This is a genomic window from Kribbella antiqua, from assembly GCF_004345665.1.
In the GTDB taxonomy this organism is placed as follows: Bacteria; Actinomycetota; Actinomycetes; order Propionibacteriales; family Kribbellaceae; genus Kribbella; species Kribbella antiqua.
This window is the reverse complement of the sequence record NZ_SLWR01000017.1, coordinates 113,224-168,453: the sequence shown is the minus strand read 5'-3', so window position 1 is coordinate 168,453 and position 55,230 is coordinate 113,224. Positions and strand designations below refer to the sequence as shown.

At 67.4% G+C, this 55,230-nt stretch carries 60 protein-coding genes (2 of these 60 cut by a window edge); 33 read left to right on the top strand and 27 right to left on the bottom strand.

Translation table 11 applies throughout. The features are described from left to right. The 5 genes from EV646_RS40795 to EV646_RS36265 form a co-directional block, all read left to right on the top strand. Positions 1–1,222, top strand: the 3' portion of a protein-coding gene (locus tag EV646_RS40795; RefSeq protein WP_277875156.1) for a M15 family metallopeptidase. 272 nt of this gene lie to the left of the window's left edge; the window shows 1,222 of its 1,494 coding nt (coding positions 273–1,494); its start codon lies beyond the left edge, outside the window; the stop codon is at positions 1,220–1,222. Between the two features lie 110 nt (positions 1,223–1,332). Continuing rightward, on the top strand, positions 1,333–1,977 hold the full coding sequence (locus EV646_RS36280) for a hypothetical protein (RefSeq protein WP_132156888.1): 645 nt from the start codon (positions 1,333–1,335) through the stop codon (positions 1,975–1,977). Between the two features lie 44 nt (positions 1,978–2,021). Beyond that, positions 2,022–3,176, top strand: a complete 1,155-nt coding sequence (locus tag EV646_RS36275) for an amino acid deaminase/aldolase (protein WP_132156886.1) — start codon at positions 2,022–2,024, stop codon at positions 3,174–3,176. Next, complete coding sequence (locus EV646_RS36270; protein WP_132156884.1) at positions 3,173–4,471, top strand: D-arabinono-1,4-lactone oxidase; 1,299 nt, start codon at positions 3,173–3,175, stop codon at positions 4,469–4,471. The genes EV646_RS36275 and EV646_RS36270 overlap by 4 nt, the downstream gene beginning before the upstream one ends. Before the next feature lie 91 nt (positions 4,472–4,562). Beyond that, complete coding sequence (locus tag EV646_RS36265; RefSeq protein ID WP_132156882.1) at positions 4,563–5,285, top strand: PIG-L deacetylase family protein; 723 nt, start codon at positions 4,563–4,565, stop codon at positions 5,283–5,285. A gap of 181 nt (positions 5,286–5,466) precedes the next feature. On the opposite strand, the gene EV646_RS36260 is transcribed toward EV646_RS36265, so the two are convergent. From EV646_RS36260 to EV646_RS36245, 4 genes are all read right to left on the bottom strand, one after another. Continuing rightward, entirely contained in the window at positions 5,467–5,877 is a 411-nt protein-coding gene (locus EV646_RS36260) for a hypothetical protein (protein ID WP_132156880.1), read from the bottom strand. A gap of 61 nt (positions 5,878–5,938) precedes the next feature. After that, positions 5,939–6,475, bottom strand: coding sequence for a DUF6817 domain-containing protein (locus EV646_RS36255; protein WP_132156878.1), 537 nt, complete (start codon positions 6,473–6,475; stop codon positions 5,939–5,941). A gap of 258 nt (positions 6,476–6,733) precedes the next feature. Continuing rightward, entirely contained in the window at positions 6,734–7,183 is a 450-nt protein-coding gene (locus EV646_RS36250) for a DUF6319 family protein (RefSeq protein ID WP_132156876.1), read from the bottom strand. A gap of 115 nt (positions 7,184–7,298) precedes the next feature. Next, positions 7,299–7,904 (bottom strand): TetR/AcrR family transcriptional regulator, encoded by a 606-nt coding sequence (locus tag EV646_RS36245; protein WP_132156874.1) that lies wholly within the window; start codon positions 7,902–7,904, stop codon positions 7,299–7,301. A 72-nt stretch (positions 7,905–7,976) separates the two neighbouring features. Between EV646_RS36245 and EV646_RS36240 the strand changes: the two genes are divergently transcribed. After that, positions 7,977–9,368 carry an MFS transporter gene (locus EV646_RS36240; RefSeq protein WP_132156872.1) on the top strand — a complete coding sequence of 464 codons (1,392 nt, stop codon included), beginning with the start codon at positions 7,977–7,979 and terminating at the stop codon, positions 9,366–9,368. Here EV646_RS36240 and gndA read toward each other — a convergent pair. Continuing rightward, the gene (gndA, locus tag EV646_RS36235) at positions 9,365–10,804 is read right to left on the bottom strand and encodes an NADP-dependent phosphogluconate dehydrogenase (RefSeq protein ID WP_132156870.1); all 1,440 of its coding nucleotides are present in this window, start codon (positions 10,802–10,804) and stop codon (positions 9,365–9,367) included. The genes EV646_RS36240 and gndA overlap by 4 nt on opposite strands. Before the next feature lie 148 nt (positions 10,805–10,952). On the opposite strand from gndA, the gene EV646_RS36230 reads away from it, so the two are divergent. Beyond that, complete coding sequence (locus EV646_RS36230; protein ID WP_132156868.1) at positions 10,953–11,489, top strand: isochorismatase family protein; 537 nt, start codon at positions 10,953–10,955, stop codon at positions 11,487–11,489. Here the strand turns inward: EV646_RS36230 and EV646_RS36225 are convergent. Beyond that, the gene (locus tag EV646_RS36225; protein WP_132156866.1) at positions 11,486–11,839 is read right to left on the bottom strand and encodes a hypothetical protein; all 354 of its coding nucleotides are present in this window, start codon (positions 11,837–11,839) and stop codon (positions 11,486–11,488) included. The genes EV646_RS36230 and EV646_RS36225 overlap by 4 nt on opposite strands. 124 nt (positions 11,840–11,963) lie before the next feature. On the opposite strand from EV646_RS36225, the gene EV646_RS36220 reads away from it, so the two are divergent. Genes EV646_RS36220 through EV646_RS36200 form a run of 5 tightly spaced genes read left to right on the top strand, consistent with a single transcriptional unit; the run spans position 11,964 to position 15,602 of the window. Next, positions 11,964–12,395 carry a hypothetical protein gene (locus EV646_RS36220; RefSeq protein ID WP_132156864.1) on the top strand — a complete coding sequence of 144 codons (432 nt, stop codon included), beginning with the start codon at positions 11,964–11,966 and terminating at the stop codon, positions 12,393–12,395. Continuing rightward, the gene (locus EV646_RS36215) at positions 12,392–13,621 is read left to right on the top strand and encodes an NRAMP family divalent metal transporter (RefSeq protein ID WP_132156862.1); all 1,230 of its coding nucleotides are present in this window, start codon (positions 12,392–12,394) and stop codon (positions 13,619–13,621) included. Before EV646_RS36220 ends, EV646_RS36215 begins: the two co-directional genes overlap by 4 nt. A 1-nt stretch (position 13,622) precedes the next feature. Continuing rightward, a complete protein-coding gene (locus tag EV646_RS36210; protein ID WP_132156860.1) occupies positions 13,623–13,916 on the top strand; it encodes a hypothetical protein in 294 nt (97 codons plus the stop codon). 1 nt (position 13,917) lies between these two features. Further along, positions 13,918–14,256, top strand: a complete 339-nt coding sequence (locus EV646_RS36205; protein ID WP_132156858.1) for a PRC-barrel domain containing protein — start codon at positions 13,918–13,920, stop codon at positions 14,254–14,256. A 41-nt stretch (positions 14,257–14,297) separates the two neighbouring features. Then, positions 14,298–15,602: a cytochrome P450 gene (locus EV646_RS36200; protein ID WP_132156856.1), complete on the top strand. Its 1,305-nt coding sequence runs from the start codon at positions 14,298–14,300 to the stop codon at positions 15,600–15,602. Here the strand turns inward: EV646_RS36200 and EV646_RS36195 are convergent. Next, positions 15,599–16,417, bottom strand: a complete 819-nt coding sequence (locus EV646_RS36195; RefSeq protein WP_132156854.1) for an NmrA family NAD(P)-binding protein — start codon at positions 16,415–16,417, stop codon at positions 15,599–15,601. The two genes, EV646_RS36200 and EV646_RS36195, sit on opposite strands and share 4 nt — an antisense overlap. Positions 16,418–16,510: 93 nt before the next feature. Here EV646_RS36195 and EV646_RS36190 point away from each other — a divergent pair, with 93 nt between their 5' ends. Then, positions 16,511–17,368, top strand: coding sequence for a class I SAM-dependent methyltransferase (locus EV646_RS36190; RefSeq protein ID WP_132156852.1), 858 nt, complete (start codon positions 16,511–16,513; stop codon positions 17,366–17,368). A 15-nt stretch (positions 17,369–17,383) separates the two neighbouring features. On the opposite strand, the gene tyrS is transcribed toward EV646_RS36190, so the two are convergent. After that, on the bottom strand, positions 17,384–18,586 hold the full coding sequence (gene tyrS / locus EV646_RS36185) for a tyrosine--tRNA ligase (protein ID WP_132156850.1): 1,203 nt from the start codon (positions 18,584–18,586) through the stop codon (positions 17,384–17,386). A 191-nt stretch (positions 18,587–18,777) separates the two neighbouring features. Between tyrS and idi the strand changes: the two genes are divergently transcribed. Then, positions 18,778–19,335: an isopentenyl-diphosphate Delta-isomerase gene (idi, locus tag EV646_RS36180; RefSeq protein ID WP_132156848.1), complete on the top strand. Its 558-nt coding sequence runs from the start codon at positions 18,778–18,780 to the stop codon at positions 19,333–19,335. Between the two features lie 47 nt (positions 19,336–19,382). After that, positions 19,383–20,282 carry a GNAT family N-acetyltransferase gene (locus EV646_RS36175; RefSeq protein ID WP_132156846.1) on the top strand — a complete coding sequence of 300 codons (900 nt, stop codon included), beginning with the start codon at positions 19,383–19,385 and terminating at the stop codon, positions 20,280–20,282. Here the strand turns inward: EV646_RS36175 and EV646_RS36170 are convergent. The 6 genes from EV646_RS36170 to EV646_RS36145 form a co-directional block, all read right to left on the bottom strand. Then, the gene (locus EV646_RS36170; protein ID WP_132156844.1) at positions 20,262–21,260 is read right to left on the bottom strand and encodes a 2-dehydropantoate 2-reductase; all 999 of its coding nucleotides are present in this window, start codon (positions 21,258–21,260) and stop codon (positions 20,262–20,264) included. The genes EV646_RS36175 and EV646_RS36170 overlap by 21 nt on opposite strands. 17 nt (positions 21,261–21,277) lie before the next feature. After that, positions 21,278–22,237: an ABC transporter permease gene (locus EV646_RS36165; protein WP_132156842.1), complete on the bottom strand. Its 960-nt coding sequence runs from the start codon at positions 22,235–22,237 to the stop codon at positions 21,278–21,280. Positions 22,238–22,304: 67 nt separating this feature from the next. Next, positions 22,305–23,231, bottom strand: a complete 927-nt coding sequence (locus EV646_RS36160; RefSeq protein WP_132156840.1) for an ABC transporter permease — start codon at positions 23,229–23,231, stop codon at positions 22,305–22,307. Then, positions 23,228–24,241: an ABC transporter ATP-binding protein gene (locus tag EV646_RS36155; RefSeq protein ID WP_132156838.1), complete on the bottom strand. Its 1,014-nt coding sequence runs from the start codon at positions 24,239–24,241 to the stop codon at positions 23,228–23,230. Before EV646_RS36155 ends, EV646_RS36160 begins: the two co-directional genes overlap by 4 nt. Then, positions 24,238–25,218 (bottom strand): ABC transporter ATP-binding protein, encoded by a 981-nt coding sequence (locus EV646_RS36150; protein ID WP_132156836.1) that lies wholly within the window; start codon positions 25,216–25,218, stop codon positions 24,238–24,240. The genes EV646_RS36155 and EV646_RS36150 overlap by 4 nt, the downstream gene beginning before the upstream one ends. A 5-nt stretch (positions 25,219–25,223) precedes the next feature. Then, complete coding sequence (locus tag EV646_RS36145; RefSeq protein ID WP_132156834.1) at positions 25,224–27,014, bottom strand: ABC transporter substrate-binding protein; 1,791 nt, start codon at positions 27,012–27,014, stop codon at positions 25,224–25,226. A gap of 168 nt (positions 27,015–27,182) precedes the next feature. Here EV646_RS36145 and EV646_RS36140 point away from each other — a divergent pair, with 168 nt between their 5' ends. The 5 genes from EV646_RS36140 (at position 27,183) to EV646_RS36120 (ending at position 32,518) form a co-directional block, all read left to right on the top strand. Next, positions 27,183–27,866: a response regulator transcription factor gene (locus EV646_RS36140; RefSeq protein ID WP_132156832.1), complete on the top strand. Its 684-nt coding sequence runs from the start codon at positions 27,183–27,185 to the stop codon at positions 27,864–27,866. A 2-nt stretch (positions 27,867–27,868) separates the two neighbouring features. Continuing rightward, entirely contained in the window at positions 27,869–29,272 is a 1,404-nt protein-coding gene (locus EV646_RS36135; RefSeq protein ID WP_132156830.1) for a sensor histidine kinase, read from the top strand. 142 nt (positions 29,273–29,414) lie between these two features. Further along, complete coding sequence (locus EV646_RS36130; RefSeq protein WP_132156828.1) at positions 29,415–31,013, top strand: ABC-F family ATP-binding cassette domain-containing protein; 1,599 nt, start codon at positions 29,415–29,417, stop codon at positions 31,011–31,013. Positions 31,014–31,076: 63 nt separating this feature from the next. After that, positions 31,077–31,541: an ArsR/SmtB family transcription factor gene (locus EV646_RS36125; protein WP_241996551.1), complete on the top strand. Its 465-nt coding sequence runs from the start codon at positions 31,077–31,079 to the stop codon at positions 31,539–31,541. Further along, the gene (locus EV646_RS36120; protein WP_132156826.1) at positions 31,538–32,518 is read left to right on the top strand and encodes a cation diffusion facilitator family transporter; all 981 of its coding nucleotides are present in this window, start codon (positions 31,538–31,540) and stop codon (positions 32,516–32,518) included. Before EV646_RS36125 ends, EV646_RS36120 begins: the two co-directional genes overlap by 4 nt. Here the strand turns inward: EV646_RS36120 and EV646_RS36115 are convergent. Then, positions 32,472–32,981: a GNAT family N-acetyltransferase gene (locus EV646_RS36115; protein WP_132156824.1), complete on the bottom strand. Its 510-nt coding sequence runs from the start codon at positions 32,979–32,981 to the stop codon at positions 32,472–32,474. The genes EV646_RS36120 and EV646_RS36115 overlap by 47 nt on opposite strands. Before the next feature lie 87 nt (positions 32,982–33,068). Between EV646_RS36115 and EV646_RS36110 the strand changes: the two genes are divergently transcribed. After that, positions 33,069–33,356, top strand: a complete 288-nt coding sequence (locus EV646_RS36110) for a DUF1905 domain-containing protein (RefSeq protein ID WP_132156822.1) — start codon at positions 33,069–33,071, stop codon at positions 33,354–33,356. Between the two features lie 43 nt (positions 33,357–33,399). Here EV646_RS36110 and EV646_RS36105 read toward each other — a convergent pair whose 3' ends face one another. From EV646_RS36105 to EV646_RS36080, 6 genes are read right to left on the bottom strand one after another with little or no spacing between them, the layout of a single operon-like run. Next, entirely contained in the window at positions 33,400–35,565 is a 2,166-nt protein-coding gene (locus EV646_RS36105) for a glycoside hydrolase family 31 protein (protein WP_132156820.1), read from the bottom strand. 1 nt (position 35,566) lies between these two features. Continuing rightward, entirely contained in the window at positions 35,567–36,688 is a 1,122-nt protein-coding gene (locus EV646_RS36100; protein ID WP_132156818.1) for a glycoside hydrolase family 15 protein, read from the bottom strand. Further along, on the bottom strand, positions 36,685–37,935 hold the full coding sequence (locus EV646_RS36095; RefSeq protein ID WP_132156816.1) for an ABC transporter substrate-binding protein: 1,251 nt from the start codon (positions 37,933–37,935) through the stop codon (positions 36,685–36,687). The genes EV646_RS36100 and EV646_RS36095 overlap by 4 nt, the downstream gene beginning before the upstream one ends. 16 nt (positions 37,936–37,951) lie before the next feature. Beyond that, on the bottom strand, positions 37,952–38,755 hold the full coding sequence (locus tag EV646_RS36090; RefSeq protein ID WP_132156814.1) for a carbohydrate ABC transporter permease: 804 nt from the start codon (positions 38,753–38,755) through the stop codon (positions 37,952–37,954). Next, complete coding sequence (locus tag EV646_RS36085; protein WP_241996550.1) at positions 38,748–39,689, bottom strand: carbohydrate ABC transporter permease; 942 nt, start codon at positions 39,687–39,689, stop codon at positions 38,748–38,750. Before EV646_RS36085 ends, EV646_RS36090 begins: the two co-directional genes overlap by 8 nt. Next, positions 39,686–40,885 (bottom strand): ROK family transcriptional regulator, encoded by a 1,200-nt coding sequence (locus EV646_RS36080; protein ID WP_241996549.1) that lies wholly within the window; start codon positions 40,883–40,885, stop codon positions 39,686–39,688. Before EV646_RS36080 ends, EV646_RS36085 begins: the two co-directional genes overlap by 4 nt. 277 nt (positions 40,886–41,162) lie before the next feature. On the opposite strand from EV646_RS36080, the gene EV646_RS36075 reads away from it, so the two are divergent. Beyond that, positions 41,163–41,453 (top strand): hypothetical protein, encoded by a 291-nt coding sequence (locus EV646_RS36075; RefSeq protein ID WP_132156810.1) that lies wholly within the window; start codon positions 41,163–41,165, stop codon positions 41,451–41,453. 40 nt (positions 41,454–41,493) lie between these two features. Continuing rightward, positions 41,494–42,651 (top strand): epoxide hydrolase family protein, encoded by a 1,158-nt coding sequence (locus EV646_RS36070; protein WP_132156808.1) that lies wholly within the window; start codon positions 41,494–41,496, stop codon positions 42,649–42,651. A gap of 6 nt (positions 42,652–42,657) precedes the next feature. Here EV646_RS36070 and EV646_RS36065 read toward each other — a convergent pair whose 3' ends face one another. Beyond that, positions 42,658–43,215 carry a hemerythrin domain-containing protein gene (locus tag EV646_RS36065; protein ID WP_132156806.1) on the bottom strand — a complete coding sequence of 186 codons (558 nt, stop codon included), beginning with the start codon at positions 43,213–43,215 and terminating at the stop codon, positions 42,658–42,660. Between the two features lie 90 nt (positions 43,216–43,305). Between EV646_RS36065 and EV646_RS36060 the strand changes: the two genes are divergently transcribed. Next, complete coding sequence (locus tag EV646_RS36060) at positions 43,306–43,932, top strand: DUF2461 domain-containing protein (protein ID WP_132156804.1); 627 nt, start codon at positions 43,306–43,308, stop codon at positions 43,930–43,932. On the opposite strand, the gene EV646_RS36055 is transcribed toward EV646_RS36060, so the two are convergent. Further along, on the bottom strand, positions 43,929–44,807 hold the full coding sequence (locus EV646_RS36055) for a helix-turn-helix domain-containing protein (protein WP_132156802.1): 879 nt from the start codon (positions 44,805–44,807) through the stop codon (positions 43,929–43,931). The genes EV646_RS36060 and EV646_RS36055 overlap by 4 nt on opposite strands. A 447-nt stretch (positions 44,808–45,254) precedes the next feature. On the opposite strand from EV646_RS36055, the gene EV646_RS36050 reads away from it, so the two are divergent. Both EV646_RS36050 and EV646_RS36045 read left to right on the top strand, forming a co-directional pair. Next, positions 45,255–45,449, top strand: coding sequence for a hypothetical protein (locus tag EV646_RS36050; RefSeq protein ID WP_132156800.1), 195 nt, complete (start codon positions 45,255–45,257; stop codon positions 45,447–45,449). After that, positions 45,446–45,658: a hypothetical protein gene (locus EV646_RS36045; protein ID WP_241996548.1), complete on the top strand. Its 213-nt coding sequence runs from the start codon at positions 45,446–45,448 to the stop codon at positions 45,656–45,658. The genes EV646_RS36050 and EV646_RS36045 overlap by 4 nt, the downstream gene beginning before the upstream one ends. Before the next feature lie 206 nt (positions 45,659–45,864). Here EV646_RS36045 and EV646_RS36040 read toward each other — a convergent pair whose 3' ends face one another. Next, the gene (locus EV646_RS36040) at positions 45,865–46,098 is read right to left on the bottom strand and encodes a DUF397 domain-containing protein (RefSeq protein ID WP_132156798.1); all 234 of its coding nucleotides are present in this window, start codon (positions 46,096–46,098) and stop codon (positions 45,865–45,867) included. Positions 46,099–46,587: 489 nt separating this feature from the next. Between EV646_RS36040 and EV646_RS36035 the strand changes: the two genes are divergently transcribed. From EV646_RS36035 to EV646_RS36025, 3 genes are all read left to right on the top strand, one after another. Further along, positions 46,588–47,415, top strand: a complete 828-nt coding sequence (locus EV646_RS36035; RefSeq protein WP_132156796.1) for an SAM-dependent methyltransferase — start codon at positions 46,588–46,590, stop codon at positions 47,413–47,415. Positions 47,416–47,503: 88 nt separating this feature from the next. Then, entirely contained in the window at positions 47,504–49,792 is a 2,289-nt protein-coding gene (locus EV646_RS36030) for a molybdopterin oxidoreductase family protein (RefSeq protein WP_132156794.1), read from the top strand. Between the two features lies 1 nt (position 49,793). Next, positions 49,794–50,249, top strand: coding sequence for a hypothetical protein (locus EV646_RS36025; RefSeq protein ID WP_132156792.1), 456 nt, complete (start codon positions 49,794–49,796; stop codon positions 50,247–50,249). Here the strand turns inward: EV646_RS36025 and EV646_RS36020 are convergent. Together EV646_RS36020 and EV646_RS36015 are read right to left on the bottom strand one after the other, a co-directional pair. Further along, on the bottom strand, positions 50,212–51,735 hold the full coding sequence (locus EV646_RS36020; protein WP_132156790.1) for an FAD-dependent oxidoreductase: 1,524 nt from the start codon (positions 51,733–51,735) through the stop codon (positions 50,212–50,214). The two genes, EV646_RS36025 and EV646_RS36020, sit on opposite strands and share 38 nt — an antisense overlap. Positions 51,736–51,763: 28 nt before the next feature. Further along, on the bottom strand, positions 51,764–52,201 hold the full coding sequence (locus tag EV646_RS36015; RefSeq protein ID WP_132156788.1) for an SRPBCC family protein: 438 nt from the start codon (positions 52,199–52,201) through the stop codon (positions 51,764–51,766). Positions 52,202–52,332: 131 nt separating this feature from the next. Between EV646_RS36015 and EV646_RS36010 the strand changes: the two genes are divergently transcribed. Both EV646_RS36010 and EV646_RS36005 read left to right on the top strand, forming a co-directional pair. Further along, on the top strand, positions 52,333–52,989 hold the full coding sequence (locus EV646_RS36010) for a hypothetical protein (protein WP_132156786.1): 657 nt from the start codon (positions 52,333–52,335) through the stop codon (positions 52,987–52,989). 26 nt (positions 52,990–53,015) lie between these two features. Further along, entirely contained in the window at positions 53,016–53,402 is a 387-nt protein-coding gene (locus EV646_RS36005; protein ID WP_132156784.1) for a VOC family protein, read from the top strand. On the opposite strand, the gene EV646_RS36000 is transcribed toward EV646_RS36005, so the two are convergent. Continuing rightward, on the bottom strand, positions 53,399–54,451 hold the full coding sequence (locus EV646_RS36000; RefSeq protein WP_132156782.1) for an enterochelin esterase domain-containing protein: 1,053 nt from the start codon (positions 54,449–54,451) through the stop codon (positions 53,399–53,401). The two genes, EV646_RS36005 and EV646_RS36000, sit on opposite strands and share 4 nt — an antisense overlap. Before the next feature lie 80 nt (positions 54,452–54,531). Between EV646_RS36000 and EV646_RS35995 the strand changes: the two genes are divergently transcribed. Then, positions 54,532–55,101, top strand: coding sequence for a TetR/AcrR family transcriptional regulator (locus EV646_RS35995; protein WP_158291113.1), 570 nt, complete (start codon positions 54,532–54,534; stop codon positions 55,099–55,101). A gap of 91 nt (positions 55,102–55,192) precedes the next feature. Further along, positions 55,193–55,230, top strand: partial view of a SigB/SigF/SigG family RNA polymerase sigma factor gene (locus EV646_RS35990; RefSeq protein ID WP_132156778.1) — the beginning only. It continues 784 nt past the right edge of the window; 38 of the gene's 822 nt are visible here — the first part of the coding sequence; its start codon is at positions 55,193–55,195; its stop codon lies off the right edge, out of view.

The following is a 55,230-nucleotide window of genomic DNA, read 5'->3' as shown; positions in this document are numbered from 1 at the left end:
GACACCGCCGCCTTCGACGCCTGCACCGCCGGCCGACGAGGTGGTCACGCCGACCCCCACCCCCACGCCCGCGCCCGCGGCTGAGGCGGCGTGGTCGGTCACGTTGGATCAGCCGGCCGCGTCCTGGGAGGACCGCCCGACGGTGTTTACCGGAAAGACCAGCAACGCGATGACCGGCTTGTTCATCTCCCTCTGGCAACGGCTTCCAGGTCCGACCTGGGTGCTGCGCGCCTATACCCGGACCACAACCGGCGGCGTCTACAAGCTCAGCTACGTTGCCCCCGCGGCTGGAACCTGGGCCTTCCAGACGATGATCGGAGGGAGCGCCGAGACCGCGCTGGCGATCTCGCCGACCAGAACTGTCACGATCGGGGACCGGAAGATCCTGCTGAACACGCCGGCCTCGGCGTACGGGACGCTCACCGGCGTCGCGGTCACCGGCCGGATGAACCCGGCCGAGCCGGGCAAGGAGCTCGGGCTGCAGCAGTACCTCGGCAGTGGCAAGTGGGGGCTGCTCTCCGTCGCGAAGATGGATGCCTATGGCAAGTTCCGGCTGCCGGTGCCGGACAACGTTCCGGCGACCCGCACGGTCCGGGTGCTGACCCGTGGAGTCACGCAGGCGGCCATGGAGTACTCCGCCACAGTCAAGATCGTGGTCAAGATCGTCGTCAACCCGAAGGTGTACGCCGTCTCAGCCGCGATGGTGCCGTACACCTACCGCTCGGGCTGTCCGGTCGGGCCGTCGTCGTTGCGGCTACTCGTCTTGAATTACTGGGGTTTCGACCACAAGGTCCATCGGGGTGAGCTGATCGTCCGGGACGCCGCGGTGTCGAAGATGATCGCGGTCTGGTCTGCCGGGCTCGCGGCCAGGTTCCCGATCCGTCAGATGCGACGGGTCGACGCGTACGGCGGCAGCGACATCAAGTCGATGGAGGCCGACAACACCTCCGTCTTCAACTGCCGTCGCGTGACGGGCAACCCGTATGCGCTGTCGCCGCACTCGTACGGCTGGGCCATCGACATCAACACCGTCGAGAACCCGTACCTGGCGGCCAACAACGTCTGGTATCCCTCCAACGGCCTCTCGTACCGCGACCGCTCCAACTCCCGCCCGGGCATGCTGTACTACACCAGCACCCCAACCAAGGCGTTGGCATCGCAGGGCTACTTCTGGGGTGCTCGGTGGAGCAAGCCCGACTACCAGCACTTCCAGCCGAAATGAGAGCGATCGTCTTTGGAGTGGCGATGTTGCTGCTGGTTGGGTGTAGCGGTGCTGGCTCGGAGCCGCAGGCCGCCGTCTCGACTCCTATCCCCACCACTGTCGGTGGGACGGTGCCTGTTCCGACAGTGACGCTCAGCAGCGCGCCGCCAACGGATGCCGCAGTGCCGCCCGAGCTGCCCGAGGAGGCGACCGCGCCGCCACCTGCTACTGCTGGTCCACTGACTGCGCGCAACCTGCCGACGCCAGAGAAGCTTGGCACCGGCTGGAAGACCTATGTGGACCCGGGCGGAGTCGAGGAGGGCTTTCTGGGTAACAAGACCTGGACTCGGAAGCGTGCCGCGCATCAGGCGGCCTTCGAGGCGCTGCCACTGGGCTGTGCAGGCAAGCTGCCCACCGGCTCGCTGCCGGTGCCGCAGTACGCACTGCAAGGCGCCTATCGAACAGCAGACGCCCAACCCGCCACCGCATTGCTTCTCCGCTTCGCCGACCCAGCCAAGGCTGCCGCCTACCGCACCGGCTACCAGGCCCGCATGACGGCGTGCGGCTCAGGTGGCGACCTCAGCGTGACGCCGCTGTGGTCGGAGGACAGTGCAGCGGCCTCAGTACGGCGATACGCGGGGGCCGAGGCTTACGCCGACGTCTCGGTCCTGCAGGGCTCCACGGTGGCGCTACTCGCGGCGGCCTCCATCGACAAGCCGGCTGCCTGGGCGCACAGCGTCGTACCGGCGCTCGAGGCGGTCGTCGACTCTCCTTGAGAAGTTGTATTACCTTTCAGTATTTGTTGTCCTACACTCCCCCTATGGGTGACTTCGACCGTTACACCCGCCTGACCGCGGGCCTCGACGCGCCGTACGCGGTCGTCGACCTGGCCGCGTTCCGGCGGAACGCGGACGATCTGGTCCGCCGCGCGGCGGGGACGCCGATCCGGGTCGCGTCCAAGTCGGTCCGCTGCCGCGCGCTGCTCGCGGCGGCCCTCGAGCGGCCCGGCTTCCACGGGGTGATGAGCTACGCGCTGCCCGAAGCGCTGTGGCTCGCCCGGAACGGCGTCGACGACATCCTGCTCGGCTACCCGACCGTCCATCGTTCCGCTCTCCGCTCGTTGGCCGCCGACCCGGAAGCGGCCGCGCGCATCACCTTGATGGTCGACTCTGCCGAGCACCTCGCGCTGATCAAGTCAGTGGCTGGCGACGGCATGCGTCTGCAGGTCTGCCTTGACGTGGACGCGTCTCTGCGTGTGCTGGGCCAGCATCTCGGCGTACGACGCTCGCCTCTGCGCACTCCGGACGACGTCGTCGCACTCGCTCGGCAAGTCGTCGCCGATGAGGCGTTCGAGCTTGCCGGCGTGATGTTCTACGAGGCCCAGATCGCCGGTCTCCCCGACACGTCGCCCGCGGTCCGCTGGGTGAAGCGCCGCTCGGCCCACGAGCTCGCCGACCGGCGGGGCGCCGTGGTGGACGCGGTCAAGCAGTTGGCGCCGGTGCGCCTCGTCAACAGCGGCGGCACCGGCAGCCTCGAGATCAGCAGCGCCGACCCGGGCGTCACCGAGGTCACCGCCGGCTCCGGTCTCTACGGCCCGACCCTCTTCGACAAGTACGACGTCTTCCAGCCATCGCATGCGGTCGCCTATGCGCTGGACGTCGTACGGCGTCCTGCTCCTCGGATCGCCACGCTCTTCGGCGGCGGTTACGTCGCCTCCGGGCCGGCCAAGAAGTCCCGCCTGCCGCTGCCGGCTTGGCCGGCCGGGCTGAAGCTGTTGGGCACAGAAGGTGCTGGAGAAGTGCAGACTCCGGTCCTTGGTAGTTCCGCCGAAGGGCTGCAGCTTGGAGACCGGGTCTGGATGCGGTACGCGAAGGCGGGCGAGATGCTGGAGCGTTTCGACATCCTGTACGCGATCGACGGCGACGAGCTGACCGAGCTCGCCACCTATCGGGGCGAAGGGAAGAACTTCGGATGAGCACCTGGCGCAACTGGGCCGGCACCGAGTCGGCGACCGGCGTGGAGATCCTGCGCCCAGGCTCGGTCGACGAGCTCGCTTCGGCCGTGAAGGCCGCGGCTGAGCAGGGCAAGAAGCTGAAGGCGGTCGGCGCCGGGCACTCGTTCACCGGCTGCTCAGTGCCAGAGCAGGTGATGGTCCGGCTCGACGGCCTTGCGTCCATCACGCACGCCGATCAGAGCTCCGGTCGAGTCACCGTCGGCGCGGGCACCGGGCTGCGCAAGCTCAACGCAGGGCTTGCCGCCTTCGACCTCGCGATGGCGAACCTCGGCGACATCGACAAACAGACCATCTCCGGCGCGATCTCCACCGGTACGCACGGCACTGGCGCGCGGCTCGGCGGCCTCGCCACGCAGATCGTCGCGCTCGACCTGGTCACCGCGGACGGCTCCGTGCTGCACTGCTCCGCCGAGGAGAACCCGGACGTCTTCGCGGCGGCCCGCGTCTCGATCGGTGCGCTCGGCGTGATCAGCTCGCTCACGCTGCAGTGCGTGCCGGCGTTCCTGCTCCGCGCGCAGGAGATGCCGATGCCGTTGGGCGACGTACTGCACGGCTTCGATGAACTTGCCGATGGCAACGATCACTTCGAGTTCTACTGGTTCCCGCACACCGACCTCGCGCTGACCAAGCGGAACAACCGCGTCGAGGCCGGCGTCGGCGCGTCTCCGGTCGGCCGTGTCCGCGGCTGGGTCGACGACGAACTGCTGTCGAACAAGGTGTTCGAGCTGACCAACCGGTTGTCGGTCCGGCAGCCTTCTCTGGTTCCGCGGATCAACCGGATCGCGTCCCGCGCGTTGTCGGCCCGCGAGTACGTCGACGCGTCGTACAAGGTGTTCTGCTCGGAGCGCAACGTGGTGTTCCGCGAGTCGGAGTACGCCGTACCGCGCGAAAACGTGGTCGAGGTGATCCGCCGCCTGCGCGACTGGATCGACAGTTCAGGCGAGCGGATCCCGTTCCCGATCGAGGTGCGGGTCGCCGCGGCGGACGACATCTGGCTCTCCACCGCCAACGGCCGCGATACCGCCTACATCGCCATCCACCAGTACCACCGCCTCTCCCACGACCGGTACTTCCAAGCCTTCGAACGCATTGTCGCCGACTACAAGGCCCGCCCGCACTGGGGCAAACTCCACACCCTCACCGCTGCCGACCTGGCCGCCCGCTACCCCCACTTCAAAGACTTCCTGGCCGTCCGGGACCGCCTGGACCCCACGCGAACCTTCGAAAACCCCTACACCCGCCAGGTCTTCGGCTAGTCCCGCGGCTGTGGATGTCGTGGACTACCAGGAGTGCATCTTCGGGCAGAGAAGGTTTCGGCGTCAGCGGATTGGGGACTAGCCTGCGGTAATGACTGGTGTACAGCCCTTGGAACCGGTGGACGAGAACTGGCAGAAAGCTCTGGCGGTGGTCGCGCACCCGGATGACCTGGAGTTCGGGTCCGCCGCGGCGATCGCGCGATGGACCGCGCAGGGCAAGGAAGTCGTGTACTGCCTGCTCACCTCCGGCGAGGCCGGCATCGACGGCGTCGACCCGGCCGAGTGCGGCGCGGTCCGCGAAGCCGAGCAGATCGAATCCGCACGCATCGTCGGCGTCTCGTCGGTGGAGTTCCTCGGCCAGCCCGACGGCACCATCGAGTACGGCGTCGCGCTCCGCCGCGTCATCACCGCGGTGATCCGGCGGTACCAGCCGGAGATCGTCATCACCAACAACTTCCGCGACACCTGGGACGGCGACGTAGCGCTCAACCAGGCCGACCACATCAGCACCGGCCGCGCCACCCTCGACGCCGCCCGCGACGCGGCGAACCGCTGGATCTTCCCCGACGCCGGAGACCAGTGGACCGGCGTACGCCAGGTCTGGGCCGGCGGCTCACCCCAGTCCCGCCACGCCGCCGACATCACCGACACCTTCGACCTGGGCGTCCAATCCCTCAAGGCCCACAAGGCCTACCTCGACGGCCTCAACAACCCCGACTTCGACCCCGCCGAGTTCCTCGAGTCCGCAGCCCGAGCCACGGGCACCCGCCTAGGCACCACCTACGCCACCCGCTTCGAAGTCTTCACCCCATAAACAATGCGCCCCACCGAACCCCGCGACCCGCAGACCACCGCCGGTGCCTGGTGTGCTGCGCTTTCCGGAAGATCGCTGCCACCCAGCGCAAACCAATTTCCGGAAACCGCCCGGGGGCATCGAGGCCGCGGGCCGAGTTGGCGACCCGGTGTTTGCCGGGCTGTGTGCGGCCCTTCCTTGGCTACTCGCCTGGAAGTTCGAGGGCTGCTTTCAAGTACGGCGGGTTGGGCGCCGGGCGGCGGGGCTCGCGGTCGCCGGATGGGTCGCCGGGCGGCTCCTGGGGTGTGTACCAGGACCTGACCAGGGTGCGGCCCTTGCGGGAGAGGCGGTGCAGGTCGATCTGCTGGATCTGGGTGGCGGGGAAGCCGAGCTGAGCCAGGCTGCGAGTCGCCATGCAGTGTGCGGCGTCGTGCTTGCGAGGGCTCATCTTCTGCTGGAGGACGATGGCAACCGTCCCGTCCGGCAGGTCGGAGACGCGCTGGAACGTCATCCCCTTGTCCAGCGAGGAGGACCTGAGCGCGAGCTCGATGTACTCGGTGTCGGACAGTCGTCGATCGGTCTTCGTGCGAGCAACCACTTCATACCGGGCCATACCCCGATCATCCGTCGCGCCGCACCACTTTTCCAGCAAACCCACCCCCGGAGTGCGCGGATCAGAGTTGGAGGACGCGGTGGGACTCGGCCAGGACGGCGGGGGAGGCGAGCGACTGCCAGCGGGGGATTTGTTCCTGGAGGAAGGGGCGGAGTTTGGGCGCCAGCGCCGGCGCGTGGTCGAGGACGTCGAGCTCGTTGACGATGGTGAGGTCGATGTGGTCGCGCAGGTCGGCGACCGACAGCTCTTCCGAGGTGCCGGTGAAGCGGTCGGTGACGGTGTGGTGCTCGGCGAGGTCGCGCCAGGTGGTTTCGCGGTCGCAGGCGCCGTACCGGTAGACGATCAGCTCCGCCTCGGTTCCGATGACGGCTTCAAGGACCGAACGCTCGGTCTGCCAGTCGAAGAGGTGGGTCGGGAAACCATCGGTCCCGTACGCCGCGTGCGCGAGCCCGGCCAGGATCAGGGTGTCGGAGGCACCGAGCGTGGTGAGCCGCTTGGCGACCCGGTGCAGGTGGACGTACAGACTCCCACCGGCATGCTCGAGCTCATCCGCCCCCCGAACCAGCAACAACGATCCCATGTCCTGAAAAGCGCTCATCTGACCCCTTCATCCGGAGCGGCCAGGGCCCACCAGGATCGGCCCAGGCAATCACGGTAAGGCCTCCCTCCCCCTCCCGCCCACCAATCCGGCGCGCCGACTACATCACAACTCCCCATCCCACACCCGCCAGAACCCACCGCCGGATCTGGTGGTTGGGGGCAGTTGGTGCTGCTGTAGCCGGAGGGATGGCTACAGCAGCACGAACTGGCTTTGGTGAGGCGGTCGCCAGCTGCCAGGCAACGGCCGCCTGGGTGATTAGTCCTCGAGGTCGGCGAGGGCTTTGCGGGCTGCTTCCAGCTCGGCTTCGAGGGCGGCTACCTTGGCGGCTTGCTGTTCGCGAGCGGCTTCGATGACCTCGTCGATGGGGGTGGAGAGGTCCTCGTGGAGTTCCTTGGCGGCGCGGGACACCGCCGCCGCCGCGACGGCGAGGCCGCGGGCCAGGTAGGTGCTGCCCTGCTTGAGCTCGGCATGCCACTCGCCGTCGGCCGTGCCGGTCACGGTGAGCGTCAGTTCGAGGGTCTTGGTCTTCTTGGCCGCGGCCTTCTTCGCCGGAGCCTTCTTCGGCTTGGCGTCCACAGCTTCGGCAACTGGGGTCACGTCGTCGGGTGACGCGACCTCGGGGGAGGCAGGCGAAGTTCCGGCCAGGTCGTCGGGAGTGTCGGCGACGTCGGTCCGCGGTTCTGCTGCCAGAGTGTCTACAGTCATGTTGCGGCGATCTCCTTCATGAACATCGCCCGCCGTGAGCGGGCTGGCGCTGAGAGTCTATTAGAACATACGTTCGATCCCTAGCGCCAATTCCCCTGTCATGACAACCGCCCGGCTACAGACGCACTCCGACCAGCTTGATCAGGAATCGGTCGACCTGCTCCTCGAGCGGCGGAAACGCCGTACCTGGTTCGTTCACCCGCAGCGAGACCGCGCCGTGCACCGCGGCGCGAAGATCGAGCGCAACCGCGGCAGCGTCGTCAGCGGGGGCGAGTCCAGCATCCATGCATCGCTGCACAGCTACGACGGTCGCGGAGTTCAGCTCGTCCTTGAATGCCAGATGCATCCGCTGGTTGATGCTGCTCTCGTGCAGCACCTTGTACAGACCCCCGTTGTCGCGAACCCACGCGCCCAGAAACACCAGTCGCGCCCGTAGTTGCGCCACCGGATCACCGTCCACGGGCTGAGCCTGATCGCGCAGCAGGTCGGCTGCGCACTGCTCCAGGGCCGCCGAGACGAGTTCGTCCCGGTCGGCGAAGTGGATGTAGACGGACGTCGCCGCGATTCCCACCTCCCGTGCGACTGCGCGCAGAGACAGCGCCTCGTCATCACCCAGTTCGTTCAGCATCCGCAAGGTCGCGTCGATGATCTCGCGGCGCAGCAGTTCGCCCTGCCCGCGCCGATTGCGGCCCCGCGCCGGCGAAGAGGAAGTCGCGTCCATGGAAACCGATTGTAGTGCAACACTCGTTGCCTTACAGTCGTAGCACTACAACTGTCCACCTAAGGAAAACGCATGGACACAAGCACACAATCGGCAGAGGCCGGGCCGACACCTGACGTACGACGCTGGTGGGCGCTTGCCGCGGTTGCGACGGCGCAGCTGATGATCGGGATCGACCTTACGATCATGAACATCGCGCTGCCGTCCGTGCAGCGCTCACTCGGCCTCTCCGACCCCACGCGCCAGTGGGTGATCACCCTCTTCGCCCTCGGGTACGGCGGCCTCCTGCTGCTCGGCGGTCGCATCACCGTCCTCATCGGCCGCAGACGCATCCTGCTGATCGCGCTGACCGGCTTCGCCGCCGCCTCCGCAGTGGGTGGCGCAGCCACCGGCCCGGCGATGCTGCTCACCGGCCGAGCCCTGCAAGGCGTCTTCGGCGCGCTGCTCACGCCGGCCGTGCTGGCGACCCTGGCCACCGCCTTTCCGCTACCCGCTGAGCGTGGAAAGGCGTTCGGCATCTACGGCACAGCCATGGGCAGCTCGTCAGGCCTGGGCGTCCTGGTCGGCGGAGTGCTCACCGACTACGCCGACTGGCGCTGGTGCATGTACGTCAACCTCCCGATCGCCGCACTTGCCGCAGCAGGAGTCATGTACGCCGTATGCCCGGAGGAGCGCCCCAGCACCGTAAAAGTCGACGTCGCCGGAGCGGTCTTGGCTACCGCCGGCCTGATGGCCCTGGTGTTCGGATTCGCAAGCGCTGAGCCAGACGGCTGGGAAGCGCCAACGACATTCCTGCCGTTGGCGGCCGGCGTCCTGTTGCTCACAGCGTTCGTCGCAGTCCAGGCGAAGGTCGCAACACCCCTGCTCCCACTGAGAGTCGTGCTGGACCGTCGACGCGGTGGCTCATACCTCGCGGTGTTCAGCCTCGCCGTAGGCATGTTCGCCGCGTTGTTCTTCCTGACCTTCTACCTGCAGAACATCCAGCACTACACACCGGTCAAGGCGGGTCTGGCCTTCTTGCCGCTGACGGTGGGGCTGATGGCAGGTGTACGCGCGGTAAGCCCGCTGCTAGCCAGAGCCTCGGTGCGATCACTCATCTGTCCAGGGCTGCTGACGATCGCTGCAGGACTCGCACTGCTCGGCCTTCTCAAGTCAGACAGCAGCTACTGGCTCCACGTGCTCCCGGTGTTCCTGCTGGTTGGACTCGGCACCGGCTGGGTGCTGGTCACGGCGAACAGCACAGCCACCCTGGGCGCCGGCCCCGACAGTGCGGTGGCCGGCGCCATGGTGATGACGTCGCAGCAGGTTGGTGCGTCACTCGGTACGGCGCTACTCAGCACAGTGGCCGGGACCGTGGCGGCTCACTCTGACCCGGTGCACGGGTTCAACGTGGCGAGCCTCGGCGCGGCAGGGTTCCTGTGCGTGGCTGCGCTACTGGTCTACGCAGTCGCAGGGCGGGACTAGGCCGGGGACTCGGTGCGGTCGCCGGACCAGTCGAGGTGGAAGGCGCCGTCCCGGTCGACACGGCGGTAGGTGTGTGCGCCGAACAGGTCGCGCAGGCCCTGGATCAGTGCTGCCGGCAACCGCTCTGCGCGCAGACCGTCGTAGTACGACAGTGCGGCAGAGAAGCCTGGTGCCGGTACGCCGACTGAGGCTGCAGTCGCGACCACTCGGCGCCACGCCTCCTGCCCATTGGCGACCGCTTCCTTGAAGTAGTCGTCCACGAGCAGCGACGGCAGCGCCGGGTTCCGGTCGTACGCTTCCTTGATCCGGTCCAGGAAGCGGGCCCGGATGATGCAGCCGCCACGCCAGATCGTCGCCATCGCACCGAGGTCGATGTCCCAGTCGTACTGCTCACTCGCTGCCCTGATCGCGTCGAAGCCCTGCGCGTAGGCGACCAGCTTCGACGCGTACAGCGCGTGCCGCACGTCCTCGATGAACGCATCCCGATCCACATCCGCCTTGGCCTCCGCCGGCCCCGGCAGCACCCCGGCCGCCGCAGACCGCCGTACGACGTCACCCGACAGCGAGCGGCCGAAGACGGCCTCGGCCATGCCGCTCACCGGGATGCCCAGGTCGAGCGCGACCTGCACGGTCCACCGGCCGGTGCCCTTCTGCTCCGCCTGGTCCAGTACGACGTCCACGAACGGACCGCCGGTGGTCGGGTCGACCTGGCTGAGCACCTCCGCGGTGATCTCGATCAGGAACGACTCGAGGTCGCCACTGTTCCAGTCCCGGAACACGTCGGCCAGCTCGGCCGGGGACAGTCCGAGGACTTGGCGGAGCAGGTCGTACGCCTCTGCAATCAGTTGCATATCGGCGTACTCGATACCGTTGTGCAGCATCTTGACGAAGTGCCCGGCGCCGTCCGGTCCGACGTGCACGCAGCACGGCTCGCCGTTCACGTGCGCGGAGATCTTGGTCAGAATCGGGCCGAGTGCGGCGTACGACTCGGGCGAACCGCCCGGCATGATGCTCGGGCCGTTCAGCGCGCCCTCCTCACCGCCGGACACGCCGCTGCCGACGAAGTGCAGGCCCTTCTCACGCAGGGCGTTCTCGCGGCGGCGGGTGTCGGCGAAGTGCGCGTTGCCGGCGTCGACGACGATGTCGCCCTCGTCCAGCAGCGGGACCAGTTCGTCGATCACCGCGTCGGTCGGCTCGCCGGCCTTGACCATGATGATGATCTTCCGCGGTTGCTCCAGCGACGCGACCAGAGCGGGCAGGTCGTCGGCGGGGGTGAACTCACCCTCGTGACCGAACTCCTCGATCAGAGCGTCCGTCCGGCTCTTCGACCGGTTGTGGACGGCGACGCGGAACCCGTTGCGCGCCAGGTTCCGGGCCAGGTTGCGGCCCATCACCGCGAGGCCGGTGACAGCGATCTGGGCTGGAGCAGAACTCATCGAATCTCCTGCGGGTGAGTGGTGAGGTCTTTTGCCAGAGCCCAGTCTGCTGCCAGCGGCAACCCCTCGGCCCACCGGGTGCCAACCCGTGGACGTCGCGCTCCATTCCGCCGTACGGCTGGGCCTGGTGCTGAAATAGGGTCGGGGTATGGGTGAGTTGAGGTTGGAGGCGCGGCAGACGGCGTTGGTGTTGGTGGATCTGATGTCGCGGATCGTGGCCTTGGAGACGGCGCCGTTGGCTGGGGTCGATGTGCTGGAGCGGTGTGCGGCGCTGGCGAAGGCGACTCGGGCGGCTGGTGGGTTGGTCGTGAACGTTCGGGTCGAGCGGCCGGGGGTGGAGACGCAGCCGGAGGGGAGTGGGTTCGCGCCGGAGCTGGATCCGCAGCCGGGCGATGTGGAGATCGTGAAGCGGACGGTCGGGGCGTTCCAGGGAACCGGTCTGGACGAGATCCTGCGGTCCCGCGGGATCGACACCGTCGCGCTCGCCGGGATCGCGACCAACTTCGGGATCGAGTCCACCGGCCGGGCCGCGGACGACCTCGGCTACCGGACCGTCTACATCACCGACGCGATGACGGGGCTGCACGCACACGCCCACGAGTTCGCCGTCTCGTACGTCTTCCCCTGGCTGGGCACCACCTGCAGCGGCACCGAGTACGTCGCAGCCCTAAGCCAAGACAGCTAACTTCTCCCGCCGGAATCCAGGTAGTGGAGCCGGCGCCAGATTGCCTCTGAGACCTCTGGTAGCAGGTCATTGGCGTGCTGGTTCAGCTGCCAGTTCGGGTTCGACGCGCGGTCGACCGCCGCCGAGCATTCGCTGAGCCACTTCTCAGCGCTCTGCTCGGCCGCCCGGGGCAAAGCGCCGTACATCGCCGCGAGGCCGAGCATGACGCTGTCGCCGAGCACTCGGTTGGTCAGATCCTGGCCGGTCATGGCGTGGTACTGCGCGATGAATGGCGCGAGCACCGCCAGCGCCCGCGTCCGCGGATGGAGGGACAGCCACAACTGCCGCATCCGGTCCAGCAACTGGTTCACTGCACGACCTCCTCAGCAACGACGCTACCCGCTGGCGGTGTCCCGTTCCTAGCAAGTCCAGCCTTAGTCAACGCATATCCCCGGGTACTGGCCAGGTGACCGACTATCGGACTCGGAGGAGTGGATGCGAGCGATCGCCGTACTGGCCTGTTTGCTCACCGTACTGTCCGGCTGTGGCGCCGACTCGGAGCAGAAGATGCTGACCGAGGGGGCACGATCCGCGCGGGAAGCGGCGTCCGAAGTGAACACCGTTCGGCTCATCAGTCAGCAATTGCTCGACCACAAGTTGTGGGTGCCTTCGGCAACGAGCATGGTCAAGGATTCCGAGCAGACCCTCGACAAGGTCGTCAGCAGCTTCGCCACCCGGCAGCCCGGTTCCGATACCGTCCGGCAGACGTACGACCGGTACTCCGACGCCCTCGACGCCGCAAGCGATGCCGTGGTCGAGACCCGGATCGCGCTGGTGAACGGCAATCTCGCCAAGGTTCAGCAGCAGGTCGGGGAACTACAGAAGGTCGGCGAGCAGCTGGACGAGCTGGGGGAGTCGGCCAAGTGAAGAAGCTGCTGGCCGTCACGCTCGGCATCCTGACCGCGATCGGCGGCTTCGTCGACATCGGCGACCTGGTCACGAACGCGCTGGTCGGGGCCCGGTTCGGGATGCGGCTCGGCCTGGTCGTGCTGGTCGGGGTGATCGGCATCTGCCTGTACGCCGAGATGTGCGGGCGCGTCGTCGCGGTCGCCGGACGGCCGGTCTTCGACCTGATCCGGGAACGGCTCGGCCGCCGGACCGGGCTGCTCACCTTGATCGCCTCGTTTCTCGTCACTCTCCTCACGCTCATCGCGGAGATCGGCGGTGTCGCGCTCGCGCTGGAGCTGGCCAGCGGCGTTCAGTACCTACTCTGGGTCCCGCTGGCGGCCTTCGCGGTCTGGCTGGTGATCTGGCGGGTGAAGTTCTCCCGGCTGGAGACAGTGTTCGGACTGATGGGGCTGCTGCTGATCGTGTTCGCGGTCGCGCTGTGGAAGCTCGGGCCGGACTGGGGCCAGTTGATGCACCAGGCAACGAATCCGCGGCCGATCGGGCACGAGACCTGGGCGACCTACGGGTATTACGCGATCGCGTTGTTCGGCGCGGCGATGACGCCGTACGAGGTGTTCTTCTTCTCGTCGGGTGGGGTCGAGGAGAAGTGGGGTCGCGAGGATTTGATCACCGCCCGGGCGAACGTGTTCGTCGGGTTCCCGCTCGGTGGGCTGCTGTCGCTGGCAATCATGGGCTGCGCGGCGGTGCTCTATCTGCCGGTCGGCATTCAGGTGGACACGCTCGCCCAGGTGACGTTGCCGGCGGCGGTTGCCCTGGGCAAGCTCGGGCTGGCGATCGTGCTGATCGGGGTGTTCGCGGCAACATTCGGGGCCGCGCTGGAGACCGCGTTGTCGTGCGGGTACACGATCGGGCAGTACTACGGCTGGCAGTGGGGCAAGTTCGTCCGGCCGCGGCAGGCGTCGCGGTTCCATCTGGTGATGATCATCTGCCTCGCGTTGTCGATCCTGGTACTGCTGACGGCGGTGGATCCGGTGAAGGTGACGGAGTACTCGGTGGTGTTCGCGGCGATGGCGTTGCCGTTGACCTATCTGCCGATCCTGATCGTTGCCAACGACCCCGATTACATGGGCGAGAACCGGAACGGTCCGGTCACGAATGTGCTGGGGCTGGTGTATCTCGGGTTGTTGCTGGTGGCATCGATTGCGGCGATCCCGTTGATGATCATCACGAAGGGCGGGCAGTGAGATGAGCGGACGGGTGCTGCACGCACAGCTGCATCTGCGGGACCGGCAGCTGATCGACCAGCGGAACGGGCGGTTGCTCGGAAAGGTCGACGACGTCGAGCTCGACCTGGAGGCGGATCCGCCGGTGGTGACGGCGCTGATCACCGGTGAGCAGCGGATCCCGGCGCGGCTGATCGCCGAGATCGACACCGCGGTCAAGATCAGCAACGAAGGCCTGGATCTCGACCACTGGGACGACTGGTTCGAGCGCCACATCATCGACAAGATCCCGGGCGCAGGAGACAAGGCGGACTGAGATGCGGTTGGGCGAGTTGCTGGGACGACGGGTGCTGGACGGTGCCGGAGATGACATCGGGTGGGTCGCCGATGTGCGGCTGGTGCAGGACGGTCCGGTCCTGCCGTCGATGCAGGCGGCGTTCCGGGTGACCGGGCTGATCGTGATCGAACACCATGCCACCCACCTGTTCGGGTACGAGCGTCACGTCGGTCCCGCGCTGCTCCGCTGGCTCGTCCACCGTCGCCTGGGTGATGTCTGGTACGTCCCCTGGGAAGACGTCACCGTCACGGCCACCACCGTCGAAGTCGTGCGCGGCCGTGCCGAGCTCCAGCCGCTCGAGGAGAACGCCCGCCTCTGAGGCAGGCGTTTGTCCGGGATTTGACCGGGCACCAGAAGTACATGCTTCCGACTGCCTCGCTCGCCGACACCGTGCGGGTGACAAGGGACGTTCTGCTACCCGTCGTGGCGCAGGGAGCGATCGTACGCAGATCGCTGGTTTCCAGGGCTGCCGAGCGTACGCACGCCGACGACCGCATCCTCCGGCGAGTCCGCACCTTGCGCGAGCAGTACGGCGAAGGCCCCCTCCTCCTGCAATTCCCGAACCGAACCATCGGCCTGGTCCTCGACCCCCACCACGTCCGTCGCATCCTCAATGAGACGCCCGAGCCGTTCTCAGCCGCCACCACCGACAAGGTGGCCGCGCTTCAGCACTTCCAGCCGCACGCCGCACTCGCCACCGACCCGCCACTCCGAGCACCCCGCCGTCACCTGAACGAAGAAGCACTCGACGCCCACAGCCCCGTCCATCGCCACGGCGCGACGATGGTCGCCGCCGTCACCGAGGAGCTCGACGTTCTGCACGCTACCCTCGGCTGGAACGACTTCCGCGAGATCTGGTCGCGGATCGTCCGCCGGATCGTGCTCGGCGACAAAGCCCGCGAAGACAAGGAGCTGACCGCGCTCCTCGACACCCTGCGCTCGAACGCCAACTGGGCCGGCATCCACCCACGCAACCAAAGGGCTCGCGCCCGTTTCGAGCGAAAACTCGAGGAGTACGTCGAGAACGCGGCACCCGGCAGTCTCGTCGAAAGCCTCATGCTCGGCGCGATCACGACCAACGCGCCTGGGGTGGATCCGGCTGGTCAGGTGCCGCACTGGCTGTTCGCCTTCGACGCAGCCGGGATCGCGCTCTGGCGGCTGCTCGCCGTACTCGCGACCAGGCCGGATGCCGTCGACACGATCCGGCAAGAAGCGAAGCATCACGACCCGTTGCTGCCGTATGCGGGCGCCGCCGTACAGGAATCAGTGCGGTTGTGGCCGACCACGCTCGTCGTACTGCGGGAGGCTCGGACGCAGACGGAGTGGGACACCGGGACTGCGCCGGCTGGGACCGAGTTCGCGATCGTGAGCTCGGTGTTCCATCGCGATGACGAGGCACTGGATTTCGCGAACGACTTCGTCCCGGAGATCTGGCTGGACGGCCGGTCGGATCGCGACTGGCCGCTGATCCCGTTCAGCGCGGGCCCTGCCGTCTGCCCCGGGCGGAACGTCGTCCTGCTCACGACCAGTGCGGCGACCAGCCACATCCTCCAGCACTACGACCTCGACCTGGACCCGCACACCCGCGAACTGCTCACCACCGGCCGCCTACCCACGACCTTCGACCACACCACACCCCGGATGGGCTTCTGGAGGAGGACCTAGGCGAACAGGGCGGCGTTCTCGCGGGCCCATTCCTGCAGCGTGCGCGGTGCGTGTCCGGTGATCTGTTCCACCGCGGAGGTGACCGTGGTCTCGTCGACGGTCCCGTCGCCGAAGAAGGATTCGATCGCAGCGGCGTATTGCGGCGGCATGGTCGCGTAGAGCTGCTCGTGGGTCTCGGCGCGCGTCATCTCGTACGCCGTCAACGGCCGACCGATCGCCTCTCCGACAATCGAGACCTGCTGCGTCGGCGTCAGCGCGACCGGCCCGGTCAGCCGGTACGTCGACCCGCCGTGCTCCCCGGTGAACGCGCGTACCGCAACGTCCGCGATGTCGCGCGGATGGATCGTCGAGATCGGCACCTCCGGGAACTGCACCCGTACGACGTCACCCGCGCGCAGCTGGTCGAGCCAGCGCAGCGTGTTGGACATGAACGAATTCGGCCGCAGGAACGTCCACGACAGGCCCGAAGCCTTCACCGCTTCCTCGGCGGCCTGGTGATACGCGGCGATCGCGTTCGAGGTGTCGGCGCTGTCCAGCGAGCTGCTCGACAACAGCACGACCTTCTCGACCCCCGCGCGTACGGCGTTGGCCAGCAGCTCCTCGACCCGGTCGTAGCCACTGAGCAGGAAAATGCCCGACACACCGTCCAGAGCGAACGAGTCGGGGTCGTTCAGGTCGCCGTACACAGGCTCGATGCCGGCAGGCAACTCGACCGATTTGCGGATCAGCGCGCGGCCCGGCAGACCCGCAGCCGCCAGCGATTGCACGACCGCGCCGCCCGCATTACCCGTCGCGCCTGTCACCAAGACCGTCATACCGTCCCCTCCTCGTCGACCGACCCCCGAAGCCTGCCACATGAACCGGATCGCCGGACCGTGCGTACATGTGGGCAACGGAAGGGGATCAGCATGATCGGCACCGACACCACGTGGATCGACCCGGCGAACGAGGACCAGCTGAAGGCGTGGGAGACCCGCGAGGGCGTCTTCTGGGCTGAGCGGGCCGCGCTGTTCGAACACAGCCTGCACCGGTACGACGACTGGCTGCTCCGCGCGGCCGGGATCCGGGACGGCGATCGAGTCCTCGACATCGGCTGCGGAACCGGCAGTACGACGCGCGCCGCGGCCTGGCTCGCCGGATCCGGCACGGCGCTCGGCGTCGATCTGTCGTCGCCGATGCTCTCGGTCGCCACCAGGTCGGCCCGCGACACCGGTGCCCGCAACGCGAGATTCCTGCAGGCGGACGCGCAGGTGTACCGGTTCGAGCCGGAGACGTACGACGTACTCGTCAGCCGCACGGGCTGCATGTTCTTCGCCGACCAGTACGCCGCCTTCGCCAACCTCGCCGCGGCGCTGAAACCCGGCGGCCGCGTCGCGCTCCTGGTCTGGCAGCATCCGAGCCAGAACCCCTGGTTCACCGAGTTGACGACAGCCCTCGCCGGGCGCGAACTGCCGGCCCCACCACCGGAGGCCCCCAGCCCGTTCGCCCTCGCCGATCCGAGCCGCGTCGCCGACATCCTCACCAGCGCGGGCTTCGACACCCCGGAATGCGAATCCTTCAAGGAGCCGACGTACTGGGGCCCGGACGTCGCCACCGCCGAACACTTCGTCATCGGCATCCTGGGCTGGCTCCTCAACGACCTGGACGAGGTCGGCCGCGCCCAGGCCCTGAACCGCCTATGCGCCACCCTGGCCGCCCACCTCGGCCCCGAAGGCGTCACCTTCCCCTCCGCAGCCTGGCTCGTCACCGCTCACAAACCAACCTGACCCGCGGCCGCTGGTTTACCGCGGTTTGATGCGGTGCCAGGTTCGGGAGCCGGACTTGAGGATCACGTCGGTGGAGAGGTCGATGGTCGTGGCTGGGTCGTCCGCCCGGGTGCCGTCGATGGTGACGGCGCCTTGGCGGATGCGGCGGCGGAGTTCGGACTTGCTGTCGGCTGGGCGGGCAGCCTGCAACAGTTCAAGTGCCGTCGCGACCGGACCGGCGACCACGATCTCAGGCATCTCGCTCGGTCGCTCCCGGTCGGAGAACGTCCGCTTGAAGGCCTCGAGTTCGGAGCGCGCCGCACCGGCGCCGTGGTAGCGGGTCACCACAGCCGCGGCCAGGCGGAGCTTGGCATCGCGAGCCTCCGGACCGCCCGTAGCAGCAGCGGATCCGAGCGCGGCGACGACGCCGAGTGAGAGCTCGGTGTACACCCGCGCGTACGACTCGACCAGGTCGTCCGGGATGCTCATCAGCTTGCCGAACTTGTCGCCGGGGGAGTCCGTCAGCGCGATGTAGTTCTTCAGCGACTTCGACTGCTTCGCCCGTCCGTCGATCCCCGGCGTGATCGTCGTCGTGATCACCACCTGCGGCGGCGCGCCCAATCGCTGCTGGAAATGCCGCCCCAGCTGCTCGTTGAACAGCTGATCCGACCCCACAATCGTGAGATCCGAACGCATCGCGAAGCTGTCGTAGCCCTGCAGCACCGGGTAGATCAGCTCATGTACGGCGATCTCCCGCCCAGCCGCGACCCGCTCCCGGAACATGTCCCGCGCCATCAACTGCGCATGCGTGACCTGCCCGAACAGACTCAACAGCTCGGCCACGTTCATCCCGTCGTACCACTCGGAATTCCGCCGTACCTCGAACACCTCGGGATCAGTGCGCAGCACCAGCGAGATCTGGTCGAGGAACGACTGCGCGTTGACCTCGATCTCCTCAGGCGTCAGCACCGGACGAGTCTCGGACCGGCCGGTTGGGTCGCCGACGCGCGTGGTGAGGTCGCCGAGCAGGAACACGACCCGATGGCCGAGGTCCTGCAGTTGCCGCATCATCCACAGGTTGGCGGCGTGGCCGAGGTGGAGGTCCGGTGCGGTGCAGTCGACGCCGTACTTGATCCGCAGCGGCCGTCCCGATCCCAGCCGTTCGAGCAGATCCGCCTCGCCGACGATGGAGTCAGTGGTACGACGTAACCGGTCGACCACCGCGCTTGGTTCGCTCATGGGTTTCCTCTCAGCATGGAGGCACCCAGCCAGCGCCTCCGGCAACGGAAAGAGGCAGGAACCCGGATGGTTCCTGCCTCGGAGGCTCTGGGTGGAGCGAGTTGTGGGTACTACCGAACGCCGGCCCCTCCCAGAGCCGGTCGATACACCACAGCACGCATGTTCACGTACAACACCATAGCATCGACGGTGTGACGGAGGAGCGAGTAATACTGCTGGACGAGGCCGGACGGGCGATCGGAACCGAGGCGAAGGCGACGGTCCATCACGCCGCGACGCCGCTGCACCTGGCGTTCTCCAGCTACGTCATCGACGACGAGGACCGGGTGCTGCTCACGCAGCGGGCCTTCGGCAAACGGACCTGGCCGGGCGTCTGGACGAACAGTTGCTGCGGGCACCCATTGCCGGGTGAGCCGGTGCAGGACGCCGTACGGCGAAGGCTCGTCGACGAGCTCGGGATCGTCGCCGCCGAGGTTGATCTGATCCTCCCGGAGTTCCGCTACCGCGCCGAGATGCCGACCGGCGTAGTCGAGAACGAGCTCTGCCCGGTCTACCGTGTCCACTGGTCCGGCGAAGTCGTCCCCGACCCTGCAGAGGTGGCGTCGTACCGCTGGATCAGCTGGGCGGAGATCCGCGACGTCCCCGACCTCTCGCCCTGGTGCATCCTCCAACTGGACCAGCTCGGCTCGGCTCCGCGCGACTGGAGGATCGCCGACCCGGCCCTCCTTCCGCCGGCCGCACGGCTATGAACTGAGCCCGCCGAGCGCTTTGGCCGCCGCTGCGGCATGCTGAGGAGATGGGTGGGGTGGAGATACGGCCGGTTCAATCGGACGCGGACTATGGCGCGTGGCGTGACGTCCGGATCGCGGTGCAGCCGGATGAGCGGGCGCTGACTGTGGCCGAGCTTCAAGAGCTGGAGACGCCGCAACGCCTCCTGCTGCTTGCCGAACTTGACGGCGAGGTAGTCGGAAGCGGGCTGTCGGATCGTTCCAGCGAAAGCGGTCGGGCCTTCGTCGTACCGCGCGTACGTCCGGATTCGCGTCGGCAAGGTGTCGGCACTCAACTACTGCGGGCGCTGTCGGACCATGCCGTTGCCCAGGGCTACGAACGCGCGACCTCCGGTGTGGAGGAGGAAGGCTCGCTGGCGTTCGCGCACCGCTTCGGTTTCGCCGAGATCGGCAGACAAGTCGAGCAAGTACGCCGGATCGGCGACGAACCGTGGCCAACGACACCATCGGACTATCAGGTGGTGACCGTCGCGGAGCGGCCGGAGCTGTGGGCCAAGGCCTACGAGCAGGTGGCGCTGCCGACCCTCCCTGACATGGACGTGCCCAGCGCGCTGGACGTATCGCCGCAGGAGTGGGCGACCGAGTGGATCAACGACCCATCGGCGATGTTCATGGCCGTCGTGGGCGAGGATGTGATCGGGGTGGCGGGTCTGATGCTCGACACCGACCGTCCGGAGCGGGCCGAGGTCGCGTATACCGCCGTACGACGGGAATGGCGTGGCAAGGCGGTCGCGTCAACGCTCAAACGGACCAGCATGGCCTGGGCCGCGGAGCACGGCATCACCGAGATCTACACCTGGACCCAGCAGGGCAACGAGAACATGCGCCGGCTCAACGAGCACCTCGGCTTCAGCTACGGAACTGTCAGCATCCGGGTCCTGGCGACGCTACCGCTGGAGTTCCCGTAGGAGGTCCGGCCCGGACCACGAGCGGCGGGTGGATTCGGCTTCGTGGATTAGCTGGGTGAGCTTGCTGTTCACGGGAGCGGTGCGGCCGAGGGACTCGGCGAGGCGGACGACTTCGCCGTTCAGGTAGTCGACTTCGGTACGGCGATCGGCCTCGAGGTCCTCCCACATGGACGTCCGGGCCAGCGGGTCGATCGCGAGCATCTTGCCGGCGAGGCGGCGGAAGAGGAAGTCGGGCAGCCGGAGGATCATCGGGAAGCGGTTCATCGGGATCGGCAGGAGCTGGGCCGGTTTGATGCCTTTGGCATCGAGGAGCGCCAGGGTTTCGGCCTGGGCGGCGGCGAGGCAACGACGGAAGGCGCGCTGCGACAACTCGTCCCGCAACGGGAGATCCGACAGCGCGTTGATCGGGTTGTTGAGGTTCAGCAGCAGCTTCGCCCATTGCACGGGCAGGATGTCGTCGTGCTGCTTCAACGGCAGCCCGGCCCGCGCGAACGCATCGACGTACGGCGCCAACCCTGGATGCCGCTGCACGTCGAGCGCACCCTCCGTGCCCTGATGGAAGACCCCGCCGCCGCGATTCAGCACGTTGAACGGGACCATCCCCGTCAGCACGACCTGATCCTTCAGCCGCTCCCGCAGCAGCTCGCCGTTGCGTACGCCGTTTTGGAAGCTGACCACGATCGCACCCGGCTTCAGCACCTCGGCCAGTTCGGCGGCCGCACTTTCGGTCGCGGCAGACTTCACCGTCACCAACACCAGATCCGCCTCCGCGGCCGCCGCAGGCGACGTCTCGTACCGCACGTCCTCCGCCGCGACGCGCAGATCCGCCCCCAGATAATCCGTCAGCCGCAGCCCATGCGCCCCCAACTCATCCGCCACCCGCTGCCGCCCCACAAACACCACCGCTGCCCCACCCGCCGCCAACCGCCCCCCGACATAACACCCAATCCCACCCGCGCCGTACACCACGATCGCCATGGCAACACGGTACCGAACTAGTGGAGGCGCACCCGCGGGTCCAGGAAGGCGTAGGCGATGTCTACCAGGATGTTGCAGACGACTACGGCGGCGGAGGCGAAGAGGACTATGCCGATGATGACGGGGAGGTCTTGCTGGTTGATGGCGACGACGGCGGTTTGGCCGAGGCCGGGGAGGCTGAAGACGGTTTCGGTGACGACGACGCCGCCGATCAGCTGGCCGAGGTCGATGCCGAACTGCGTGACCACCGGCGTCAGTGCGCTGCGCAGTCCGTGCCGCACGATCACGCGGCTCTCCCGGATGCCTTTCGAGCGGGCCGTCCGGATGTAGTCCTCACCCAATACGTCGAGCATCGACCCGCGGGTCAACCGCGTATAGGTTGCCGCCAGCAACAAAGCCAGCGCGACCCACGGGAGCAGCAGGTGCTGGAACCACGCGCCGGCTCCGGCCCCGAACGCCGAGTACCCACCCGCCGGGAACCAGCGATACCCAGCCAGCGTGAGCCGGAAATACAGGAAGTACAGCAGCAGCAACCCGAGGAGGAACGACGGGAACGAGTAGAAGAACAACGAGAACAGCGTCAGCCCGCGATCCGCCAGCGACCGCGGATGCACCGCCGAGATCACCCCATTGAACACTCCGAGCAGCAACCACAGTACGGCGGCTCCCAGCGCCAGCGAGACCGTGATCGGCAACGCCTGCCCGATGATCTTCGTCACCGGCACCTGGTGGTAGTAGTCGTACCCGAGGTTCCCCCGTACGGCGTTCTCCACGAAGTGCAGGTACTGCTTCCAGACCGGCAGATCCAACCCGAGCCGATGCTTGATCAGGGCAATCGTCTCCGGCGTCGCCTGCCGCCCGGCCAGCGTCTGCGCCACGTTGCTCGGAGCAACGAAGAACAGTGCGAACACCGCGACGGTGATCAGCCAGAGGACCAGGATGCCGTGCCCGATCCGGCGGATCAGAAAAAGAGCCATCGCAGTCTCCTGCTCGTGCCGTTGGAAGAGTCGATCCAGTAGTTGCCCCACCCGAACAGCGCCATGACTAGCTCCGATCCGCGCGTGGATCGAAGGCGTCCCGGACGCCGTCACCGAACAGGTTGAACGCGAGCGTCGTGATCAGCAGCGCCAGACCGGGGAACATGATGAACCACCAGGCGGTCGTGTAGTAGTTCTGCGACTCGCTGATCATCCCGCCCCAGTCCGCGGTCGGCGGCGGGAGGCCGAGCCCGAGGAACGACAACGTCGCCTGCGTCACGATCACCACCGGGATCAGCAGCGTGGTGTAGACGATCACCGGCGCGAGCACGTTCGGCAGCACGTCCACGAACATGATCCGCGTGTCGCCGGCCCCCAGGGACCGCGCCGCCTCGACGAACTCCCGCTCCCGCAACGACAGCACCTGACCGCGGACGATCCTGGCGACCGACGCCCAGCTGAAGAACCCGATCACCAGCACTGTCACCGTCAGGCTCGGCCCCGTGACCGACACCAACGCGATCGCCACCAGCAGGAAGGGCACCGACAGTACGACGTCGATCAGCCGCGCCAGCACCGTGTCGACGATCCCACCGAGGAACCCCGCGGCCAGACCGAGTACGACGCCGATGGCAACAGTGATGGCGGTCGCGATGACGCCCACCAGCAGCGAGACGCGGGCGCCGTAGGCGATCCGGACCAGGACGTCGCGACCGAGGTCGTCCGTGCCCAGCCAGAACGTGCTGTTCGGTCCGCGGGGCAAACCGTCCGGCGTCAGGCCGATCTGGCGGTACTGCTCGTTCGGCGGGTGCCCGGTGATCGCCGCGAAGACCGGCGCGAAGATCGCCATCAGCACGATCAGCACGATCACCGCCAGCGAGATCATCGCCACCTTGTCCCGCCGCAACCGCCGCAACGCCAGGACGAACGGGCTCCGCCCCTCGATCGCCGGCGCCTCGGTTCCGACCTCCACCAGGTCGAGCGCGGTAGTCATGACGCCTTCAAGTCGGGTACGGCGGTGGACAGGTCCTCGCCGAGGGTCAACGGATGGATGCAGGCGGTCCGATGGTTGTCCGCGTCATCGAGTACGGCGACCAGCGGCGGCTCACCGGCGGCGCAGTCAGCCCGCGCCTTGGGACAGCGAGTGTGGAACCTGCACCCCGCCGGCGGGTTCGTCGCGGCCGGGATGTCGCCGCCGAGGATGATCTGCTCGCGACTGTCCGCCGTATCCGGATCCGCCACCGGCAACGCCGACAGCAGCGCCCGCGTGTACGGGTGCCTGGTCTGACCGAACAGCTCGCTGGTCGGAGCGAGCTCGACGATCTTGCCGAGGTACATGACCGCGATCCGGTCACTCACATGCCGGACCACCGAGAGGTCGTGCGAGATGAACACATAGGTCAGGTCGAACTCCCGCTGCAGATCCGCCAGCAGGTTGATGATCTGCGCCTGGATCGATACGTCCAGCGCCGACACCGGTTCGTCGCAGATCACTAGCTTCGGCCGCAGCGCGAGCGCCCGAGCCACGCCGATTCGTTGCCGTTGGCCACCGGAGAACTCGGCAGGAAACCTGTTGTAGTGCTCGGGATTCAGCCCGACCAGCTCCATCAGCTCCTGCACCTTCTTCTTCCGCTGCGCCCCCGACGCGATGCCGTGGATCGCGAACGGGTCGCCGATGATCGAGCCGACCCGTCGCCGCGGGTTCAGGGAGCCGTACGGATCCTGGAAGATCACCTGCACCTCTCGGCGGACCGGCCGCATCGCCCGCCGCGACAGACTGCTGATCTCGGCCCCGTCGAACCAGACCGAGCCCGACGTCACGTCGTACAAGTGAGCCATGCAGCGGGCCAGGGTCGACTTGCCGCAGCCGGTCTCGCCGACCAGGCCGAGCGTCTCGCCCTTGCGAACCTCGAGGGAGACCCCATCGACCGCCCGGACCACTTCCCGCGAATGCGTGGGGAACTCCTTCCGGACGTCCTCCACCTTCAGCAACACCTCGTTCATGACGCGATCGCCTCACTCAGGTCGTGGGGAAGCCAGCACGCCGATTGGTGGCGCGGGTCGCCGCCGACGTCGATCAACGGCGGCGCTTCAGCCCGGCATTTGTCGAACACGTGTGGGCACCTCGTAGCGAACGGGCATCCGGGCGGCAAGCTGATCAGGCTCGGCGGGCTCCCGGGGATCGGGGTCAGCCGCTCGCTGCTGCGAGCCGGCAGTGAGGCCAGAAGCCCTTGTGTATAAGGATGATGGTTGCGGTAGAAGATGTCGCGCCGTGGCGCCCGTTCCATCGCCGAGCCGGCGTACATCACGACCACCTCGTCGGCCATCTCCGCCACTACGCCGAGGTCGTGGGTGATGAGAATGATCGCCGTACCGAACTGGTCCTGCAGCCGGCGCATCACGTTCAGCACCTGTGCCTGCACGGTCACGTCGAGCGCGGTGGTCGGCTCGTCCGCGATCAGCAGCGCCGGGTCGAGAGCCATCGCCATCGCGATCATCACCCGTTGCCGCATCCCGCCGGAGAACTGATGCGGGTAGTCGTCGATCCGCTCGGCCGCGCGCGGGATGCCGACCAGCGTGAGCAGTTCCGCGGCCCGGCGCCGGGCCGCCTGCTTGCTGATCTCCCTGTCGTGCGCCCGGATCATCTCGACGATCTGCCAGCCGATCCGGTAGTGCGGGTGCAGGCTGGACAGCGGGTCCTGGAAGATCATCCCGATCTGGGCCCCGCGCAGCCTTCGCAGGGTGGCCTGATCCGCGCTGATCAGGTCGGTGCCGTCGAAGAACGCCGTACCGGAGACTTGTGCGCCGCGGGTCAGGCCGGTGATGGTCTGGGTGGCGACGCTTTTGCCGGAGCCGGATTCGCCCACCACCGCCAGCGTCTGGCCGGCTTCCACGTCGAACGACAGGCCCCGGACGGCGCGGACGGCGCCGTCCGGGGTGTCGAAGGAGACCCGAAGATCCCTTACTTCAAGCAGGGCCATGAGGTCTAGCCCTGCTTGTCCTTGTCGAGCCAGACATTCGTCGGGTCGAACATCTGCATCGCCGGCACATAGACCGCGTTGTGCACCTGCGGTGCGTGGTAGTTGGCGTTCTTCGGGTTGGTGAGCGGGTAGAACGGCGCATCCGCCATCACCTGCGCGTCAGCCTTCGCCCAGAGGTCCGCCGCCTGGTCCGCGCTGGTCGCCTTGGCGGCCTGCTCGATCAGTGCGTTGGTCGTCGGGCTGTTGTAGAGACCGAAGTTGCTACCGATCGGCGGGTACGACGGCTCGCCGGAGAACAGCGGGTTGAAGAACGACAGGGCCGCGTTGCCGTACCAGTCAGCACCCCAGCCGGCCAGCGACAGGTCCCAGACCCCGCGCTGCGCGACAGTCGGCACCTGCAGGTACTTCACGTAGAAGTCCGCATTCGGCGACGGTACGCCTTCCACGGTGATACCGGCCTTGGACAGATCCTGCTGGATGGTCTGGAATGCCTTGCTACTGCCCTCGGATGCGTTCCGGTAAAGGAACTTCAGGGTCAGGTGCGGGTAGCCGGCCTCGGCCAGCAGCTGCTTGGCCTTGTCCACGTTGTACGGATACGGGTCGATCTGCTTGGAGCCGGTGATGTTGTCCGGCAGCACGTGGGTGAGCGGCGGGTTGACCGTCGGGCCGCCGAGCACCTGCAGGATGTTGGCGCGGTTGATCGCGTAGCTGATCGCTTGCCGTACCTTCACGTTCGCCAGCGCCTTGTTGTTGTTCGGCGAGACGGTGTTGTAGATGACGTACGGGTTGCTGGACGCGGTCATGCCCAGGTTCAGGTTCGGGTCCTTCTTGGCGATCAGGGCCGGCAGCTGCGACGGTGGCGGGCCGACGTCGAACTCGAGGTCCGCACTCGGTGTCCCGGTCTGCAGTTGCTGCTGGATCGAGTCCTGACTGACGGTCTCGTTGACGAGGATCTTGTCGACGTACGCCTTGCGGACCGTGTCGGTGGAGGCGTTCCAGGCCGGGTTCCGCGAGTACGAGATGGACTTGGTCGGCACCCACGAGTCGACCTTGTACGGGCCGTCGGACGGGAAGTTGTTGCCCAGCTCGGTGCTGGCCGGCAGGTACTTGAGCACCTCGACCGGGGCCGGCGAGAAGGCCGGCAGCGTCAGCATGTCGACGAAGTAGGTGGCCGGCTGGGTCAGGTGGAACTCGACCGTGGTCTGGTCCTTCGCGACCACCCCGGGCAGCGGCGTCTTGTCGATGTACTCCTGGATCGCGGCCGGCGTCTTGGCCACCTTGGCGAATCCGTCCGCGAACGCCTTGTACCCGACGATCAGGTTGGCGAAGTCGGGGATGCCGCCGAACGGCTGCACCGGGTTCGCGGTCCGCTTCACGCCGCGGACCATGTCCTCGGCGGTGACCTGGCGGGCCGGGGTGGTGTTCCACTGCGCGCCGGGCCGGATGTGGATCGTGTAGGTCTTCCCGTCGGCACTGATCCCGCCGTTGTCCGTGGTCGGGATCTCGGTGGCCAGATCGGCCACCGGCTTGGTGTTGTCGCTACCGGGATCGGCCGGGTAGGTGAACAGCTGCCGGCTCCACATCCGCAGATTCAGGTAGCCGACCGAGTAGTAGCTGAGGTTCGGATCCATGTAGTCGACATCGCCGGCCCCGAGCATGTTCAGGGTGCCGCCGGTGACCGGCGTGGCCGCGGTACTGCCGGATCCGGTGGTCGATCCGCCACCACTACTGCATGCGGCGAGCATTAGCGTCGCCACGGCGGCAAGGGATACTGCCGCCAGCCGTCTTCTGGCCATTGGTCCTCCTCCGGGACTCGATAGCGCCGAAGTTAGGACCGGCGACGGCTGCCGGGAGGCCGAGTCACCGAACCGTCAAGGAGTTGTCAACTCGCCCCGGCGGGAACATGACGGATTCATGACAGACGTAACCGGCGTCCGGCCTCTCGGTGAGCGACACTTGTTCACGTGGCACACAGCCTGTTGTTGGTCGATGACGAGCCGCGCATCCGGCGGGTCCTGCGGCTTGCCCTGGAGGACGAGGGGTACGAGGTTGCCGAGGCGGCCAACGGGTACGACGCTCTCGCCGTACTGCGCCGGGAACCGCCGGATGTGGTGCTGCTGGACCTGATGCTGCCGGACCGGGACGGATTCACCGTCTGTCGCGAGATCCGCCGTACGAGTGACGTGCCGGTCATCATGGTGACCGCTCGGGCCGACAGCCACGACGTGGTCGCCGGGCTGGAAGCCGGGGCGGACGACTACGTGACCAAGCCGCTGGTGGCCAAGGAGCTGTCCGCGCGGATCCGGGCGCTGCTGCGGCGGGTCGAGCCGGCGAACTCGCGGCAGTCGGAGCTGCTCGAAGTCGGGGATCTGCGGATCGACGTCGCCGGCGCCGAGGTGACCCGGGACGGGACCGTGCTGCCGTTGACCCGGACCGAGTTCAAACTGCTGGCCGAGTTGGCCGGTGCCGAGGGCAAGGTGCTGAGCCGGGAACAGCTGCTGTCGAAGGTCTGGGGCTACGGGTACTTCGGCGACAGCCGGATCGTCGATGTCCACATTCGGCGGCTCCGGTTGAAGGTCGAGCGCGACCCGGCCAGCCCGAAGCACCTCGTCACGGCCCGCGGCCTGGGCTACCGACTGGTGAGCTGACCTTGAGGGGACGGTTCAGCCTGCGTGGGCGGGTGATGGTTGCCTACGGGTTGCTCGCGCTCGGACTGTCCTCGGTACTGGCGCTCGTCACCTGGAAGGTGGTCTCGGACTACCTCACCGAGCAGCGGCAGTCGTCCGCGATCGTGGAGACCTCCGATAACGCGGCCGCCTTCCACTACGGCGTTTTCGGTGCGCCGAAGCCGTGCAATCCGGCCCGGGAAGGTGCCGAGTGCAACAGTCCGACGCCCAGGGCGGATGTCGACGTACAGGCGTTGCTGAACAGCTTGCCGTCCACCGACGCGGCGTCGTCGATGGTGTACTACAGCAACCGGTGGTACGCCTCGACGGGTCGTCCGTCCGATCTGCCGCCGGATCTGATCGCCACGGTGCTGGACGGTCATACGGCGCATCGCAGCGTGACCGTGGGCGGTCAGCACGTGCTGGCTGTCGGCGTACCGTTGCGGCGGCCGGGGGAGGCGTTCTTCGAGTGGCATCCGCTGGAGAGCCTGGACAACACGCTGCGGACGTTGAAGATCACGCTGGTCGTGGCGGCGATTGTGACCGCGCTGATCGGGCTCGCGGTGGGGCGGCTCGCTTCGACCCTCGCGCTTCGGCCCCTGGCGGAGCTGACGCGGGTGGCGGATGCCGTCGCACGTGGTCAATTGGACGCTCGATTGCCGGCGGAGAAGGACCGGGATCTCGGCGGTTTGGCGAGGTCGTTCAACCAGACGGCGGCTGATCTCGAGCGGCGGGTGGCGGCGGATGCGCGGTTCGCCGGGGATGTGAGCCATGAGCTGCGGACGCCGTTGATGACGATGCTCAACTCGATGCAGCTGATCCAGAACCATCGCGCCGAGCTGCCGGCGCCCGTACGTGAGCCGGTAGAGCTGCTCGGAGACGACCTCGACCGGTTCCGGCGGCTGGTGATCGACTTGCTGGAGATCTCGCGGGACGACGGCGGTGACCAGGGCAGCCGCGAGATCGTGCGGATCGCCGACCTGGTACGCGCGGCGGCAGACGCAACGGCCGGGCGGGAGGTGACGACCGTCGCGCCGGAGGCCGAGGGGCTGACGCTGCAGGCGGACAAGCGCCGGCTGGAGCGGGTGATCGCCAACCTGGTCGAGAACGCCGAAGACCACGCCGGTGGTTGCAAGGGCGTCGGCGTCGAAGCCGGTGGCCTCGGCGTCATCATCACCGTCGACGATGCCGGTCCCGGTATCGCCGCCGAGGACCGGGACCGCATCTTCGAACGCTTCGGCCGCGGCGAAACCAGCGGCCGCGGCCGCGGCGTGGGCCTGGGCCTGGCCATCGTCGCCCGCCACGTCCAATGGCACGCCGGCACCATCCAGGTCACCGACCGCCCTGGCGGCGGCGCCCGCTTCGTCGTCGAGCTCCCGGCCAAGTAATTCGAGCTCTCGGCCAAGTAATTCGGGTGACGGGCCTGAGGGCCTCTGGCTAACCTGGGCGTATGGCTACTTGCCTCTGTGTCTAGCTGCGGACTCGCTTCCACACCAGAAGTGTGTCCACCAGCTATCACGGAGAGTAACCATGATCACCGTTCGCGGTGTAGATATTCGCGTCGGCGCCCACCTGCTGCTGTCCGACCTCTCGTTCCACGTCAGCCCCGGCGACCGCGTCGGGCTCGTCGGCCGCAACGGCGCCGGCAAGACCACCCTGATGAAGACCCTGGCCGGCGAGGACCGCCCGGCCGCCGGTTCCATCAACGTGTCCGGCTCCGTCGGCTACCTGGCGCAGGACCCGCGCGCTGCCGACCCCAACATCACCGTCACCGCCCGGATCCTGTCCGCCCGTGGCCTGGATGCCGTCGTACGGCGGCTTCGCAAGGCCGAGGCGGCGATGAGTACGGCCGTCGGCGAAGCCCAGGAGCGTGCGATGGCGTCGTACGCGAAGGCCGAGACGCAGTTCCAGGCGGCCGGTGGGTACGCGGCCGAGGCGGAAGCGGCGCGGCTCGCGGCCGGCGTCGGCCTGCCCAACCGTGCGCTCGAGCAGCCGGTCGGCGAGCTGTCCGGCGGCCAGCGCCGACGGGTCGAACTGGCCCGGATCCTGTTCGCGCAGCACGACACCTTGCTGCTCGACGAGCCGACCAACCACCTGGATGCGGACTCGGTGCTGTGGCTGCGCTCGTTCCTGCTCGGCTACCCAGGCGGACTGGTTGTCATCAGCCACGATCGTGAGTTGCTCGCGGCAACGGTCAACCGGGTGTTCCACCTCGACCCGCAGCGGACCACGATCGACGTCCACAACACCGGCTGGTCGAAGTACCTCGAGCAGCTCGAGACGGATGAGCGCCGCCGTGCCCGCGAACGCAGTACGGCGGAACGCAAAGCCGCGGTCCTGCACGCCCAGGCGGCGAAGATGCAGTCCGGTGCCAACACAGCCGTTGCCGCACGCAACATGGCGCGGCGCGCGGACAAGCTCCTCTCCGACCTCGAGCCGGTACGGCGGGCCGCACGCGTGGCACGGATCCGTCTGCCGGAGCCGGTCCCGTCCGGCAAGACACCGCTCAGTGCCGTCGGACTGAAGAAGGCGTACGGCGGTCTGCAGGTGCTCGACGGTGTCGACCTGGCTGTGGACCGGGGGAGTCGCGTCGTCATCCTCGGGCTGAACGGCGCGGGGAAGACGACCCTGCTCCGGCTGCTCGCGGGCCGTGAGGAGCCGGACGCCGGCACGGTCGTGCACGGTCACGGACTGCGGCTCGGGTACTTCGCCCAGGAGCACGACACGCTGGACCTCGCCGGGACCGTCCGGCAGAACCTGGCGTCCGTCGCGCCGAGCCTGACCGACGGCGAGGTCCGGAACGTGCTGGGCTCGTTCCTGTTCAGCGGCGACGACGCGGACAAGCCGGCGCATGTGCTGTCCGGTGGCGAGAAGACCCGGCTGGCTCTGGCCGGCCTGGTCCACTCGGGCGCCAACGTCCTGCTGCTGGACGAGCCGACCAACAACCTGGATCCCGCCTCCCGGGACGAGGTCCTGGCCGCGGTCGGCAACTACCCGGGCGCGATCGTCATGGTCACCCACGACGAAGGTGCCATCGACGCCCTCCAGCCGGACCGGGTCCTCGTCCTCCCCGACGCCACCGAAGACCTCTGGTCCGACGACTACCTGGACCTGGTCTCCCTGGCCTAACCGCGCAACCCCCGACACGCCGCTTAGCTGGTCAGGGGTGGGCGGGGTGGTTAGGGTTGACGTATGAAGAGTTCTGCAGATGTGCAGGAGCTGACCGGGGCGGTGGGGCGGGGAGAGAGCAGCACAGCCGCGCTGGACGCTTGCAATGTGCGGCTCGTGGATCCGGAGCGGGTGGCCAGTGTCAACGCCAGGATGCCTGCTGAGGCGGATGTGGTCGACACGGCGGATGTGTTCAGCCTGCTCGGCGATCCGCGCCGGCTGAAGCTGCTGGTCGCGCTGCTGGACGGCGAACTCTGCGTCTGCGATCTCGCCGCGGTGACGGGGATGAGCGAGTCCGCGACCTCCCACGCGCTTCGGCTGCTCCGCGCTCACCGCGTGGTCGCCGTACGACGGGACGGGCGGATGGCGTACTACCGGCTGGACGACGCACACGTGCGCATGCTGGTCGACCTCGCCGTCGCGCACACCGAACACACCGACGCCATCCATCCCGAACGGCATGGTCACCCGGAGAGGTCGGACGCGTGACCACCGAGCACGGCCACGGCCATGGGCACGCGGTGGGTGCGGAGGCAGACCGGCGGTTGCTGAGCGGCGCGCTGGCGCTGATCGTCGGGTTCATGGCGGCCGAGGTCGTTGTTGGATTCGCGGCCGGCTCGCTCGCGCTGATCACCGACGCCGCGCACATGCTCACCGATGCGATCGCGATCGCGCTGGCCCTGATCGCGATCCGGCTGGCCGCTCGCCCACCGGCCGGCGGCTTCACCTACGGCTTCAAGCGGGTCGAGATCCTGTCCGCCCAGGCGAACGGCATCACGCTGCTGTTGCTCGCGGCGTACTTCGTCTACGAGGCGATCAACCGGATGATTCATCCGCCGGAAGTCGAGGGCCTGCTGGTCTTCATCACCGGTCTGGTCGGCATCGTGGTGAACCTGCTCGCGACCTGGCTGATCAGCAAGGCGAACCGCAGCAGTCTCAACGTCGAAGGCGCCTTCCAGCACATCCTGAACGACCTGTTCGCGTTCATCGCGACCGCGATCGCCGGTCTCGTCGTCTTCCTCACCGGCTTCGCCAGGGCCGACGCGATCGCCGCCCTGATCGTCGCCGCGCTGATGCTCAAGGCCGGCATCTCGCTGGTCCGCGACTCCGGCCGCATCTTCCTCGAGGCCGCACCAGTCGGGGTCGATCCGCAAACCCTCGGCGCCGAGCTGTGCGCCGTCCCGGGTGTGGTCGAGGTCCACGACCTGCACGTCTGGGAGATCACCTCCGGCGAACCGGCCGCGTCCGCGCACATCCTGGTCGCCCAAGGGCTCGACTGCCACCAGATCCGCAGTCAGATCGAGGCCCTACTGGCCGACCGCCACCATCTGACTCACTCGACCCTCCAAGTGGACCACGCAACGGGCGACGAGCGTGACGAGCACTGCAGCGACGCCCACGGCACGGTTCACCGCAGCATCACAACCGCTGGATCAGGATCTGACCCAGCCATTCCGAACCATTGACCGGTACGGCGAACTCCGCATCACGCGTGAAGCCCTGCTTCTCGTAGTACCGCACCAGGGCTCCGTCCCCGCCCGCGAAGCAGTCCACGCGCAACAGCCCGACGCCGGCCTCGCGCGCCAACCCGCGCGCGTGGTCCAGCAGGTCGGCGCCGATGCCCTGACCGGCTGATTCTCGATCGGTCACCAGCAGCCGCACATAGAGCTCCGGCTCCGTAGCCGGTGGAACGTACGGCAGCGCCGCCCCAACGGCCAGCGCGCCGACGACCCGCCCGTCCGCCTCGGCCACCCACAACCCGTCGTCTGCAAACCCGGTGATCTGGGCGATCCGCCGTGGGTTCGTCGAGTGCGGCTCCGTGCCCCACTGATCAGTCCGCCCGCGGGACACCAGCCACTCGGTCGCGCCGTCGAGCAGCGCCAGAACGGCCGGTACGTCGGAGTGCCCCGCGCGGCGGATGCTGATCACTGATCAAGAATAGTTGTACGACGATGTCGAAAACCGGCGGCCGGTCTCTACCTAGTGGTGAAGGTACCCACACGAGAGGAGCTCACCGTGAGCAAGAAGACCGGAAAGCTGGACAAGACATTTACCGCGCCGCTGCTGAAGAGCGATGCCAAGGGCGGCTGGACCTACGTGCAGATGCCCGGCTCGGCCGAGTACTTCGGCACCCGCGGCCTGGTCAAGGTCCGCGGCACCATGGACGGCCACCCCTTCGAGAGCTCCTTCATGGCCCTCGGCGACGGCACCCACAAACTCCCGGTGAAGGCGGACCTCCGCGACCGGATCGGCAAGAAGCCGGGCGAGGACATCACCATCCACCTGGACGAACGCCTCGGCTGACAGCTCCGCGCCCTGTCGGCGGTTTCATCGGCCTGCGATGGCCTCAGCGGAAGAGGTCCAGAAGTTCGCGGTTGCGGGTGTACACGGGGATGACGTCCAGCGGGACATCTCGGCTGATCAGTCCGCGGGAGACCGTGTCGCCCGTCCAGACGTCGTACCACTCACCTTCGGGGAGGTACGACGTCCACGTGGTGGCGCCGGGCTCCAGGACCGGGTTGACCAGGAGCTCGTTGCCGAGGAGGTACTGGTACGGGTGGTTCCAGACCTCGGGATCGTTGAAGTGGTCGAAGAAGAGCGGCCGCATCAACGGGCGGTCGGTGCTGATCGTGGCGGCTGCCTGCGCCGCGAGGTACGGGACGAGCTTCTCGCGGAGTACGGCGTACTGGCGGAAGAGCGGGACGACGCGGTCGTCGCCGGTGGTTTCGGCGACGTGCCAGGGAGTGCGATCGCGCAGGGGGAGTTGGTGGTGGTTGAACTCCGAGTGGTACTGCATGATCGGCATGAAGGTCGACGCGGCCGTCGCGCGAAGGTAGAGCTCGGCGTCCGGGACCGGGCCGGAGAAGCCGGCGAGATCCCAGCCCCAGTAGACGATTCCGCAGCTGGCGGCGGTCAGGCCGGCGGTGATGGACGAGCGGAACGCCGCCCAGGTGGAGTCCTCGTCACCGGCCCAGAAGATACCGTGCGCCTGGGATCCGGTGAAGCCGGCGCGTGAGAACGTCACCGGCGCCTTGCCGGCCGATCGCAGCAGATCACCGAACGCTCGCGCGTAATGAACCGGGAAGAGATTGTTGCCTTCGTCCCCGCGTCGCCCGTCGGCGTAGCGCAGGTCGTGACCCCAGGCGTGTTCGCCGCCGTCGGTCTTGAAGCCGTCGACGTCGAACTCCTCGACCAGGTAACGCCGCTTCTCGGTCCACCAGTCGCGGGTCCGCTGGACCGACAGATCCGGCATCAGCGCCTTCGGGAACCACCAGCCGCGATTGTGGTACGCCGTACCGTCGGCTTCGAGCACGGCGTGACCCTCGCGGACCATCGCCTCGGCGTCGGCCGCGACCTGACCGGTGCTGAACTCCGTTTTCTGCAAGGGGATTTGCCAGAGGACGACCTTGATGCCGCGGCGGTGCAGCTCGTCGATCATCTCTTTCGGCGCGGGCCAGGCGCCGTCCGCTGGGTAACTGAAGTCGCTTGCCTTGTGCGCGCTGCCGTCGGGCGTGACGTCGTACTGCGCATCACGCCAGATGGTGATGCCTTCCTCGTCGCTCCACGCCTCGATCACTACGGTGCCGACCGGGATGTCGAGATCGCGGTGCGCGTCCATCCTCGCCATCACGAGGTCCTGCGTGTTCCATTCGTTGCCGGAGGCCCACAATCGGAACACCCAGGACGGCAGGTCCTCCGCACGGCCGGCCTCGTCCAGGAATGCCGTCAGTACTTTCGTCGGCGAGCCCTGGTAGATGCCCAGGTCAACTACCGCTTCGTCGCCGAGGGCAACTTCTACGAGCAGTTCGGTGTCGTCCGACGAGAACCAGGTCCGCCGGGACGTCCGCACGTGGAAACCCCAGCCGTTGCCGTCGGCATTCACCACCTGCGCGAACGGCATCGGCAGATACGTTCGCCCGTGCACTCCTTGCGACTTGTACTGCTCGAACACCACCGCGTCGAGCGACCGCCCCCGCTGATCCAGTACGTCGTACCGTTCGCCGAAGCCGACCAGATGATCGCCGGGCCGAAATTCGAGCCTGAATCGTGCCCGGTGGGTTTGTTGAGCAGAAACCAGCCACTCGACACCACGCACTCGACCTTCCGCACCCCTGATCTGGCCACCTGAGGGCATCCAGGTGGCAGGGCAAACCTCGAACCACTCCGTGCTCTCCGCACTACTGCCGCTCGTGTAGGCGTGGAAGCGGTATCTCACCGGCTCGGTGATCGGCGGCGTGACGACGAACCAGGCACCGTCGGCGCCGAGCGACTTGGCCTGGGCCTCGCTCAGATGACCCTCGCCACCCGCCAGCGCGGCCGCGTCGCCGGACGTGTCCGTTGCCGGGGACAACTCGAGCTCAGAGGAATCCCACTCGCAGACGACTCGGGTGACGTCGGGGGAGACGACCACGCCGAGCCGCACGGACTCGCCCGCGAGAGGCAGAACAGGGACGCGTTGGTCGGGGGAGGCGGCGTACGGGTGCTCGATGCCGAACGGGCGATGCGTGATCATGTCAGTCAGCCTTGCGGGTGATGCCGAGTTCGTCGGCGAGGATCAGGTACATACCGTGCGACCAGAGCAAAGGACTGGCCACGGTTCCCCAGCGCGCGATCCATTCGTCACGCGATCCGGGGTGCAGCAGGTGATGCGGGACCTGCTCGGGGAGGTTGCCGTCGGCATCGGCCTGAGCGGCGATCCAGCGGAGGTGACGCCAGGCACCGTCGACGTCACCTGCGACGGCGAGGTTCCAGCCCAGCAGCGCGGACAGCAGGATCCACTGCCCGCCGCCGTAGAACACGTCCGCGCGGAACCGATGCACGCCACCGTCGACATCCAGCTCCCGGGCTACGGCGGTCAGAGTGGCGGCAGCAGTCGAGCCTGACACCAACCCGAACGGTACGACGCACGCCGGCAAAGAGCCGTCCACCGCCGAGGTCCCGAACCATTTGGTCAGATGACCGTCATGGATGCCGTGAGCATCGACCAGTTCACGGATGCTCGCGGCAACGGCCGACGCCGGAGCCGACGTATATGGGCTGATGGCAACCAATCCGCCGTGGATGGCGCCGAGGGTGGAGACATGCCGATGCTCGACATGCTCCTCCCACCAGTCGTAGCACGGCCGGTCCCAGACCGCGACCAGATAGTCGACCGCGACGTCGATCCCACCCCTCCACCGCTCGAGATCGAGCCCATGCCGCGCGGCGTGCGTGACGACCGACCACAGCCACATCCCATACCCGTCGGTCTGAAAGTCCCACCAAGGATCCGACCCATCAGCCCCGTCAAACGTAAACCGCGTCGGCAACATCGCCGAGTCAGCCGGCACTTCACCCCGGGCCGCCGCCGCGCACAGGTCGTCGACCTGTGCCCGGCGACCCCGCAACACCCGATCCGCCCAGTCATGAAACCGCGAAGCCGACGCCACATCGCCGTACCGCGAAATCCCCTCCGCGGTAAACGACCCATCCCGCAGCCACGCATACCCCTTGTACGCCGAGAACGTAGGCGCAGCCGGATAAGCCCCACCAACATCCTGATGCTCGATGATGATCGCGTGGCTGCGGTCGGCCAGGTCCTTCAGCTTCCCCGCCCCCGAGCGGAGCGAGGGGGCGGGTGCTTGTTCGTCTTTCACTTCTTCAGGAGACCGTTCACCTTGGTTTGGGCATCGGCTAGGGCCTTCTCGACCGTCTTGCGCCCGGCTGCCGCGGAGGTCAGCTCGGCGGTGACCAGGTCCTGCATTTCCTGCTGGCGTTCGATCACCGGGGGTAGCACGGGCTCGTCGAGTGCCGTGAAGACCGCCTCGCGGTTGGCCGGCTTTGGCTGGTCCAGGTACGGCGCGAGCTTCGCCTCGTCCGCGACCGGCGGCAGCTCCCACGACGTCGCCAGGCGGGTCTTGGTGGTGTCGTCCGACGACGCCAGGAAGCTGATCCACTTCTGTGCGGCCTCGGCGTTCTTGGACGCGGCGTTCACCACCAGCCCGTTGACGAACATCGCCGACGCCTTGCGCGTGTTCCCCGGCTCCACGACCACATCCCAGTCGAATGGAGCATCCGCCATCGGAGAGAACATCCAGATCCCGGTATGCCACATCGCCAGTTTCCCGGACTTGAACAGCTTGGAGTCGAAGTCCGGCGTCCCCGCGCCGTCCGCCTCGGTCGGCATCGTCTTGCCGACCTTCTCGACCAGGAACTTCGCCGCCTCGACACCCTCCGGCGAGTTGAACGTCGCCTCGGTCCGCTCCGCGTTCAGGAACGAGCCGCCGTTCTGCGCGAGTACCTTGTAGAACTCGTTGTACGACACCGGCTGGTAGTCGCCCCAGACCTTCGAACCCTTGTTCGTCAGCTTGGCAGCCGCCGCCTGCTCGTCTTTCCACGTCCACGAGGCGGTCGGCTCAGCGACCCCAGCCTGCTTGAACAGCGCCTTGTTGTAGAAGAGCACGACGTTCGAGAAGGACTCCGGTACGCCGTACTGCTTCCCATCCGACGTGAATGCGTCGTACAGGGACTTCTTGTAGACGGACGAGTCGACGCTCTTCAGCTCGGCGAGCGAGCCGTTGCTTGCGTACGTCACGAAATTCTCGTAGTTGAGTTCGAAGGCGTCGGCCGCGGTGCCACCAGCGACCGCGGTCTGCAGCTTCGTGAAGTAGTTCGCGTACGGCACCGTCTCGACCTGGACGGTGATGTTCGGGTTGGCGGTCTGGAACGCGTTGACGATCGCGGTCAGGTCCTTCTCGTGGCCGTCGTTGGCGGAGAAGTTCATGTACCGGACGACCGACTTACCGTCGGGAGCGGCTGCTTCCTTGGTTGCCGAGCCCTGCCCGCAGGCGGTCAGCGCGAGTATGCCGGCCAGCCCGGCGACCCCAAACTTCAATAGGCGCATGATCAAACATCCCCTCTTACTTGATGCCGGTGTGTGCCACACCGGCGATGATGTGGCGCTGCGCGAGCAGGTAGACGATGGCGATGGGCACGATCGAGACGACGGACCCCGCCATCACGACGTCCCATTGCGTCGTGAACTGGCCTTGCAGCGTGGCCAGTCCGAGCGGCAAGGTCATGAACTCCGGCGACCGGATCACGACGAGCGGCCAGAGGAAGCTGTTCCAGCTGCCCATGAACGCGAACACCGCGACGGTCGCGAGTGCGGGCCGGATCAGCGGCAGCACGATGGTGGTGAAGATCCGCAGGTGCCCGGCGCCGTCGATGGTTGCCGCCTCGTCCAATTCGGCCGGTACGGCGGTGACGGCCTGCCGGAGCAGGAAGACACCGAAGGCGGATGCGATCGTCGGCGCCAGCAGCGCGAAGTACGTGTCCTGCAGATTCAGCGTCTTCATCTCGATGAACAGCGGTACGACGAGCACCTGCAGCGGCACCATCAGTGTCGCCAGGTAGCAGCCGAAGATCACGTTCTTCAACGGGAAGTTCAGCCGGGCGAACCCGTACGCCGCCATCGAACCGGTGACGAGCTGGAACACCGTGGAGGCGATCGCGATCAGCAGCGAGTTGGCCAGGATCCGCCAGATCGGCATCGCGTCCAGCAAGGTGCGGTAGGCGTCGAGAGTCGGATTGTCGACAACCAGCGTCGGACCGTCGGCGAGTGAGCCTTCCGGCGTGATCGAGGTGATCACCGTCCACAGGAAGGGGAAGAGCATGACGGCCGCGCCGACGAGGACGGCTGCGTACAGCAGGAACCTACGCATAGTGCACCCACTTCCGCTGGCCGCGGATCTGGATCACGGTGATCACCAGGATCAGCGCGAACAGGATCCACGAGAGCGCGGACGCCTCGCCGGCGCGTCCGTACCGGAAGGTGAGGTCGTAAATCTGCCCGACCACCACCTGGCTCGACCCAGCCGGTCCACCGCCGGTCATCACGTACACCTGGTCGAAGACCTGGAAGCCGTTGATCAGTGATATCACCACCACGAAGAAGGTCGACGGCGACAGCAGCGGCAGCGTGATCCGCCAGAACCGCTGCCAGGCGCTCGCCCCGTCCACGGTCGCCGCCTCGTACACATCGGAGGGAATCGACTGCAACCCCGCCAGCAGGATCACCATCACGAACCCGAGGTCCTTCCAGGCCGACGACAGGATCACCGCGGGTAAGGCCCACTGCGGATCCGTCCACCATCCCGGACCGGACAGACCGATTGCCCCGAGCAACTGGTTGACCAGCCCGTTCGCTGGATTGAGCAGCCACTTCCAGACCAGCGCGACGACGACCCAACTGGTCACCACGGGCAGGAAGTACGTCGCCCGCAGGAACGCCCGGCCCTTGAGTCTCTGGTTGAGTGCGAGCGCGAGCCCGAGGCCACCGGCGTACACCAGTGGGAGGTAGCCGGCGACGTAGATCAGCGTGTGCAGGAACACCCGGCGCGTCATCGGGTCGGTGAGCAGGTTGGTGTAGTTGTCGAGACCGGCCCACTCCATCGGCGAGATCAGGTTCCACTTGTGCAAGCTGACCCACAGGCTGGACACCATCGGCACCAACGTGAACACGAACAACGGAATCGCGCTGGGCAACAGGAAGAACAGCACCCACCCCAGCTTCTTCCAGCCCATCGTCCGCCGCACCGTGCTTGACCGGCTCGTCTGCGGCGCCCGGGAAGGCCGGGTGAGTGTCGACGTACTCACGATGCGCCCAGCCGAGCCCGGACGAGCCGGCTCTGTTCGCCGCCGTTGCCGGCCGAGTCGAACGGCGACCCCAGGACCAGCGACGCCGCGCCGCGAGCCCACTGATCCTCCGTCCACGGTTCGACCACGAGCGGGACGCCTTTGCGGGCCGGCAGCAACGATCGCCGGAACGACGGCTCGAACCCGGTCTGCCAGAACTCCCATCCGTCCACCCCTTCCCCCAGCAGTACGACGACCTCCGGGTCGACGGTGTGGATCACCCCGGCCAGCGCCCGCCCGAGCAGCTCACCCGCTTCCGCGTAGATCGCCCGTGCCTCGGTGGATCCATTGGTTGCCGCGCGCAACAGCTCCTCGAGCGACTCGATGCCGCACCGGGCGCGCGCCGTACGAACCAGTCCGTCCGCTCCGATGTAGGCCTCAAGGCAGCCGGTCGAACCACACGTGCACGGCGGTTCCGCACCACCGGAACCGCCGGAAGTCCACACCGGGATGTGGCCGATCTCGCCGGCGCCGCCGTTGGCGCCGCGATAGATGCCCCCGTCAACCACGATCCCGCAGCCGATGCCGCGCCCGATCGTCACCACCAGGTACGCCGAATGCTCGCGGCCGATCCCGTACAGCCGCTCGGCCGCGGCCAGCGTGTTCACGTCGTTGTCGACCAGAACCGGCGTACCGACGGCCTGTCGCAGGATCGGACCGACCGGCGCGGCCTGCCACGACAGGGTGGGCGCGTCGACGATCCCCGAAGCCTGCGAGTCGACCGAACCCGGTACGCCGACGCCGACACCGAGGAGCCGGTCGTCGAGCGAGGCGACTTCCGCGGCGAGGATCCGGCCCAGCTCTCCCAGCGCGTCGCTCGTGCCGGGGTCGTACGGATGCGACCGCGCGGAGCGGACCGTCCCGTCGAGCTCGACCGTGACGACGGCGACGTGATCGGCGGTGACCTTGGCGCCGAGCGCGACGCCGGCCTGGCTGACCAGCCCGAGCAGCCTGGCCGGCCGGCCGCCGTTCGACGGCACCGACTCGAGCTCCTCGACCACACCACGCGCGATCAGGTCCTTGGTCACCTGCGTGACCGTCGCCGGGCTGAGGCCGAGGCCGCGTGCGATGTCGGTCCGCGAGGTCGGCCCGCGCGTCCCCAGCAGCGCCACGATGCCAGACGGCACCAGGTCACCCCGTGGCCCCTGACCAGTCACCACCGCACCTCCACCTGACTTACTTCGGCACTAAATTTAGTCCAAAAGTAAGCATCGGTGGCGATGCCCTGTCAAGACCTCGAGGCCCTGTTTGATCAAATCCTGAGACCCGGATCACGATTGTCCATGTCCTGAGTAAGGACTGTGTGAAGAATCGATGCTGACCTGCCGCTCGGGTGTGGATCCGTCGGCGCCGGACCGTAAGTTCGATGCCGGGTGGTCAGTCGAGGTCAGGAGTGAATGCAGTGCAACGGGGCTCACAGGGCATGCCGTCGGTGTGCCCGCGATCAGCGGCGCCGGGATCGTTGTGACGACGCTGAACAAGGTTCTCGCCATCGCCGGAGTGGCTCTGCTGCTCGGCGGGGTGGCGCTCGGCTTCCGGTCGGTGTCGGCCGGTGGCATCGACTGTGGTTCCACTTTTCAGCCGGCCGCAGGGCTCACCCCGATGGCGTGCGACAGCCGGCTGAACAGCGCGAGCACGCTGGTCACCATCGTGATCAGCGCCGGCGTCCTCGCCTTGATCGCCGCCGCCACGGTCAAGGTCGTCCGCGACAAGGCCAGCGCCTAATTGACGTGCACCTCCGGCCCGGCCGCGACAGGCTGACCGGGTGACGATCGAACCGTTCCGCCTCGAGATCCCCGAAGCCGACCTCACCGACCTGTGGGCCCGGCTCGACCTGGTCCGCTGGCCGGACGAACTGCCCGGCGTCGGCTGGGCGTACGGCGTATCGCTGGCCTACCTCCAGGAACTCGTCCACTACTGGCGGACCGAGTACGACTGGCGCAAGGCGGAGGCGCGGCTCAACGAATGGCCGCAGCACACGACCACGATCGACGGCGCAGGAGTGCACTTCGCGCATCTCCGCTCGCCGGAGCCGGAGGCGATGCCGCTGATCCTCACGCACGGCTGGCCGGGCTCGATCGTCGAGTTCACCGACGTCGCCGGGCCGTTGACCGATCCCCGCGCGTACGGCGGCGATCCGGCCGACGCGTTCCACCTGGTCCTGCCGAGCATCCCCGGCTTCCCGCTCTCCGGGCCGACGCGCGAGCCCGGCTGGGAGTTCATGCGGACTGCCCGCGCCTGGGGCGTGCTGATGGAACGCCTCGGCTACGACCGCTACGGCGTACAGGGCGGTGACTGGGGTGCGGCGATATCACGCGAGCTCGGGCGCATCCAGCCCGAGCGGGTGATCGGCGTACACCTCAATCTCATCCCCGGCGCGGGTGCGACCTCCGAGCCGACACCTGAGGAACTCGAGCCATTGACCCCGGCCGAGCGCGAACGCACATGGGCGTCCTGGCGCCGGCAGCAGGGATGGTTGAAGGAGAAGCAGGGGTACGCCGACCTCCAGTCGACCAAGCCGCAGACGTTGGCCTACGCCCTCACTGACTCACCGGTCGGCCAGTTGGCGTGGATCGCCGAGAAGTTCCACGACTGGTCGGACCCCTCGAGCGACCTCGACCGCGATCACCTGCTCACCAACGTGATGCTCTACTGGTTCACCCGTACGGCGGGATCGGCAGGACGCATCTACTACGAGCGGGCGCATGCGCCGTACTGGGGTCAGCCACCCGAGCCCTCGACCACGCCGACGGCACTGCTCGACCTCGCCCATGACAACTTCATCCCGCTCCGGCACCGGGTCGCGCACACCGACAACATCGTCCGCTGGACCAGCCACCCGAACGGCGGCCACTTCGCGGCGCTCGAGCAACCTGAGGTCCTCGTGACCGACGTCCGGGAGTTCTTCCGCGGTCTGCAGTGAGCAGCATCAGCTCTCGGCTTCGCTCTGCAGCTTCTTCTGCAGCTCGTCCTTGCTGAGGCCGGAGGTGCCGGAAATGTCCGCGTTGGCTGCCTGCTGGGCAAGCTGCTCACGGGTCATGTCACCGGGCTGCTCGCCGAGGTGTTGCTTGCGGCTGGCAACGAATGCCTCACCGAGTTCCGCGCGGCGCTGATCCGACAGGTTCGAGCGCATCCCCGGGAGTACCTTGGTTTCTTCTTCCTCGACATGGTGGGTGACCGCGTCGACGAGGTTCTGCAGCGCCTTGTCGAAGTCGGCCGAGGCTGGGTCTGTCTTCGCGAGCTTCGCCAGCAACTGGTCTGCCTCGACGTGCTCCTGCTGGCTGTGCGAGACCTCCTCCTTCTCACCCGCCTCGGAGGCCGCCACCGGGTAGACCTCCGCCTCTTCGGCGCGGCTGTGGGCGGTGAGCAGCGTGGTGAGCACCGGCAGCAGGTTCGGGCGCTTGTCCGGGTTCTCCTTCAGCTCCTCGAAGAGCCGTTCCACCTCGCGGTGGTCCTGCATGATCAGATCGACAACGTCCGCGGGCATCTCGGTCCCCTCTCGTTTCGGCGCCCAACTTGAGCGCGCCCCCGGTACCCGCGGTCAATCACCTCCGTTGTGCCGACATATCGTGCTGCCATGAGCTTCACCGGGTTCCCGGCCGCCGCGCTGGACTTCTACGACGACCTCGAGATGGACAACACCAAGACGTTCTGGACGGCGAACAAGCACGTCTACGAGGAGTCGGTCCGGGCGCCGATGGCGGCATTGCTGGCGGAGCTCGAGGAGGAGTTCGGCACCGCGAAGATCTTCCGGCCGTATCGCGACGTCCGCTTCGCCAAGGACAAAACGCCGTACAAGACCCACCAAGGTGCGTTCATCGACGTTGCCCCGGCCACCGGGTGGTACGTCGAGGTCGCCGCGCCTGGGGTTCGCGTCGCGGCCGGCTTCTACGAGGCGAGTTCCGAACGGCTGGCCCGCGTGCGTACGGCGATCGACGACGACCGGCGCGGTAAGAACCTGGAGAAACTCCTGGCCGATCTGACCGCGGCGGGCTGGACTGTCGGCGGCGACCAGCTGAAGACCAGCCCGCGCGGCTACGACGCTGACCACCCGCGGATCGAGCTGCTCCGGCACAAGTCCTTGACCGTCGTCAAGTCTTACGGCTTCGAGCCCGTCATCCACACACCGGAGCTCGCGGCGCGCATCCGTGCCGACTGGGCAGCCACCAAGCCGTTGATCACTTGGCTGACCGACAACTCCTAGCCTTCGTACTCGCGCTGGATCTTGGTCAGGATGTCGCGCGTCCGGTTCGGCGGCTGGGCCGCGAGGCAGAGCGCCTCCATCGTGGCTGTGTACTTGTCGAGGTCGTCGAGCTTGTCCAGGTAGAGCGCACTGGTCAGGTGCTCGATGTAGACGATGTCCGGCAGGTCCTGTTCGGGGAAACGCAGAATGCTGTACGCGCCACCGGTCGCGGCGTGACCGCCCGAGCCGAACTCCACCACCTGCAGCGTCAGGTTCGGCAGGTCCGTCAGCTCGATCAGGTGATCCAGCTGCGCGCACATCGCCTTCACCCCGCCGATCGGCCGGCGCAGCACCGACTCGTCGACGACGGCCCAGAGCCGGACCGGGTTCGGGTTCGAGCGGGTCAGTACGTTCTGGCGGTTGACCCGGAGGTTGACGCGCCGCTCGACCTCCTCGGCCGGGATCACGCCACGACCGAGCTGTACGACGGCGCGCACGTACTCCGGCGTCTGCATCAGACCGGGGACGAACTGCAGCTCGTACGTACGGATCAGCTGGGCAGCCGACTCGAGGTCGAGGTACGAGTGGAACCAGCTCGGCAGCACGTCGCCGAACCGGTGCCACCAGCCGGGGTTGTTCGCCTCCCGCGCGAGAGCGAGTAGGCGCTCCCGCTCCTCACCGTCGTCGAGGCCGTAGAGCGTGAGCAGATCGGCGACGTCGCGCTCCTTGAAGCCGACGCGACCGAGCTCCATCCGGCTCACCTTGGACTCAGATGAGCGGATCTCCCACCCCGCGTCCGACCGGCTGATACCGGCCGCCTCCCGCATCCGGCGAAGATGCGCCCCCAGGATGATGCGCAGCGCGGTCGGCCCGCTTTGCGCGCCCGACTCGCTCACACTCACCTCCCAAGCCCCCAGCAGCTCTGACACCGGCAAGTACGCCCGCAATTGCACATCATCGCACGAGGGGCGGGCATTCTGCCGAAGTTCTTACATAAGCCGTCGGGATCCACTCTGCCGGTGACGCAGCGTGACACTTAACCGATCAGGCAGATCCGCTTTGTCCGGACAAAGTTTGCTGATCGACCACCGACGAACACTGTTCGACGACCCCAGACCGGGCCCTCGGCAGGCGGGAAACCCGGTTTTCCGGTCACGAAGTGGAAAACGTGCGGATGCACGTGCATCGGGCGCTTGCATTCGTAGCGTGCCGACGCCATGATTGATTCATGCACAGAAGGTGAGCTGAATCTCGCGAAACGTGACATCGCGTGATCCGGCAGGCCGGTCCTACAGACCGCCGGCGGGCCCCCGTCGGCACGACTGGTTGGGGAACCCGAGTCGATGAATGACGACGACAGTGAGGCAGCCGAGCACACCGCCGACATGACCGGTGGACGCGCGCCCGACGAGCTGACCGAGCGGGAGATCCAGGAACTGGTCGCGCGTTGCCCCGAGCAACAGCGCTGGGCCTTCGAGGGCTGGCTGCGCGGCGTGCGCCAGCTCGACGGCGACCCGATCGTGAGCCTGGCCCCATGACCCCCGAACGAGGAGGACGGAAGATGGTGCGGATCTGGCTGGGAGACCACCTGATCGCCGAGTACACCGCCGAGCCCGATCGAGCGTCGCGGTACCAGCGGGTGATGACGCCGAAGTTCACCGGATTGCGTATCACCGTTGACAATGCGGCCGTCGGCAGTGCCTCCGAACTGCCCAGCGAACAGCTCTGGCCGCTCACCGTTCAGTAGCCTCAGCCCACCACGAAGGCCGACCCTCGCCGAGGGTCGGCCTTCGTTGTCTTTCTTCGGTACAACGTGGTGCGCCGCGACCGAGTAGGTCGCTCAGCCGAGCCGGCCGCGGAGCGTCGTACGACTGATTCCGGACAACGGAAGAGGCCCCTTCGTCACTCGCCTGGCGAAGGGGCCCCTGCTTTCCGGTCTTACTTTGGTCTTGCTCAGGCGAGGTCGTCGAACTCGCCGTCGTGAACGCCGCCGAGGAACGCCTCGATCTCGGCCTTGGTGAACACCAGCGCGGGTCCGTCGCTGTACCGCGAGTTCCGCACCGCTACCCCGCCGCCGGGGAGCTTCGCCACCTCAACGCAGTTGCCGTTCGGGCCACTCCGCTGACTCTTCCGCCAGATCAGCTCGCTCACCGCGTCGCCGGGCATGCCGTTGTAGATAGCAGTCATCAGCTGCACCTTTCGTACGTCTTTGGCATATGCACGTGCATTTGGCCTTGCATTTGCATCGTACACGTTTGGGGGCCCTGTGTCCGCTCCGTTACGCGGTGTGGTTGAAGTCGCGTCGATCGACGCTGCGGTGGTTGCTGCAGGTGACCGTTTTCGGCCGGTTTGACGGTCCAGAACGCCGCCGCGGAACGACGGCCCGCGAGTACCCGGCTGCGGTGGTGTCCGGCCGTCGGCGTGACCATCCGGCGGAGAACTGAGGTGTCGCGGCGATTGGAAGATCGAGGGAGGGGGAAGGGTGTCGTTGGGGCCCGGTCGGCACCTGGTTTGTCAAGACTTTCGAGTGATCCGGAATCGCTTCTGTGGTTGACGAATCAGGCAGTTCGGCCGACCTCGGAAAAGACACTCCCGAAGCGCCGTACCAGTGCTCCGCGAGGTCCGGAACTGCCCTACGATGACTAGCACCTTTTCCCCGACACGAAGGCTGCGCCGATGGCGACTTCCGACGCTCCGGACACGACTCCGGAGTTCGACACTTCCCAACCGACCATCGCCCGCGTCTACGACGCCCTGCTTGGTGGCAAGGACAACTTCGCCGCCGACCGGGAAGGCGCGGCGCTCTACCTGAAGTACGTTCCGGACGCCGGTCGCTGCGCGATCGAGAACCGGGAGGCCCTGGTCAAGGGCGTCCACTACTTGGCCCGTGTGGCGGGGATCGACCAGTTCCTCGACATCGGCAGCGGCCTGCCGACGCAGAAGAACACGCACGAGGCGGCGCAGGAGATCAATCCGAACGCCAAGGTCGCCTACGTGGACAACGACCCGATCGTGCTGGCCCATGGCCGCGCGCTGCTGGCGACCAACAACAGCACCATCGTCGTCACCGCCGACCTGCGCGAGCCGCAGGGCATCCTGGACAACCAGGAGATCAAGGACCACCTGGACTTCAGCCGTCCGATCGCGCTGATGATCGTCGGCATCCACATGCACTTCCACGACGACGAGAAGCCCGACGAGTGGGTCCGGACGATCATGGACCAGCTGGTGCCCGGCAGCTATCTGTTCATCACCGACTTCGTCGACACCGGTGAGCCGCTGCAGAAGGGGATGGAGCGCGCCGGTCTGGAGAGCCTCGGCAACGGATGGATCCGGACTCCGGAGCGGATCGAGCAGCACTTCCTCGGGATGCCGCTCGTGCCGCCGGGTCTGGACTTCCTGGCCCGCTGGTTCCCGGAGGACCCCGAGGGCGACGTCCCCGCGGCCGAGGACCTGCAGCCGTACCAGCGGATCCTGATGGCAGGCATCGCCAAGAAGGTCTGAACCGCCGTAGAAACGCTGACAAGGCGCGCGTCCCGTTTCGGGGCGCGCGCCTTCGCATGTCCGCTGTCGCCCGGGGTACCGCGAGGGCGTGAACAGAGTCGAGAACATCTGGGGCGTACGGACGCCCCACGAGCGCGGCACCGAATGGCCGGAGCGGGTCGATCAGGAGCTCGCGGTCGCCGAAGCCGAGGTGGATCGGTGGGTGCAGTCGGCCTGTGTGCTCTGCAGCAACGGCTGTGCCTGCGACATCGCGGTCAAGGACGGGAAGATGGTCGGCGTTCGCGGTCGCGCCGGGGACCGGATCAACCACGGCCGGCTCGGCCCGAAAGGTCTGTACGCCTCCTGGCAGTGGAGTGACCAGGACCGCCTCACTCACCCGCTCGTACGGACGTCCGAAGGGCTCCGGCAGGCGACCTGGGACGAGGCGATGGGCCGCATCGTCGAGGAGTCGAAGAAGCGCCACCCGCTGAAGCAGGGCTTCTACACCAGCGGCCAGCTGTTCCTGGAGGAGTACTACACGCTCGCCGTCATCGGCAAGGCCGGCCTCGGCACTCCGCATATGGACGGCAACACCAGGCTGTGCACCGCGACCGCGGCCGCCGCGCTGAAGGAGACCTTCGGCTCGGACGGTCAGCCCGGCAGCTACGAAGACATCGAGCACTGCGACGCGCTCTTCCTGTTCGGGCACAACATGGCCGCGACCCAGACCGTGCTCTGGTCCCGCGTCCTCGACCGGGTCGAAGGCCCGGACGCACCGGTGATCGTCGCCGTCGATCCACGCGACACACCGGTCACACGACTCGCCGATGTCCATCTCGCGCCGCTCCCGGGGTCCAATCAAGCCCTGATGAACGGCCTGATCCACGAGCTGATCGAGCACGGGTACGTCGACCACGACTACGTCGCCCGGCACACCATCGGGTACGACGAGTTGGCCGCGACCGTGGCGTCGTACGAGCCGAAGCAGGTGGCCGAGATCTGCGGGGTGAACGCGGTCGACGTACAGCATGCTGCGGAGATCTTCGGTAGGTCAGAGCGGGTGCTCTCGACCGTGTTGCAGGGGTTCTATCAGTCGCATCAGGCGACTGCGGCGTCGTGTCAGGTGAACAACCTGCACCTGCTTCGCGGCCTGATCGGCAAGCCGGGCTGTGGTGTGCTGCAGATGAACGGTCAACCGACGGCGGAGAACACTCGCGAGTGCGGCGCCGACGGTGACCTGCCCGGCTTCCGTAACTGGGCCAACCCCCAGCACATCGACGAGTTGGCGAAGCTCTGGAACGTCGACCGGCTGAAGATTCCGCACTGGGCGCCGCCGACGCATGCGATGCAGCTCTGGCGCTACGTCGATCAGGGGTCGATCGACTTCCTCTGGATCTCCGCGACCAACCCGGCCGTCTCGCTGCCGGAACTGCCCCGGATCCGCGACATCCTCAGCCGGGAGGACCTGTTCCTCGTCGTCCAGGACGGCTTCCTGACCGAGACCGCGCAGTACGCCGACGTCGTGCTGCCGGCGGCGCTCTGGGGCGAGAAGCAGGGGACGTTCACCAACGCGAGCCGGACGGTGCATCTGTCCGAACAGGCCGTGGATCCGCCCGGCGAAGCGCGCAGCGATCTGGACATCTTCCTCGACTACGCGCGGCGGATGGACTTCCGGGACGCCGACGGCGAACCGCTGATCGGCTGGACGACGCCGGAGGAAGCGTTCGAGGCGTGGAAGGAATGCACCCGCGGGCGACCGTGCGACTACAGCGGTCTCACGTACGACGCTCTGCGGGGTGCGAGCGGGATCCCGTGGCCGTGCACCGACGATGCACCGGAGGGGACTGATCGGTTGTATGAGGATTCGGTCTTCCCGACCGAACCGGAGACGTGTGAGGACTACGGCCACGATTTGCTGACCGGTGGAAGCACGACACCCGAGAAGTACAAGGCTTTGAACCCTGGCGGCCGGGCGTTCCTGAAGGCGATGCCGTTCACGGAGCCGCCGGAGTGGATCTCGTCGGCGTACCCGCTGATCGCGACCACCGGGCGGTCGCCGTACCACTTCCATACCCGGACGAAGACGGGTCGATCGCCGCAGCTCAAGCAGGCCGAGCCGAAGGTGTGGGTGGAGCTGTCCGCGGCCGATGCCGCCGAGCTTGGAGTTGCTGAGGGCAACCAGGTGCGAGTGGAGTCGGCGCGGGGGTGGATGGAGGGCGCGGCCCGGATCGGCGGTGCCCGGCCGGGGGTGGTGTTCGTGCCGTTCCATTTCGGTTACTGGGATGCGACCGAGGGTGCGCCTCCGTCGGCGGCGAACGAGTTCACGCTGACCGAATGGGATCCGGTGTCGAAGCAACCGATCTACAAAGTGGTGGCCGTTCGGGTGAGGAAGGCGTGACATGCATCTGTCGACGTACCTGGGTCTGTTGCATGCTTCGGAGAACTCACTTGCGGAGGCATTCGATCAAGTCGGCCGCGACCATGCCGACGAGCCGGATGTCGAGCACCTCTGCCACGTCCTGAGTGAGAAGGCCGCCGGCCACGTCGAGGCGCTGAGTCCATTCGTTACTCGGTACGGCGTCCAGCGCGAGGACGAACCGGATCGGCTGCACGCGGCCGAGTTCGGCGGGACGCGGACGGGCGGTGTCGGGCTGCTGCGGGACCTGCAGGATCTGTATGTACTCGCGTCCTTCGTCGACATCACTTGGACCGTCGTCGGTCAGGCGGCTCAAGGTGTTCCCGACGCTGAATTGCTGAAGACTGTCGGCAGTTGCCAGGCGGAGACTTCTACTCAGCTGAGCTGGTTGCAGACCCGCATCAAGCAGGCGGCTCCCCAGGCGCTGATTGTTGCTTGAGCGGGCTCGTGGTTGGGCCGTCCAGGACTGTGCCGTCCGGGGCGAAGCGGGAGCCGTGGCAGTTGCAGTCCCAGGTGGTGTCGGCGTTGTTCCAGTGCAGTGGGCAGCCGAGGTGGGTGCAGACCGGGTCGACGGTGTGGAGTTCGCCGTCGTGGTCGCGGTAGGCGCCGACGGTTTTGCCGTCGTCGGTGGTGATCAGACCGCCCTGGCCGACCTCGAGGTGGTCGAGTCCGCCCTTCAGCATCCGGCCGAGCCGGCCTTTGGCGAACTCCTTGCCCACATGAAGATTGTCCTTCACCAGCTTCGCGACCGCTTGTGCGTCGCCGATGCGGCCGGCGTCGTACAGGCCGGTCCAGGGGTTGTCGCGGCCGAGGACCAGGTCGCGGAGGATGCCAGCGGCAACGGTTCCGTTGCTCAGTCCCCACTTGTGCATGCCGGTGGCAACCAGCAGCGGTGAGCCGGAGGACTTGCCGACAAAGGGGAGCAGGTCGGGAGTGCTGTAGTCCTGGGCGGACCAGCGGTACTCGGGCTGGGCGCTGAAGTCCCACACCGTGCCGACCCAGTCGACCAGGCTCTGGTAGATGGCTTCGGTATCTTCCTCTGCGCCGGTCTCGTGGTCGCCGCCGACGACGATCAGGCCGTTCGGGCCGCCGCCGGGCCACGGGCGGGTGGAGCGCACCGGTGAGTCGACTGTGATCGTCATACCCCGCGGCGCTTCGACCGGCAGTTGTACGGCGATTCCGTGCGACTGGCTCGGCCGGGTCCGGGCGAAGTAACCGCCCGTCAGTCCGATCGGGAGCAGGGTGGCGACGACGGCGTGGTTGGCGCGGACCAGCGGACCCTGCGCGGTCACGGCTTCGATGTCGTGGTCGGTGTTGAACTCGGTCACCCGGCTCTGCTCGAAGATCCGACCGCCGGCTTGGGTGAAGGCGGTCGCGAGGCCGGCCAGATAGAGGGCCGGGTGGAGTTGGACCTGGTCGTCGAAGCGGACGGCCTCACCGATCTTCAGCGGCAGACCGACTTCGTCCGGGTCGACGAAGTGAGCGGGGAGTCCGAGCGCGGATGCGACGTCGGCTTCACGGCGCAGCGTGGACTCGGGTAGCTCGGAGTAGACGAAGGACGGCGTACGGGTGAGTTCGCAGTCGATGCCGAGGCGATCTGCCAGGGCTGCGACCTCGTCGACGGCGGCCTGGTTCGCGGCAGCGTACTGGCCGGCCTTGCCGGGGCCGTGACGGTCGAGGAGGTCCGCGTAGATCGCGTTGTGCTGGGAGGTGACCTTGCCGGTCGTGTTGCCGCTGGTTCTGGCACCGAGCCGGCCGGCCTCGAGCAATACGACGTCCGCACCCGCTTGCTGGAGGTACAACGCGGTGGTCAGTCCGATCAGCCCGCCGCCGACAACCACTACGTCGGCATGCTTGTCAGCCAGGATCCCGTCGTACTGCGGAATCGTCGCGGTCGCCAACCATACGGAACCCTGAGTCGTCATGTGACTCTGGTACCCGCCTCGGCTGAGGTTAGTTGCTGTGCTTCTCGGCAAGCAGGGCGAGGCGACGGAGGGTCTCGTGGTTGCGGAGCCGGAGCAACGGGTCGACGATGCTGTGCGGGATCGCGGCCATCGGTCCCTTGACGGCCTGCTCGCGCATGATCAGATGGCAGTCGCCGTCCCTGTCCGTGGCGACGAACTCCACCCGCCCCTCACCGGTCGGCCAAGCACGGACCGTCAGTTGCAGGAACCTGTTCGGCTCGTACTGCTCGACTCTGGTGGTGTCGTCGATCAGCAGTGGCCACATGCCGACCGAGTGATGAATGCTGTGCCCGGGCTGCGGCCACCCCTTCTCGACGTCACGCACCCGGGACGCCCCGACGACCCAGGCGGCGTACGTCCATCCGTCGGTCAGGATCGCGAACACATCCGGCACCGGCGCCCGCACCAGCCACTCGTTCTCCGTCATACCGCCGCCGGTACCCAGGGTGGGTGCGACGAAGCGTCAACGGATGGATGACAGTAGTCTTGTCAACGGATCGATGACCTGCTATATCAAGAAGTGCGGATTCGCCGCCTGATCCGGAACCGGGAGCTCATATGCCGCAGTCCGACAACGAAACACCGGCGGCGGCGCTCGGGGTCCTGGTCGATGTACTGGGGAGATTGTCCTCCGCCCCGAGCGTCCCCGGGGCGGAGGCTGCCTCCTCGCCTTCCGCGGTGTCCTCGGCGGACGAGGTGCTGGCCGCGTTGGTGCGGTTGCGCGAGTTGCGGGAGCTCCTGGCAGCGTGGGAGCCGCGGCTGATCGAGGCAGCGCGGGCTGCCGGAATCAGCTGGACCCAGCTCGCCCCCGCGTTGGGCGTTGCCAGCCGGCAAGCCGCGGAGCGCCGGTATCTGCGGCTCAATCCACATGCCACCAAGCCGGGGCTGACCGGCGAACAACGGGTGCAGGCCGCGCGCGACGAGCGGGCCGGCGATCGCGCAGTAGCGGTCTGGGCGCGGAACAACGCGGCCGATCTACGCCGACTGGCAGGACAGGTCGCGGCGCTCGACGGGCTGGACAGCCGGACCCAGGAGAGCGTCGACGCTGTCCACGAAGCCCTCGGCGCCAATGACTCGGCGGCGCTGCTGGAACCACTCGCCGAGGCGGCGCAGCACCTCAGCAAGGTCCACCCGGGACTGGCGGGCCGTATCTCCGACCTCGGCAGCCGCACCGACGAGATCCGCCAGTCCACTCAGAACCGCAACCGCCGCTGACCGGTCCGCAAGGAGGCTGACCACCGATGAAGCTGCTGCTCGAACTTCGCCCGGTCGAACACCTCGACGCCAGCGTGGAGTACTACCGCGACCTCGGCCTGGAACCAATTGCCTGGCCAAGTGACGACACCGCATTGCTCGGCCCACACGGCCGCCGGCCGACGCTTGCCCTGGTACGCGACCCCGCCGAGTGCGCACTCGGGACCGGCGGGGTGTACGACGTCGGTGACGTCGACACGTTCTTCCAGAACCACCCCGCCCTCGACTGGCTGCTCAGCCCAGCCGACACCCCCCTCGGCCGCTACGCCGTCTTCTCCGACCGCACCGGCACCCCAATCCGCCTACTCGACCCAGCCCTCGGCCTGGACACCCCCACCCCCACAGCCCCAACCGCCTACGCCACAGCTAGCTAGCTCCTGGGAAATGCCCAGCTCAACGCGTCGGCCAGGCCGATTTGCCAGCAGGCGTAGTCGTGGCCGCCTTCGTACTCTCGGTAAGTTGCGTCGTACCCTCGGCGGGTGAGGACGTCGGCGAGGTGCCGGTTGTCCTCACGGAGGTCCTCTGTGGTGCCGGCCTCGAGGAAGAAGCGTTGCGAGGTCGCGGGGCCGTGGTCGAGTTCGGCGATCACTGCGGGTCCGCTCAGCTCTTTCTCGTCCCACCAGAACGAACTCGACTGCCCGACGACCACGTCGAACAGGTCGGGCCGCAGCCGAGCGGTGAATGTCGCGGCCAGCCCGCCCAGGCTCTGGCCGATCAGCGCCGTCGGCCCGTCGGTGGCCCAGCGCTCGGCGGTCCCGATCGCGAACGGCGCGAACACCTCCGGCCGCGGCAACGTGTCGTGTCGGTGCAGCCCCTGGATCGACTCGATCATCACCACCCGGATCGGTGCGATCTCGCCGCGGCCGATCAGGTTGTCCAACAGCACCGGCAGCCGCAGGTCCGTCCACCGAGCTCCGTCGAACATCACAGCCAGCCCTCGCGGCTCCACCGGCTCGTAGACCGACACCACAGACCCGTCCTCCGACGCACACCGCCGTACGACGCCGTGCTCGTCGGCAGGCGTCACCCAGCTGTCTCGGGACGGCGCCTCCGGCAGCTCGAGCACCGACGCCGGGCCTGGGTTGCCATAAGTACAGCCGGCTGGATGCACCAGCGGATTGCCTGGATCCGCGACGCCGGCCGCCATGATCGCGGTCCACCGCTCGTCATCCACGACCTCGCCCCGCACCAGCGCGCCGTACATCGGGCAGAGCTGGTACGACGTCCGCAGCGCCGACGGCAGCTCCAACGTCAGAGCCCACGACCGCTCGTCACGAACCATCAAGTACTTGTCGAGCTCGCCGTCGTCATACGCCCGATCGGTGTGCGAGATCAGCCGTACGACGACGTCGTACGCCGGCCGGTCCTCCGTCCAGCGAAACGTGACCTGGTGGAAGCCGGGTCTGCTGGCCCTGATGTCCATCTCCGACCCCTTCGACAGCACCGCTGGTGAGACGGAGATCGTCGTACCATGAAACAACCTGTTTCATCCAAGGGGGCTGCGTGGATCAGAAGCTGCTCGCGGTGGCGGTCGAGCTGCTCGACGAGGAGGGCTGGCCGGCGCTCAACCTCGATCGGATCGCCGATCGCGCTCGCGTGTCCCGTGCGACGGTGTGGCGGCACGGTGTCACGCGCGGGTCGGTGGAAGCGGTGCTCCGCGCGCAGCTCGTCCGCGACTACCGCGACTCGCTCTGGGGACCGCTCACGATGGACGGCACCGGGCAGGAGCGGCTCACCGCCGCACTGCGGGCTCTGTGTGACGTCTCGGAGCGCAATCTGCCGCTGCTCGCGCACACCGACGAGGCCTTCCATGGACCTGCGTTGGATGCGATGGGTATCGAGCTGGACTACTTCGGTCCGTGGTTCCGGATCCTGGAGGCGGGTGCGGCTGACGGCACGCTTGATCCGGTGCCGGATCCGGAACGGTACGTGACCGCGCTGACCAACCTCGTCGTACTCAGCTATGTGCATCTGCGTGCGTTGCACGGCGATTACGGGTGGCAACCGGAGGAGACGCGGGAGTACCTGGTGAAGTTAGTTGCCGAGGGCTACTTGCCGCGCGACGGCGCATGACTTCGGTCAGAGTGGGTACCAACTTTTTGCAGGCATGACCGTGGTCCAGATACGTGCCACGCCGTGACTCGACGTCGCGAGGTCATACCAAATGGTTACGAATATCGCCGAGCAGGTTCCTGTCCACTG

Coding starts and splice junctions, on each gene's coding strand:
- EV646_RS36170 (WP_132156844.1), bottom strand. CDS start 21,260: ATGGCGATCGTGGTGTACGGCGCGGGTGGGATTGGGTGTTATGTCGGG.
- EV646_RS36155 (WP_132156838.1), bottom strand. CDS start 24,241: ATGAACGAGGTGTTGCTGAAGGTGGAGGACGTCCGGAAGGAGTTCCCC.
- EV646_RS36230 (WP_132156868.1), top strand. CDS start 10,953: ATGGGTGAGTTGAGGTTGGAGGCGCGGCAGACGGCGTTGGTGTTGGTG.
- EV646_RS36200 (WP_132156856.1), top strand. CDS start 14,298: ATGCTTCCGACTGCCTCGCTCGCCGACACCGTGCGGGTGACAAGGGAC.
- EV646_RS36060 (WP_132156804.1), top strand. CDS start 43,306: ATGAGCTTCACCGGGTTCCCGGCCGCCGCGCTGGACTTCTACGACGAC.
- EV646_RS36270 (WP_132156884.1), top strand. CDS start 3,173: ATGAGCACCTGGCGCAACTGGGCCGGCACCGAGTCGGCGACCGGCGTG.
- EV646_RS36145 (WP_132156834.1), bottom strand. CDS start 27,014: ATGGCCAGAAGACGGCTGGCGGCAGTATCCCTTGCCGCCGTGGCGACG.
- EV646_RS36205 (WP_132156858.1), top strand. CDS start 13,918: ATGCGGTTGGGCGAGTTGCTGGGACGACGGGTGCTGGACGGTGCCGGA.
- EV646_RS36000 (WP_132156782.1), bottom strand. CDS start 54,451: ATGGACATCAGGGCCAGCAGACCCGGCTTCCACCAGGTCACGTTTCGC.
- EV646_RS36125 (WP_241996551.1), top strand. CDS start 31,077: ATGAAGAGTTCTGCAGATGTGCAGGAGCTGACCGGGGCGGTGGGGCGG.
- EV646_RS36015 (WP_132156788.1), bottom strand. CDS start 52,201: ATGACGGAGAACGAGTGGCTGGTGCGGGCGCCGGTGCCGGATGTGTTC.
- EV646_RS36005 (WP_132156784.1), top strand. CDS start 53,016: ATGAAGCTGCTGCTCGAACTTCGCCCGGTCGAACACCTCGACGCCAGC.
- EV646_RS36175 (WP_132156846.1), top strand. CDS start 19,383: ATGGGTGGGGTGGAGATACGGCCGGTTCAATCGGACGCGGACTATGGC.
- tyrS (WP_132156850.1), bottom strand. CDS start 18,586: ATGAGCGAACCAAGCGCGGTGGTCGACCGGTTACGTCGTACCACTGAC.
- EV646_RS36265 (WP_132156882.1), top strand. CDS start 4,563: ATGACTGGTGTACAGCCCTTGGAACCGGTGGACGAGAACTGGCAGAAA.
- EV646_RS36210 (WP_132156860.1), top strand. CDS start 13,623: ATGAGCGGACGGGTGCTGCACGCACAGCTGCATCTGCGGGACCGGCAG.
- EV646_RS36255 (WP_132156878.1), bottom strand. CDS start 6,475: ATGAGCGCTTTTCAGGACATGGGATCGTTGTTGCTGGTTCGGGGGGCG.
- EV646_RS36095 (WP_132156816.1), bottom strand. CDS start 37,935: ATGCGCCTATTGAAGTTTGGGGTCGCCGGGCTGGCCGGCATACTCGCG.
- EV646_RS36130 (WP_132156828.1), top strand. CDS start 29,415: ATGATCACCGTTCGCGGTGTAGATATTCGCGTCGGCGCCCACCTGCTG.
- EV646_RS36010 (WP_132156786.1), top strand. CDS start 52,333: ATGCCGCAGTCCGACAACGAAACACCGGCGGCGGCGCTCGGGGTCCTG.
- EV646_RS36150 (WP_132156836.1), bottom strand. CDS start 25,218: ATGGCCCTGCTTGAAGTAAGGGATCTTCGGGTCTCCTTCGACACCCCG.
- EV646_RS36275 (WP_132156886.1), top strand. CDS start 2,022: ATGGGTGACTTCGACCGTTACACCCGCCTGACCGCGGGCCTCGACGCG.
- EV646_RS36045 (WP_241996548.1), top strand. CDS start 45,446: ATGACCCCCGAACGAGGAGGACGGAAGATGGTGCGGATCTGGCTGGGA.
- EV646_RS36065 (WP_132156806.1), bottom strand. CDS start 43,215: ATGCCCGCGGACGTTGTCGATCTGATCATGCAGGACCACCGCGAGGTG.
- EV646_RS36105 (WP_132156820.1), bottom strand. CDS start 35,565: ATGATCACGCATCGCCCGTTCGGCATCGAGCACCCGTACGCCGCCTCC.
- EV646_RS36250 (WP_132156876.1), bottom strand. CDS start 7,183: ATGACTGTAGACACTCTGGCAGCAGAACCGCGGACCGACGTCGCCGAC.
- EV646_RS36040 (WP_132156798.1), bottom strand. CDS start 46,098: ATGACTGCTATCTACAACGGCATGCCCGGCGACGCGGTGAGCGAGCTG.
- EV646_RS36220 (WP_132156864.1), top strand. CDS start 11,964: ATGCGAGCGATCGCCGTACTGGCCTGTTTGCTCACCGTACTGTCCGGC.
- EV646_RS36025 (WP_132156792.1), top strand. CDS start 49,794: ATGCATCTGTCGACGTACCTGGGTCTGTTGCATGCTTCGGAGAACTCA.
- EV646_RS36020 (WP_132156790.1), bottom strand. CDS start 51,735: ATGACGACTCAGGGTTCCGTATGGTTGGCGACCGCGACGATTCCGCAG.
- EV646_RS36240 (WP_132156872.1), top strand. CDS start 7,977: ATGGACACAAGCACACAATCGGCAGAGGCCGGGCCGACACCTGACGTA.
- EV646_RS36165 (WP_132156842.1), bottom strand. CDS start 22,237: ATGGCTCTTTTTCTGATCCGCCGGATCGGGCACGGCATCCTGGTCCTC.
- EV646_RS36160 (WP_132156840.1), bottom strand. CDS start 23,231: ATGACTACCGCGCTCGACCTGGTGGAGGTCGGAACCGAGGCGCCGGCG.
- EV646_RS36245 (WP_132156874.1), bottom strand. CDS start 7,904: ATGGACGCGACTTCCTCTTCGCCGGCGCGGGGCCGCAATCGGCGCGGG.
- EV646_RS36260 (WP_132156880.1), bottom strand. CDS start 5,877: ATGGCCCGGTATGAAGTGGTTGCTCGCACGAAGACCGATCGACGACTG.
- EV646_RS36190 (WP_132156852.1), top strand. CDS start 16,511: ATGATCGGCACCGACACCACGTGGATCGACCCGGCGAACGAGGACCAG.
- gndA (WP_132156870.1), bottom strand. CDS start 10,804: ATGAGTTCTGCTCCAGCCCAGATCGCTGTCACCGGCCTCGCGGTGATG.
- EV646_RS36090 (WP_132156814.1), bottom strand. CDS start 38,755: ATGCGTAGGTTCCTGCTGTACGCAGCCGTCCTCGTCGGCGCGGCCGTC.
- EV646_RS36035 (WP_132156796.1), top strand. CDS start 46,588: ATGGCGACTTCCGACGCTCCGGACACGACTCCGGAGTTCGACACTTCC.
- EV646_RS36195 (WP_132156854.1), bottom strand. CDS start 16,417: ATGACGGTCTTGGTGACAGGCGCGACGGGTAATGCGGGCGGCGCGGTC.
- EV646_RS36050 (WP_132156800.1), top strand. CDS start 45,255: ATGAATGACGACGACAGTGAGGCAGCCGAGCACACCGCCGACATGACC.